At 41.6% G+C, this 57,671-nt stretch carries 45 protein-coding genes (1 of these 45 only partly in view); 13 read left to right on the forward strand and 32 right to left on the reverse strand.

Features of this window, described 5'->3' with window-relative positions; genetic code table 11:
- Positions 1-160 precede the first annotated feature (160 nt).
- Positions 161-460 carry a GIY-YIG nuclease family protein gene (locus GL182_RS01075; RefSeq protein WP_163377720.1) on the reverse strand — a complete coding sequence of 100 codons (300 nt, stop codon included), beginning with the start codon at positions 458-460 and terminating at the stop codon, positions 161-163.
- A gap of 1,091 nt (positions 461-1,551) precedes the next feature.
- Here GL182_RS01075 and GL182_RS01080 point away from each other — a divergent pair.
- The gene (locus GL182_RS01080) at positions 1,552-2,055 is read left to right on the forward strand and encodes a hypothetical protein (protein WP_163377721.1); all 504 of its coding nucleotides are present in this window, start codon (positions 1,552-1,554) and stop codon (positions 2,053-2,055) included.
- 356 nt (positions 2,056-2,411) lie between these two features.
- On the opposite strand, the gene GL182_RS01085 is transcribed toward GL182_RS01080, so the two are convergent.
- Both GL182_RS01085 and GL182_RS01090 read right to left on the reverse strand, forming a co-directional pair.
- On the reverse strand, positions 2,412-2,810 hold the full coding sequence (locus GL182_RS01085) for a response regulator (protein WP_163377722.1): 399 nt from the start codon (positions 2,808-2,810) through the stop codon (positions 2,412-2,414).
- Positions 2,797-4,290, reverse strand: coding sequence for a PAS domain-containing sensor histidine kinase (locus tag GL182_RS01090; protein ID WP_163377723.1), 1,494 nt, complete (start codon positions 4,288-4,290; stop codon positions 2,797-2,799). Before GL182_RS01090 ends, GL182_RS01085 begins: the two co-directional genes overlap by 14 nt.
- A 777-nt stretch (positions 4,291-5,067) precedes the next feature.
- Between GL182_RS01090 and GL182_RS01095 the strand changes: the two genes are divergently transcribed.
- Positions 5,068-6,519: an MBOAT family O-acyltransferase gene (locus GL182_RS01095; RefSeq protein WP_163377724.1), complete on the forward strand. Its 1,452-nt coding sequence runs from the start codon at positions 5,068-5,070 to the stop codon at positions 6,517-6,519.
- Between the two features lie 8 nt (positions 6,520-6,527).
- A complete protein-coding gene (locus tag GL182_RS01100) occupies positions 6,528-7,415 on the forward strand; it encodes a hypothetical protein (protein WP_205603560.1) in 888 nt (295 codons plus the stop codon).
- A 221-nt stretch (positions 7,416-7,636) separates the two neighbouring features.
- Here the strand turns inward: GL182_RS01100 and GL182_RS01105 are convergent, their stop codons facing one another.
- The 17 genes from GL182_RS01105 to GL182_RS01185 form a co-directional block, all read right to left on the reverse strand.
- Entirely contained in the window at positions 7,637-8,824 is a 1,188-nt protein-coding gene (locus tag GL182_RS01105; RefSeq protein WP_163377726.1) for a glycosyltransferase, read from the reverse strand.
- A 177-nt stretch (positions 8,825-9,001) separates the two neighbouring features.
- Positions 9,002-9,799 carry a glycosyltransferase family 2 protein gene (locus GL182_RS01110; RefSeq protein WP_163377727.1) on the reverse strand — a complete coding sequence of 266 codons (798 nt, stop codon included), beginning with the start codon at positions 9,797-9,799 and terminating at the stop codon, positions 9,002-9,004.
- 13 nt (positions 9,800-9,812) lie between these two features.
- Positions 9,813-10,379, reverse strand: coding sequence for a DapH/DapD/GlmU-related protein (locus GL182_RS01115; protein WP_163377728.1), 567 nt, complete (start codon positions 10,377-10,379; stop codon positions 9,813-9,815).
- Between the two features lie 274 nt (positions 10,380-10,653).
- The gene (locus GL182_RS01120) at positions 10,654-11,208 is read right to left on the reverse strand and encodes a putative colanic acid biosynthesis acetyltransferase (protein WP_163377729.1); all 555 of its coding nucleotides are present in this window, start codon (positions 11,206-11,208) and stop codon (positions 10,654-10,656) included.
- Between the two features lie 4 nt (positions 11,209-11,212).
- Positions 11,213-12,175, reverse strand: a complete 963-nt coding sequence (locus GL182_RS01125; RefSeq protein ID WP_163377730.1) for a glycosyltransferase family 2 protein — start codon at positions 12,173-12,175, stop codon at positions 11,213-11,215.
- A 113-nt stretch (positions 12,176-12,288) separates the two neighbouring features.
- Positions 12,289-13,437, reverse strand: a complete 1,149-nt coding sequence (locus GL182_RS01130; RefSeq protein WP_163377731.1) for a glycosyltransferase family 4 protein — start codon at positions 13,435-13,437, stop codon at positions 12,289-12,291.
- Between the two features lie 17 nt (positions 13,438-13,454).
- Positions 13,455-14,819, reverse strand: a complete 1,365-nt coding sequence (locus GL182_RS01135) for a hypothetical protein (RefSeq protein ID WP_240469501.1) — start codon at positions 14,817-14,819, stop codon at positions 13,455-13,457.
- 28 nt (positions 14,820-14,847) lie between these two features.
- Positions 14,848-16,098: a glycosyltransferase family 4 protein gene (locus tag GL182_RS01140; protein WP_163377732.1), complete on the reverse strand. Its 1,251-nt coding sequence runs from the start codon at positions 16,096-16,098 to the stop codon at positions 14,848-14,850.
- Positions 16,099-16,186: 88 nt separating this feature from the next.
- Positions 16,187-17,257, reverse strand: coding sequence for a glycosyltransferase family 4 protein (locus tag GL182_RS01145; RefSeq protein ID WP_163377733.1), 1,071 nt, complete (start codon positions 17,255-17,257; stop codon positions 16,187-16,189).
- 31 nt (positions 17,258-17,288) lie between these two features.
- A complete protein-coding gene (locus GL182_RS01150) occupies positions 17,289-18,404 on the reverse strand; it encodes a glycosyltransferase (protein WP_163377734.1) in 1,116 nt (371 codons plus the stop codon).
- Between the two features lie 336 nt (positions 18,405-18,740).
- Positions 18,741-20,411 (reverse strand): carbamoyltransferase, encoded by a 1,671-nt coding sequence (locus tag GL182_RS01155; protein ID WP_163377735.1) that lies wholly within the window; start codon positions 20,409-20,411, stop codon positions 18,741-18,743.
- Positions 20,412-20,632: 221 nt separating this feature from the next.
- Positions 20,633-21,928, reverse strand: a complete 1,296-nt coding sequence (locus GL182_RS01160) for a lipopolysaccharide biosynthesis protein (protein ID WP_163377736.1) — start codon at positions 21,926-21,928, stop codon at positions 20,633-20,635.
- 107 nt (positions 21,929-22,035) lie between these two features.
- Positions 22,036-24,396, reverse strand: coding sequence for a GumC family protein (locus GL182_RS01165; protein ID WP_163377737.1), 2,361 nt, complete (start codon positions 24,394-24,396; stop codon positions 22,036-22,038).
- Between the two features lie 2 nt (positions 24,397-24,398).
- A complete protein-coding gene (locus GL182_RS01170) occupies positions 24,399-25,187 on the reverse strand; it encodes a polysaccharide biosynthesis/export family protein (RefSeq protein WP_240469503.1) in 789 nt (262 codons plus the stop codon).
- Positions 25,188-26,036: 849 nt separating this feature from the next.
- Positions 26,037-28,280 (reverse strand): catalase/peroxidase HPI, encoded by a 2,244-nt coding sequence (gene katG / locus GL182_RS01175; RefSeq protein WP_163377738.1) that lies wholly within the window; start codon positions 28,278-28,280, stop codon positions 26,037-26,039.
- A gap of 686 nt (positions 28,281-28,966) precedes the next feature.
- Complete coding sequence (locus GL182_RS01180; RefSeq protein ID WP_163377739.1) at positions 28,967-31,360, reverse strand: ribonucleoside-diphosphate reductase subunit alpha; 2,394 nt, start codon at positions 31,358-31,360, stop codon at positions 28,967-28,969.
- A 31-nt stretch (positions 31,361-31,391) separates the two neighbouring features.
- Complete coding sequence (locus GL182_RS01185; RefSeq protein WP_163377740.1) at positions 31,392-32,378, reverse strand: ribonucleotide-diphosphate reductase subunit beta; 987 nt, start codon at positions 32,376-32,378, stop codon at positions 31,392-31,394.
- Positions 32,379-32,955: 577 nt separating this feature from the next.
- Here GL182_RS01185 and rplU point away from each other — a divergent pair.
- The 3 genes from rplU to GL182_RS01200 all read left to right on the forward strand — a co-directional run bounded on the left by rplU (position 32,956) and on the right by GL182_RS01200 (position 34,023).
- Positions 32,956-33,267: a 50S ribosomal protein L21 gene (rplU, locus tag GL182_RS01190; RefSeq protein WP_163377741.1), complete on the forward strand. Its 312-nt coding sequence runs from the start codon at positions 32,956-32,958 to the stop codon at positions 33,265-33,267.
- 35 nt (positions 33,268-33,302) lie between these two features.
- Positions 33,303-33,563, forward strand: coding sequence for a 50S ribosomal protein L27 (gene rpmA, locus GL182_RS01195; protein WP_163377742.1), 261 nt, complete (start codon positions 33,303-33,305; stop codon positions 33,561-33,563).
- Positions 33,564-33,714: 151 nt separating this feature from the next.
- Positions 33,715-34,023 carry an HPF/RaiA family ribosome-associated protein gene (locus GL182_RS01200; protein WP_163377743.1) on the forward strand — a complete coding sequence of 103 codons (309 nt, stop codon included), beginning with the start codon at positions 33,715-33,717 and terminating at the stop codon, positions 34,021-34,023.
- A gap of 23 nt (positions 34,024-34,046) precedes the next feature.
- Here GL182_RS01200 and GL182_RS01205 read toward each other — a convergent pair whose 3' ends face one another.
- The 5 genes from GL182_RS01205 to lipB all read right to left on the reverse strand — a co-directional run bounded on the left by GL182_RS01205 (position 34,047) and on the right by lipB (position 39,506).
- Entirely contained in the window at positions 34,047-34,676 is a 630-nt protein-coding gene (locus GL182_RS01205) for a rhomboid family intramembrane serine protease (RefSeq protein ID WP_163377744.1), read from the reverse strand.
- Positions 34,677-34,684: 8 nt separating this feature from the next.
- Entirely contained in the window at positions 34,685-35,671 is a 987-nt protein-coding gene (locus tag GL182_RS01210; RefSeq protein WP_163377745.1) for a polyprenyl synthetase family protein, read from the reverse strand.
- Positions 35,661-37,838, reverse strand: a complete 2,178-nt coding sequence (rnr, locus tag GL182_RS01215; RefSeq protein ID WP_163377746.1) for a ribonuclease R — start codon at positions 37,836-37,838, stop codon at positions 35,661-35,663. The genes GL182_RS01210 and rnr overlap by 11 nt, the downstream gene beginning before the upstream one ends.
- A 43-nt stretch (positions 37,839-37,881) precedes the next feature.
- Positions 37,882-38,631, reverse strand: a complete 750-nt coding sequence (locus GL182_RS01220) for a 3'-5' exonuclease (RefSeq protein WP_163377747.1) — start codon at positions 38,629-38,631, stop codon at positions 37,882-37,884.
- 128 nt (positions 38,632-38,759) lie between these two features.
- On the reverse strand, positions 38,760-39,506 hold the full coding sequence (gene lipB / locus GL182_RS01225; protein WP_163377748.1) for a lipoyl(octanoyl) transferase LipB: 747 nt from the start codon (positions 39,504-39,506) through the stop codon (positions 38,760-38,762).
- 41 nt (positions 39,507-39,547) lie between these two features.
- Here lipB and GL182_RS01230 point away from each other — a divergent pair, with 41 nt between their 5' ends.
- Entirely contained in the window at positions 39,548-39,904 is a 357-nt protein-coding gene (locus GL182_RS01230; protein ID WP_163377749.1) for a YraN family protein, read from the forward strand.
- Here the strand turns inward: GL182_RS01230 and GL182_RS01235 are convergent, their stop codons facing one another.
- The gene (locus tag GL182_RS01235) at positions 39,905-40,756 is read right to left on the reverse strand and encodes a toxin-antitoxin system YwqK family antitoxin (protein ID WP_163377750.1); all 852 of its coding nucleotides are present in this window, start codon (positions 40,754-40,756) and stop codon (positions 39,905-39,907) included. It abuts the gene before it with no gap.
- A gap of 238 nt (positions 40,757-40,994) precedes the next feature.
- Between GL182_RS01235 and GL182_RS01240 the strand changes: the two genes are divergently transcribed.
- The 6 genes from GL182_RS01240 (at position 40,995) to GL182_RS01265 (ending at position 51,172) form a co-directional block, all read left to right on the forward strand.
- Entirely contained in the window at positions 40,995-42,197 is a 1,203-nt protein-coding gene (locus GL182_RS01240) for a pyridoxal phosphate-dependent aminotransferase (protein WP_163377751.1), read from the forward strand.
- 48 nt (positions 42,198-42,245) lie between these two features.
- On the forward strand, positions 42,246-42,956 hold the full coding sequence (locus GL182_RS01245; RefSeq protein ID WP_163377752.1) for a glycosyltransferase: 711 nt from the start codon (positions 42,246-42,248) through the stop codon (positions 42,954-42,956).
- 661 nt (positions 42,957-43,617) lie between these two features.
- Positions 43,618-44,634, forward strand: coding sequence for a DUF4421 domain-containing protein (locus GL182_RS01250; RefSeq protein ID WP_163377753.1), 1,017 nt, complete (start codon positions 43,618-43,620; stop codon positions 44,632-44,634).
- A gap of 235 nt (positions 44,635-44,869) precedes the next feature.
- Positions 44,870-48,301 carry a SusC/RagA family TonB-linked outer membrane protein gene (locus tag GL182_RS01255; RefSeq protein WP_410492702.1) on the forward strand — a complete coding sequence of 1,144 codons (3,432 nt, stop codon included), beginning with the start codon at positions 44,870-44,872 and terminating at the stop codon, positions 48,299-48,301.
- Positions 48,302-48,332: 31 nt separating this feature from the next.
- Positions 48,333-49,985 (forward strand): SusD/RagB family nutrient-binding outer membrane lipoprotein, encoded by a 1,653-nt coding sequence (locus tag GL182_RS01260; RefSeq protein WP_163377754.1) that lies wholly within the window; start codon positions 48,333-48,335, stop codon positions 49,983-49,985.
- Positions 49,986-50,107: 122 nt separating this feature from the next.
- The gene (locus GL182_RS01265) at positions 50,108-51,172 is read left to right on the forward strand and encodes a DUF6340 family protein (RefSeq protein WP_163377755.1); all 1,065 of its coding nucleotides are present in this window, start codon (positions 50,108-50,110) and stop codon (positions 51,170-51,172) included.
- A 42-nt stretch (positions 51,173-51,214) separates the two neighbouring features.
- Here the strand turns inward: GL182_RS01265 and GL182_RS01270 are convergent, their stop codons facing one another.
- The 6 genes from GL182_RS01270 to GL182_RS01295 all read right to left on the reverse strand — a co-directional run.
- Positions 51,215-51,655, reverse strand: a complete 441-nt coding sequence (locus GL182_RS01270) for a DoxX family protein (RefSeq protein WP_205603561.1) — start codon at positions 51,653-51,655, stop codon at positions 51,215-51,217.
- 12 nt (positions 51,656-51,667) lie between these two features.
- A complete protein-coding gene (locus GL182_RS01275; protein ID WP_163377756.1) occupies positions 51,668-53,710 on the reverse strand; it encodes a copper-translocating P-type ATPase in 2,043 nt (680 codons plus the stop codon).
- A gap of 49 nt (positions 53,711-53,759) precedes the next feature.
- Positions 53,760-55,550 carry an efflux RND transporter periplasmic adaptor subunit gene (locus GL182_RS01280; protein WP_163377757.1) on the reverse strand — a complete coding sequence of 597 codons (1,791 nt, stop codon included), beginning with the start codon at positions 55,548-55,550 and terminating at the stop codon, positions 53,760-53,762.
- Positions 55,547-55,900 carry a four helix bundle protein gene (locus GL182_RS01285; RefSeq protein WP_163377758.1) on the reverse strand — a complete coding sequence of 118 codons (354 nt, stop codon included), beginning with the start codon at positions 55,898-55,900 and terminating at the stop codon, positions 55,547-55,549. The genes GL182_RS01280 and GL182_RS01285 overlap by 4 nt, the downstream gene beginning before the upstream one ends.
- 78 nt (positions 55,901-55,978) lie before the next feature.
- The gene (locus GL182_RS01290; RefSeq protein WP_163377759.1) at positions 55,979-57,397 is read right to left on the reverse strand and encodes a TolC family protein; all 1,419 of its coding nucleotides are present in this window, start codon (positions 57,395-57,397) and stop codon (positions 55,979-55,981) included.
- A gap of 44 nt (positions 57,398-57,441) precedes the next feature.
- On the reverse strand, positions 57,442-57,671 hold the 3' portion of the coding sequence (locus GL182_RS01295; protein WP_163377760.1) for an efflux RND transporter permease subunit. It continues 3,595 nt past the right edge of the window; only the last 230 of its 3,825 coding nucleotides appear in the window; the start codon falls outside the window, past its right edge; the stop codon is at positions 57,442-57,444.

Consider the following 57,671-nt stretch of genomic DNA (forward strand, 5'->3'; position numbering starts at 1 on the left):
GTCGTCATTGCGAGCGCAGCGAAGCAATCTGAACCGGAGCGAGAGCACAAGGAAATCAGAGAAGGACAGTTAGGTACGGCTGATCTGCACGTCTACCTTTGAGAATATTCATTGTGACAATTGAAGACTTGCATTTCTTAAACCTGTCAAAAACTAAAGATCACCAATCTTTTACTTCTTCGTACAAGTCTTTCCAAGATGGATTAAAGGCATTGATTAAGTCATTTTTCTTTTTTCTACTCCCGGATTTAAGTTGCTTCTCTCTGCAAATAGCTTCTTCTATTGAGTGAAATAATTCAAAATATACCAATTTTTTTATTCTATATCGTGAGGTAAAAGAGGAGGGGTTTATTCGGGTTTTGTGCTCTACTATTCTTTTTAAAAGGTTTTCTGTTACACCAACATATAATGTAGTGTTATTTTGGTTGGTCATTATATAGACAGCACCTCCTTTTTTCATTTTTCTTAGATTTGTTGAGAATATTGCGGCAAACTAAAATTACATATTTTTACCCGAATACCGTTAAGTATTCCTATAACATTGGATTGATATAGTTTTTTTAAAAAACTAACAAGATTCTCTTATCGATTACATATCTCAAAAGACTGCCGAAGAAACGTACCAAATGCTCAACAGATTATCTTATCCAAATGAGCCACCTCGCAGTGGCGGGTCGCATTTCCAGTGAGTACATCGCGTCATTGCGAGTGACGGCATCGAGTCGCGGTTACTCCAACGTCGTCATTGCGAGCGCCAGCGAAGCAATCTGAACCGGAGCGTTGACGTAAGGAGTTCGAATTAAGGAGATTAAAAACGCCTGCTGTGTACGTTTTCCTACAGACTGCCGCGGGTGCCGGGTTGTTTTACGATACCATTTAAATTTAGTCAGCACCCTCGCAGTGACGGAATTCATCGTCATTGCGAGTCCGATCGGGCTTCGGCAGGCTCAGCCTGAAAAGGGAGCAATCTGAACCGGAGCGTGCGCATAAGGATTAGGAAAAAGGGTATTAAAATACGCCGGATGTTTACGTCTTCCGACAGACTGCCGCGGGTGCTGGGGCGGTTGATGGAATAGGATTGGAGTCATTTTAGGACCGATGACGTATTTTACCACCCCCCTGTCTCCCCCTCATGAAAACAGGAGGGGGAGACAGGGGGTGGTTTGATGTCAGTCTTTATTTTTTTAACATATTGAAAAATAGACAGTTAAAAGTAAATACCGTCATTCTGATTTCTGCGTTTAAAAAAAGTTAATTCTCGCCGTGACGGGAAGCGTTCAACGGGAAGGAAATACCGTCAATGGCAGGTGAAATTGACATCACTGGCCCCTTCTCTGACTTTATTCGGTAAGAGCAGTAGATGTCTTGCCAGGGGGGTTCCGGGCAGGTTGAAATGAAAAGAAAGCACTTTTGTAGAAAAAAATCTTTCAATAAAACAAAAGAAGCACTAGATTGAGGTATCGGTACCGACCTATTTAACCTGTCGGGTCCAATAGGATCAAATTATCGACGCTGAAAACCCATTATTACAGATACGTCAAATCCATACCTATGTCAAGTATGCATGCAAAAAATATGCTGTTAATCGTTCTCTTGCTATGCTCGATGAACGGATTTTCGCAAAATAGCGATAGATCTGATCGTGATCGAATCGCCCAATTAGATGAGTTCTGGACCGAAGTTTCTCGCACGATTGGAGAAGGCGACTTTGAAGGCTATGCAGGTACCTTTCATGAACAGGCCACATTGGTTTCAGGCGTTAGCGAGGTCGCCTATCCGATTGCCCGAGCACTTGCCGGGTGGAAAAAAGATTTTGATGACACCAAATCCGGAATAAGGAAATCATCGGTAGCATTCCGATTCAACAGGCGGTTAGGGGACCCTACCACCGCCTATGAAAGCGGCATTTTTCACTATTCTTTTAAATTGAATGGAGAAAAGCAGGGCTATTACATCCATTTTGATGGGTTGTTGGTCAATGAGGGTACCTGGAAAATGATGATGGAATACCAAAAAAGTCGGGCATCCAAAGAAGAATGGGATGCGTTGGAATAGGTTCAGAAATAAGGATTAGCACCATTTAAACCAAAAATATGCATTAGTCCATCTATTAGTACCTTAAACAGCTTCAAAATCAGCCGCTACGCTGCTATTTTCGATTTCACCATAGCGGGTTTCCAAACTGCCTGATTTTCTTGCAATTTCAGCCTTCATAAAGAAACCCAATACATAGTTTGGGTTTATAAATATTTTTTGGATTTCAAAATGATACTGTTGAGTTTAATCTGTTCAAAATAGGCTGCGCCGTCAAAACACACCCTTCGCCAAGGAGAAAATTAACCGGCCCAGCTCAGAAATCATAGGCTTTGGAAGCCAGGAGTGGCTTCTTGGCGGGAAGAAATAATCAGGGTCTATAGGCTATCAACGATATCTAACAGTTTCTGAGAGGTGATGGGTTTGAAAATAAAATCAGAAACTTCATTGATAGCTTTGGCTCTGGCCACGTCGTCCGGGGAGATGGAGGAGGAGCAGATGTAAATGGTGATATTTTTTACAGGACCTAATTTTAATTGACGATACTCCTGGAGAAATTGCCAGCCATCCATGATCGGCATGCTCAGGTCCAGAAAAATTACTTCGGGTAATTCTTCCTTCCTGTCAAGGTTTGTTTTGATAAAATTTAATGCGTCGAGGCCATTTTCAAAGACCCTTACCTGCCCTACCAGGTTGGTCTTTTTCAGGGTTTTTCTGGTGAGGTACACAAATACCTCATCATCATCTATCAGGGTTAGGTTTTTAATGCTGTTCATGCTTTTCGTTTTTAATTTTAACAAAAAATGTACTCCCTTTTCCGGGTTGGCTTTTTGCCCAAATGTCTCCCCCCATCGCCTCAATTTGTGTTTTGATCATAAAAAGGCCAAAACCCTTTGCGTCAGGATGCTTATGAAATGTCTTCCGGATTTTAAACAGGTGCTGCTGATGAAGGTTCAGGTCGATTCCCAGGCCATTGTCTGAAAATGAAAGTAGGGTAGCCCCGCTTACCGAACTGGACTCGATGTAGATCTCAGGAGATCTGTCAGGAGACCTGTATTTTAATGCGTTGCCAATAAGGTTAGTAAATATACTTACCAGATATTTTTGAGGAAAAAAAACCACAGGAGCTTCGCTAAAATCTGCTTTAACCTCTGCCTGGAACTCTTTGATCTCAGTTTCAAAACCAACCAATACTTTTTCAAGGCAATTGTCCAGATAAAGTTTTTCTCCTTCTATGGCAGTATCCTGCTTTACCTGTATGGATTCTACCAGTTCATTGAATACCTCCATCAGGTGATTGACAACGGGTTTTATTTTTGCCTGAACCTCATTTTTTTCTTCTTCTGATTCGCTTTCCTCCAGATAATCGATCAGCATGGAAATGTTGATCAACGGTCCCCTCAGGTTATGGGAAACGATATTGCAGAAATCTACCAGTTGCCTGTTTTTGAATTCCAATGCTTTGCCATGTTCAATGGCTTGATGATTGATTTTTTTGATGTGCTCTTCCCCCTTTTTTCTCTCTGTTATGTCAGAACGAATCGCTACATATTGGTAGGGTTTACCGTCTGCTTTCAGAAAAGGAACAATGGTAGTATCCACCCAATAGTAGGTCCCGTCTTTGGCTTTGTTTTTCAGCTCTCCTTTCCAAACCCTGCCATTGGCTATGGTGGTCCACAATTCACCGATATAGGCCTTTGGATGATAACCGGAGTTGATAATGCGGTGGTCCTGTCCGATCAGTTCTTCGGCACTATATTTCGAAATATTACAAAAATTTTCGTTTACATGCCTGATGGTGCCTTTTTGATCGGTGATGGCAACGATTGCAGAGACATCCAGGGCATATTTGTAGTCGGAAATCTCCTTAAGGGACTTATTCAAATCCTCTTCTCCCTTTTTCCGGCCTGTAATATCAAAGCGTATGGCTACATATTGGTAAGGTTTGCCGTCACTGCTAAGAAAGGGTACGATAGTAGTATCCACCCAATAGTAGGTTCCGTCTTTGGCTTTATTTTTTATTTCGCCTTTCCATACCTTTCCGTTAGCTATGGTGGTCCAAAGGTTGCGGATGAAGGATTCGGGATGATAACCGGAGTTGATAATGCGGTGATCCTGACCAATGAGCTCTTTCCGGCTGTATTTGGAGATCTTGCAAAAATTATCATTTACATGTGTAATCAATCCTTTCTGGTCGGTGATGGCAACAATTGCCGACTCATCGAGGGCATACATATAATCTGCTATTTTCTCCATAAATACCTCCCGGAATTTGAATCCGCTTCCTTACATACCAAGTCAGCTACATTGACAAAAAGGCGGTACCACCGGCTTCAGGTTGCCCGGAGCAGTACCAAAATCCCTTACGATCAAGTACCTGGCTGTGACAATGAATAACCATATTACGGGTTCAAATGTAGTTAAAAATGGTATGAAATAAATAAAAATTTATTCTTTTAGGTAGACGGAAGAATCATATTGGACTTTAATCGGAAAATTTCAGGTGGAAGGCTTGCCTGCTGCTGGAGGTTTTGGCCTCCTACCGGGTACTGGATGCGATTTAAGATTTAAAAATTGGCAGCAATCAAAAAAAGAAAATTACCTGGAATAGACACGTTTTTGGAATGGGGAAAAATTTCGGGTTTTGTCTGTATTCTATAAATTAAATGTTCAGCTTATCTGGTAACAAAAAGTTTGTTTTAATTAAAAATCCTACTTACAAACGGAATAGAAATAGTCACAAGAGACTAAAAGTTTTAGAATATTAACCTCTCAATTATATAGGATGTTAGTTGATTGATTTTAGTATTTGTTCGGGATACCATTGCTGTCTTGAAAAAATTATTGAAAAGTGTTATTTTCCTAATCAAAATTCATTATTTTTCTTACAAAATTGGAAGATTTTATATAAGAACATAATAAGTATTCACAAGTTTCGGCTGCTAAATTTGATTGCAGACAGACGGCTTCCCCACTGCTAATAGATATACGAAATGGTAAGATCCAAAATTAACCATAAAGGATAGGACAAAGATGCTCTTCAATTCAATTGACTTTGCTATTTTCTTGCCTATAGTTTTTATACTCTATTGGTTTGTGGCTAATAAAAATTTGAAATTACAAAATTTCTTAATTGTTACTGCAAGTTATCTATTTTACGGTTGGTGGGACTGGAGATTTTTATCATTGATTTTATTCAGTACTTTTGTAGATTTCTCTGTAGGCAGGAAGCTAAAAACTGAGAACAGCCAAAAAAAGAGAAAAATTTTATTATGGATAAGTATTTTAATTAATTTAGGATTTCTTGGCACTTTTAAATACTATAATTTTTTCCGAGAGCAGTTTGAAACTGCTTTTTCTCTTTTTGGTACAGACCTGGAAACCCGTTCACTGAATATCATATTACCAGTTGGAATTAGTTTTTATACCTTCCAAACTTTAAGCTACACCATAGATGTTTACAAGCGAAAACTTGAACCAACGAAAGATTTTGTTGCATTTTCTGCTTTTGTGAGCTTTTTTCCCCAATTGGTTGCAGGTCCAATTGAAAGGGCAACTCATTTGCTACCACAGTTTTATAGGAAACGAATTTTTGAATATTCAAAAGCCGTAGATGGAATGCGGCAAATACTCTGGGGCTTGTTTAAGAAGATTGTAATTGCAGACAATTGTGCAGTTTACGCAAATCTGATCTTCAACAATTCTGATAACTACTCCGGTAGTACATTAGTTCTTGGAGCATTGTTTTTTACTTTTCAAATATATGGGGATTTTTCAGGTTATTCTGATATTGCAATAGGTACTTCCCGTCTTTTCGGATTTGACTTAATGAGAAATTTCAACTTTCCATACTTTTCAAGAGATATAGCAGAATTTTGGAGACGTTGGCATATTTCTCTTTCAACTTGGTTTAGAGATTACCTGTATATACCCTTAGGAGGTAGTCGGGGAGGGACATTAATGAAAGTTAGAAATACATTCCTTATATTTATTGTGAGTGGTTTTTGGCACGGTGCGAATTGGACATTTATAGTTTGGGGAGCCTTAAATGCTGTTTATTTCCTACCCCTTTTATTGACCAACAATAACCGGATCAATTTGGAAACGATCGTAGCCCACGGAAAATTATCCCCAAGTTTAAAAGAACTATCGTTCATGTTATTGACTTTTAGTTTGACAGTTTTTGCCTGGATTTTTTTTAGAGCCAACAATATCGGACACGCAATAAGCTATGTTTCAGAGATCTTATCACTTTCTTTATTCACCGTGCCTAGATTTGAAGGAATGTATAATGCCCTAGTTACAATAATTTTTATTGGAGTTTTTATTTTAATTGAATGGCGAGGTCGTGAAGGGCAGTATGCAATTGCTAACTTGGGACTGAGTTGGAAACCACCGCTAAGATATGTAGTCTATTACTCAATTATATTTGTAATATTTTGGTTTGGGGGGAAAGGGCAAGAGTTCATATATTTTCAATTTTAATGAATGCTATGGAACAGTTTGTAAGGAAAATATTAATTTATATAATAGTTCCCCTACTATTAATGTTGCCAGCTTTATTTGGATTTGATTATTTAGTAAAAAAAAATGCGCCATCCTTTAAAATACCACCTGATATTTCAAAAGTGTTTATAGGGGATTCACATATTCAATGTGCCATTAATGATAGTATTGTACCACATAGTATTAATATTGCTATAAGTGCAGAATCTTTTTATTTTTCTTACTACAAACTGGAGAGGCTATTAGATGTAAACCCTTCAGTAAAACATGTTTATCTGGGTTTCAGTTATCATAGTTTATCCAACTACTATGATGAATTAATAGGTGGTGATTTTTCTTCTGAAATTGCACCTAAATATTTTTCTATTTTACCCCTCGAAGAACAATTTAGAATGCTATATTGGAATAGAAATAGTATTGCTCCTTTTGTTAAGGGAATAATTACCCATGGAATATATCAGATTTGGTTTAAGCAATATTTTCCCTATATCGGAGGCTTCTCTGATTATTTTAAAGACACCAGCGCAGATCAATTGTCCATGGATAAAAGATTAAATTTTCAATTCTATAACGAAGGCAAGGTGAATGATTTTTCTGAATTAAATATTTCTTACTTAAGGCAAATTATTAAACTTTGTACATCGAAAAATGTACATTTGACAGTATTAAAAACACCATTACATAGGTATTATCTTAATAAAATACCTTTAAGTTACAAAAATAAGTTAGGTGAAATTTTGAAATCAGAAAAAATTGATGCTATCGATTTAGAGCATCTTAAGCTTTCCGATGAATGTTTTATTCCAGATGGAGATCATGTATCCTTCTTGGGAGCACGAAAAACTTCTATTCAACTGAAAAAAATAATTCAATAGTACCTGCCACAGTTGGATCAGCGAATAGCTGTTACCTATATTGACCTGCATTTAGTATACTCATGATTTATTGAAGATAAAAGTGTGAATCAGCTAAAAAACCAGGCTGTTATTATGGACAACGGGTTAAAAAAAAGAGCCATTAAAGTAATGGCAACAAAGATAGAGCGAACTTCTCAATAGATAGCACGACTCAGCCAATTCAATGAAACTTTTGCTGTTTATGCTGAAGTCTCATAAAGAGCATGGATTATTTTGTGTGCAGCTTGCTGGATAGAGAAGTAATTTTGAAAGCATTTTTCAGCCTGTTTACCCATTGTTTCTTTTTGATCGGAAGATAGTTGTCCCCACCGTTTCAATTGGTCGGTTACTCCCTTTTGGTTGTCTTTGGCAATCAATCCCCCCTCTGAATCAGAAATTTCTTTCCAGATATTTACCTGATCGGAAATTAATACAGGTTTGCCGCAAGCCAGCGCTTCCACTACCGCAATACCAAAATTTTCCTGGTGGGAGGGTAGTACAAAGGCTTCACAGCCGTAAAATGCAGCCCACTTTAACTCTCCGGTCAACATACCTGGGAAAATGATGGCTTTTTTCAACTTTGGGTTCTCGTCGACCATGTCTTGCAGCTGCCGTCCATAGCCTGTGTCCATTCCCGGACCTGCGATAACCAATAGGGGTAGTTGACCCTGAAAATCTTTGTCGATTAATTGGGAATAAGCCCTGATCAATAAATCAACTCCTTTTTTTTCATGAATTCGACTGAGAAACAAAAGATAGGGTCTATGTTTTATTTCCTGGCATCTTTTATGAAATACGGCTGCCATTTGAGGCGTGTAAGGCGGTGGTTCCGGAATCCCATAACCTACATTCAGCTCTTTTGCCGGTTGATAGGGGGAAAATGTATTCCTGGCCAAAATCAGCTCTTGTTCACAAGTAAATAAAAGTCCTGCAGCTTTATGAATTAATTTTTGCTCAATCAACTTCCAGTAAACCCAATTGCGTATTGCCTTTAGTTTTCTGCCATTGGCCTTTTGGAAATAGGGGTCCAACATGCCGTGGGGCATCACAAACAATGGTGGTTTTTCCCCACGAATTTGGCTCAAGGCTTTCACTACTGCGAAGCCGGGATAGAGCCAGAGTCCGTTTACAATTACAGCATCAAACTTTTTGAGGTTATCCCTTAACCAAGGTAATAGGTTAGAAGAATAGGACCAGGGGGTAGTTGCTGGTCCCAGGCAATGCACCGTGAAGCCTTCCAGATCCAAATTAGCTGTGTTTGGATCATCCATGCAAACTATTTCGTTGTGGACACCTTTTTCCCTTAATGCGGGAACTATATTCCTTATACCCTGACTTACGCCACCAGAGGTTGGATGCATACTTCCTACAACTTGAAGTACTTTCATTTTACTTTTTTCCAGACGTTTTCAAAATGCTGATGGAATGAAATTCTCTAAAAATATTTTGAGTTTTACCTATTCAATACGATCAGTATTAATCAGATTAAAAACTTAAAATGAAATAGGATATTTTTTTAACCGGATAAATTCCTTGCCAATATAGCTTAGCTTTTAAAGTCAAATTTACAGCTCCCTCATTTTAATTTGAATCAAAAACTCGTAATAAGCCATATTGATACAATAGATCAGGCCAGGAACGCCTTCAATGAATCCAAAATTCACCAAGTATGCTTGGAAAAAGCGTAAAAGAGGCCACCCTGGAACTTTGCTCAACCATGATTTTAATGCTGGGTTCCTTAAGCTTTCCTGGGAGGTGAATATGTTCTTAAATGGGGGACAGTGTTTTTTTCTATAAAGGGCTTCTTGACTGGAGTACTTGTTGTGACGCTCAATCCATTGTGCCCAACCCTTTGAAAATCCATAATGCAGGTAAGGTTCTTTGATGTATTCAATCCTTCCATGAACTGTATCTTCTTTTTGCCCATGTCCAAAGTCCGTAAATCTGGCTCTGCCCCTGCAGAGCAATCTAAACTGCCATTTTGGAAAGTTGTCACAGCGTTTTAGCCATTTGCCCTCCAGCATCATTTTGCAGCAGCAGTAGAATCCGGCTACTTGCCGATCTGCAATAGATATAGATTTTTTTATAGCATTTTCAAAAGCTGGAGTGACTTTCTCATCGGAATCAAGGAAAAGAATCCATTCGTATTTCGTTTTGATGTTATCCAGTGCGAAATTCCTTTGTTCTCCGAAGCTGACAAAGGGATTGAAACTAATGGAAGCACCATGATTTTTTGCGATTTCAATTGTATTATCTTCACTTCCGGAATCGAGAATATGTATATCATCTGACCATTTCAATGAATCCAGGCATATCGGAAGATCTTTTTCCTCATTTTTAGTTAGTATGATAACAGAAATCATTTAGTGAATTGACTCAATAGGTATTTGAAAATTTACTTTTTTCCAGAACTCTTTTTTTTATGGGTTTACATGGGAATCCAGAACACACCATCCAAGGGGGCATGTCCTTATTCACTACCGATCTCGCTCCAATGACACATCCTTCACCAATGTTAATTCCCGGATGAATAAAGGAATCGGCCGCAATCCAACAGTAATTACCAATACTAATAGGTTTTGTAATGAGAGGGAATCCGGGTAAGGTATAATCATGTGTTCCGGTACATACGTGAACACCCGGGGAAACAGTAGTTCTTTTACCAATGAAAATTCTACCTTGAGAGTATAGGTTAGAACCGGGTCCTACTGTACACTGGTCTGATAATTCCAGGTTCCATGGAGCCCATATTTTTACTTTAGGATAAACCCGAACTTGCTTTCCCACCTTTGCTCCAAAAATTCTTAGGAGTAAGGAACGCCACGGATGAAAGGGGATGGGAGAATAAGCAAAAAATATTACATAAATGATTCCCCAGCTAAACCTTGCCAAGCGATTACTTAAAGGAAAAGAGGCACCTGTTATTGTATCTTGATTGACCATATTTAAAATCCAAAAACTACTCTCATGAACTTAATTTAATACTATATTTAGCAAGAAAACCATCCTCTTTGGGAATATTTTTAAGAAAAATCTGGTTGATTTCTTAGCTGATATAGAAATATAGGAACGGAATAATTGAAGTTATTTAACCATATTGTATTTTATACATTGAAGAAGTTGGATTTTTTCAAACAAATAATCATTCGTCAATAATAAAAATTCAGTGACAAAGAAGTAAAGCGAATAAAACCCCTTTAATCAGAATGTATGATGATTAAAAAGTACCTCTATTTTTAATTATTTTAGCTGGATTTCCTCCAACCACCGTCCATGGTGCGACATCTTTAAATACCGCTGACCTGGCTCCTACCACAGCCCCTTCACCAATATTTACAGTCGGTCCAATAAACGCATCTGCTGCTACCCACACTTTATTGCCAATAGTAATATATTGACAAATTAAAGGAAAATCAGGTAAGGTGTAATCGTGGGAAGAGGCACAGAGGTATGTTTTTTGGGAAATTACGGTATGATCTCCAATTTTGATTTTCCCCTGATTATAGCAATCCACTTTCGGTCCAATACTAGAAAAGCTACCTACTTCTAAATTCCAAGGGGCCCAGATTCTGACACTTGCCTGAATGCTGGTGTTATGGCCAATTTTTGCCCCAAATGATTTTAATATAAATGATCTCCAGCCCTTGAAGGTTTCTAAATTAAAGGGTCTAAAGAGAAGAAAATAACAAAATGACCATATTACTCTACCAATTTTATTCCTTAAACTAAAACTAAAATTATAATTTGATAAATCAAAACCTCTGTTCTCCATGGTCTTAGAAAATTAAATGATTTATCTTTTTCATTGACTTGGTAACTATTCTCCCCAAATCATAGTGAAAATTATAAGCCTTCATTTCCAAATTGTGATAGAAAGCAAGGTTTTCTTTTACAAAGGGGGTATAGTTTTTGCGGTAGAAATTCTCTCGAAAATCTTTGTCTTTGGCCAGTATGCCTCCTAAACGGGCATATACAATAAAGTTTCGACAATTAAATAATTTTAGCTCTTCTTTTAGTTCCGAGAGATATTTTGATTTACGCAACATTTTTTCAGTCACCAAATTAAATTTGTAAATGTTTTCTATAAAAATGGGATCTGTTGATGAATTGGCACTTGTATTATGTAAAACATAGTTATATATAGGGCTAGGTTCTAAACTTATCTTTATGTTATGATTAATAAACACATGTAAATTGAATAATACGTCTTCCTGCAGTAATTTTGTAAACCTATAATTTAGGTTTAACAGTAATTCTTTCTTATAAAGTTTCCCCCAGATATATCCTTTTATATCATTTTTAAGTAAACTTTTTAATAGCTCTACGTTGTTTTGTTTTAAAGGTAATCTGTTTGTTATAATTTTCCTTTTACCATTTAATAATTGATAATTATTCCCAATAACCAAATCGGCGTTTTCCTTCTTCATTCTAGAGACTAATAATTCAATGGCGTTTGGCTCGAGGAAATCATCCGCATCGGTATGGAAGATTAAACTACCAGTTGACTTTTTTACTCCCTCATTTCTAGCTAAATAGGTGCCTTCGTTTTTCTTGTCTATTACCAACAAACGTTTATCTTTTTCGCTATACCTATTTAATATACCTAAAGTCCCATCAGTACTTCCGTCATTCACTGCAATTATTTCTAGGATGGAATAGCTTTGGTTTAAAATACTATCCAGGCACTTTTTGATCCATTTTTCAGCATTATAAGCTGGAATAATTATTGAAACTTTCATTGCCTTAAACAATCAATTCTTTGGAAACTATTTTTATTAAAAGTTTATTATTTATTGTTTTTGTCTAATAAATTATATCGTGTTGCATCAAATGCTACACTGAGGAGTCAACTTTATTTAGTTAAACCAAAAAGTGATAAGTACTTTTGTGTCATTTTTTTATTGCTAAATCTTTTTATATTCATCATACCTTTCTTACACATTTCCAATTTTAGATTTTGCTTTTGTAGCATCCTAAAAGCATTTGCAAAATCTTTAGGGTGGCTAGGGTCTGCATGAAGGGCAGATCCCTCACTTATCTCTGGCATTGGCTGGATGCTGCTGGCAATTACCGGGGCTCCGCAAGCCTGTGCTTCAATAAGTGGCCAACCAAATCCTTCTGAAAAAGAGGGGAAAATAAAGGCTTCACAAAGGCTGTATAGTGCCCTCAATGTCATATGGTCGGGGTTTGAGACAATTACCAGTCGATCCATTAAGCCTAAAGAAACAGCATATTCCAATAGGTCACTGTCTGGGGCCTCTCCTGCGAAACATATTTGCCCATTCCATTCAGTTCCCAGTTCGTTCGCAACATCCAAAATCAATTTCCTGTTCTTTCTACGATGGTTTGAACCGACATGGAGCATATATAAGTAGGGGGTAGCGATTCCTAAATTTTGAATGAGCGGAAAAGCCTGCTTTACAGTCATTGGTTTAAAATCTCCATTAAACGCATTATGGATTACCTGGTAATGCTTATTACCCTTATTTAGATCCGTGTTTTTTTGTAGATCGATTAGCTGATTTAATGTAAACCGGGAAACTGCAGCCAGTTTTCTGACCTGCACCAGGTGGCTCAGAATCCATTTTTGATATAGTTTACCTGTTGGAGTTGCCGTACAGTAGGCATCCGCATGGCCCATAGATCCGCGTATGGCCAATACATCATGGCAGGTTATGGATGTTTTTTCCATTGGTAAAAACCGGAGATATGGAGCATTGGAATGATCGCAGATGTGAAAAAGAGCTTCCTCATTTCGGATTTTTTTGAGGAGCAGACGGCTTATCAATACAAGTTGAAATATAAACCATTTGTCTAAATACCCAATCCATTTTCCTATTCCGGATTGAGTTGATTGAAATATGGAACCAAAAATAACAGTCGGTTTCCATATGGTTGTTGGATATCCTTCTTTCACAAATCCGGATTGTAACATCAAAGCAAAACGTTGCATGCTCTCTTGCTTATCCGGCGGATAATTTCCAATTAATATTATTTCCATAATCAAAATCTGATGAATCAGATATTTTCACCAGAAGGAGGTTCATTGAAGGCCGCAATTATTAACCCCCCTATAATGGTACTGAAGCCTAAAGCAGTAGGTTGTGCCCATTGGCTTTGTAAAATAGTGAGTAAACCAAAGCTCAGCAGGAACCAGGGTAAAAAATCTCCCTGTACTACATTTTTGAATGAAGCAAATGTAAGTTTAACGACAATTCCAATCCGAATCAGAATTACCCCTAACCCTAAAAATAGCCCCATTTCTCCAATTAGTCTTCCCCACTCATTTTCAGCTACAAGGAAGTTGCGGCTCCCTGTCAATAACACACTTCCAGCATTGGTCCCCATACCAAGTCCGAAGCCCCAAAAAGGTACTTCGTTAAAATTTATTATAGAACCGATAAGTCCACCCAAAAACCGGCCGATGAGCGTACCTTCCAATCCGCCTTCTACCTGACTTGCATTTTCAAATCTTGTAGAAAATGCATCAATAGCAGTAGAAAGATAATCTGTATTTAATAGTAATAAGCCTGCGACTGATGTGACTCCGATTACTGCAATTAAAACGAAAGAGAAATACCTTGGATTTCTAAAAACAGCAACAAATACAAAAAGGGTACTGACCAAAACTTGAAATAATAGAGAACGGCTAATAGAAAACGGTATGGCAATCAATAAACCAATAGATGCCAGAATTAATGCGATTTTACTGATTTTTTCACTGTTAAACCAAAAATAAAAAATGAAAGTTGTTACAAAGCTAAAAAAAAGCGTGTTCCCATTGGTAAACGAAAATGTTCCCGGAGGACGAAAAAAGCCCAAGGCGCCATCAAACCCTGCTCCTTCTAAATCTCCACCCACACCCCTGTTCAAAAATGCCGATTGGGGACTGTAAAATTGGAGACCTATAAGAATTACCATAGGAATAGCCAGGTAAACGGTAGCTCTTCCCATTTTCAAAACATCATCACGGTCAAAAAATTTCCCGATTAAAAACATCAAAGGAAAATGTATTAACATGATTCTTGCTCCAAAAAGTGTCACAAATAAATTACCATGCCCGAAAAAAATTGCCGTGTAAATACTTAAAACGCCAATAAGTAACATGGCTGACAAATAGCCATTAGAGGGAAATAAATTTTTTTTCCATGTCAAATAAAGTAAGAAAATGGCTATAGGATCCCTTACTACCAGTAAGGGTGTTGCCAATCCAGGGAAAGCCCATTTTCGCAATGCTCCTTCAAATATTATTAATAAAAAGTATAACCAAATGCATTTTTTTATTAATAGGGTAGCATCATAACCAATACTTTGACTATATATATTTTTGGAAACCATAGCTTCCGGCTTTTGTAAAGCCATAGGGGAGTTATCTCTTTTCAACAATATACTAAATTTCAAAAATTCTATTTTATTCAGTTTTCCTTTTCAATCCGTTCACAATAGTGGATCCATAATTTGCCCAGGTGTATTTCGCCACATGGTTCTGTGCCATTAAGCCCATTTCTGGAATATTTTCCCTATGATCTCTAAACCACAAGAGTTTTTCAGCGATTTTTTCTGGTGAGCGAATAGGAACCAAAAAGCCTGTTTTTCCTTCTATTATCAAATCCGATCCGCCTGTATTGGGAGTTATAATCAAAGGCAATCCCTGGCTCATTGCCTCTTGCATGACCAATGCCCTTCCCTCTACGATAGAGGGGAGGCAAAAAATATCGCAGGACCTCATAAGCTTCAATACCTGCTCATGCGGTCTTCCTGGTTCGTAAATAAACTGGGCGAATCTTTTTTTATAGAAATCCATTGGTGCGAGCAAAGCACCCATGACCACCAACTCTATATCAGAACCTTTAATCAAACGCATGGCTTCGAATAAATCTGCCAAGCCTTTTCTTTGCCCCATAGAGCCAGCGAAAAGAACCCTTAGCGGTCGTTTCTTTATTGTAGCTGATTTTTTGTTATTTCCATTAAAGCATGTTTCCGGCGATCCAAATGGTACCATTAATAGTTGTTTATTTGATGCCCAATCAGGTATAGTGTCCATTACGAATTGTCCTGGACAAACTATGGTATCTGCCAATTCCATCTCCTTCGTTTTTCTTGCTAGTTTCCTGTCAGAATCGTTGATCCCACCCCCGAGAGTGACTGCCCAATCAGGGTGTCGGCTGACTTCTTCATTCATTAGTGCCTGACCTGTTTCCCAGTAAGCTATTGGAAGATCGTAAATACACCTTACCCCTATTTTTTTTGCTTGTATAAAGGTTTCGAGTGCACCATCCTCATAAGCGTATACAGCATCTATCTGTTTTTTTTTATATAAACGCAGAAGGTCACGGGCACTTTTTCTATCAAAATCCTGGTAAACAGCATCAATAGAAGCGATTCCTTTTTCGTGTGCGGTAAAATTGTTTACCCCGATTTTAATGGAGGCTAACCTGATTATTTCCAGTAAGGGACGTGTCAAAACGTTATCCTTACCAACTGGAAAAGCTCTCCTGAGCAATTCCTCTTTTACCGGCAGGGGTAATAATTTGAGCCAATGAGCATTTGGATTTACCGATATCGTTGTTCCAAATCCTGCTAGTAGTCCCTCATTTTCTAGCGCGTTAAGTATAGCAATGACAAATTGGTTGCCAGTCGGATGAAGTAGTAAACATTTCATAGAAACGTTTTAAGGATAGATTTGATAATTTAAAAATGCTTATGATATGGAATGTTGCGTTTATACCATGATGCTTAAAAAAACCGTCTTAGGGAATCAAATAAGGGTTTTTCAAGTGCGTTGTTTTTTTCCCCTCATGAGCTTTCCTGATTATTTTTAAATAGGATTTGGCAACTTTTTCAGGTTGATGCTTCAACAAATGGGCACGGGCATTTATTTGCAACTGCTTCTCTGCATTTGATCCGAGCTGCAAGGATCTGATGCATGCCGTTAAGGACTTCACATTACCACTTTCAAAAACCAAACCTGCATTTCCAACCGCTTCCGGCAAACCACCTTTATCCGAAACTATGGGAATACAACCACATGCCATTCCCTCCAGAACCACATTCCCAAAGGCTTCTTCACAGGTGGAAGGTACCAATATTATCCGATGTAGGTTTAGACAATTTGCCAATTCTTTTCCCTGCAAATTTCCTGTAAAGGTGACCCTCTCCGAAACTTCCAACATCTCCGTTAGCTTTTCCAATGGTCCCCTTTCGGGGCCATCTCCAATAATGGTCAGTCGACAGGAATGAAATGATTGACTTGATTCGTCTGAAATCAGCGATGCCAACGCTGCTATGGCTAAATTTGCTCCCTTATCCGGGACCAACCTTCCCAAAAATACCAGGTCAATGGATCTGATTAGGCCCGGTAGAATTTTGAAATTTTCTTTCCTGTAAGGATTACCTATTACTTTTGCCCTGGGCCAGTTTTTTTCCCTTAGTGCTTCGCTTACCGCAATCACATCTTCTGCACGGTTTAGCCAATTGAATTTCAATCTATCCTGCCATCCAATTTGACCACTATCCCTTGAGATCCTTGTATTGAGGGCTACTACTAGCGGTCGCCAGATAAACAGGTTAACCCAGGCCAGCCGGAGGCAGGGATTGTTTTCAAAAACGATATCGGCCCAGTGGTGTGCTCTATATAAGTCAATCAAAGTAGGGTTTCTGACAATGTCAAATGGAAATGCTTTTTCTCCATTTTTTTTAGTCCAGGTAACCAGTCGCACACTACAACCCAAACGTGTAAACTCATTGGCCAATACCTCTGAATTGCTTTCGATACCACCTATGTCAGGGTAGAATTTATGAGAAAGAATTAAAACTTTCATTTTTTACTTAAAAGAGAGACTGAAAAACATGTCACTGAGGTGATTTAAAAACTTCCAAAAGATGTTGGGCGGTATGCCTGGGATCATATTTTGATGAAAAGTCAGGTTTCTGGTCGATAAATTGCTGTAAATCCAGACCTTCATCCCAAACCGTCACCTCCTTAAATTCAGGAAGATGGGTTGTGGATTTAACTGATGATAGTACAATTACTGGCAGCCCATTATACAATATCGAAGCAATGCTACCACTTTTTTGAACCAGTTCTACGGGGTAATTAGATAAACCTAGGTCTGCGTTGTATATGATGTCTGCGGCCTCCTGGGCAGTCAAAAAGCCCAAGGAAAAAGTGGGATGGGGTAATTGATTGATCCAGTTTAATGTTTTTGGATGCTGATTGGCTCCAATGTGAATAATCTCCAATTGCTTATTTAACTCGTTTTCAAGAACATTGCTAAGCGTTTTGATTTTTTCCGCAAAATTTTCGACCTCATGGAGGTGACCAAAAAACACAGCAATGAACTTTTCATTTCTATCTGAAATATGTGGTAATACGCTTTTTCTTCCTTTAGGTAGGTTACTGAAAATAGGTAAAATATCAGCCCTGAATCCCAACTTTTTCAGCATGGTGTGATACTTTAAAGTACTGGTATGAATCAATGGGCTATTAACTTGGTTCAATAGCTTTTTAATGATTTGTTTTTGAATTTGGCTTAACAGCCAATCCTTTAAGGATTCACCGATGGACTCAGTAATCCAAAGCTCATGGAACATAAAATGCCATTTTGCCTGGAAACCGGTAATCTCTGACATCCAACGAGGCAAAAAGTAAGGAATCCCTTTATTGTGGAACGAAAAAGAGACATACTGGAAACTGATTATTTCCGGGGAAAACCGGGAAATGATTTCTTCGGTTTTAGCCTTGCGTTTTCCCCAGCTATCTTTAGCAGAAAGGCGATGGGTTAAAACCGAATGAGAACCTTCCTGCTGCATGTCGTTTATTCTGGATGCGGCCAAGATTTTTTCATTGATGGCTATTATAGCTACTTGCTGTCCTAAAAGTTGACATTCGATTGCCAGTCTTCTGGTATAATCGCCTACACCATCTCTGCCAGGTTCCAGAGAGCCGCAAAGAAAAAGTATTTTCATTTACTCAAATACATTTCTTTAATCCTTTTGGTGAGAAGACTACCTGACTATTTGATGAGGTAACGAGGTTTTTTGACTCCAGCAGTTCATTAGAGATAATCCCACCACCTATCCAAAGGAATTTTTCAGAAGTGATAGGCGCTGGCAAAGGTTTCTTTATTTTAATAATTTAACTCGGGTTGATTCCATTGTCATGATCAAAAAACCCGGTTTCTAAAGCGAGGAAGGTGTTTCTTTTTGACATTGAATAGATATTTGGTCTGAAATTTTGCCTGGTTAAACAGGGAAGAGGTACTGGCCCGCCTCCTCCAATTTTCCAACTAACTAAAAGTCATTTTAGTTAAATGTTTTATATACTTTGAAGTTTCCCAAATACAATAGATCTAACCCTGAAGTGAAAAATGTTTTTATCGCATCAGAGGGATGACTTACATTGGGCTCTCCTTTTAGGTTAAATGACGTGTTCACTACGACGGGAACACCGGTTAACTGATAGAATTCATTAATTAAGTTCCAGTACCGGGGGTTCAAGCTCTTGTGTACGGTTTGTGGTCTCAGCGTTTTGTCCACATGTACTACTGCGGGAATTTTACTTTCGTAGGCCTCTGTGGCTGAATCTGTAAGGATCATGTAAGGGGAATACTCAATGTTTGCCAATACTTCACTTGCTTTCTCAGCTAAAATTGATGGTGCAAATGGTCGCCAACCTTCTCGGTATTTTACGATTTCATTTACCCGATCACGCATTTTTTCATCTCTTGGATCTGATAAAATGGAGCGGTTTCCCAATGCCCTTGGACCAAACTCATCTCTACCCTGAAACCAGCCCAAAATCTTTCCATTGGCTAATTCCTGTGCTGCATCTTTTTCAACATCAGGTAACTTCTCAAACTTTAATTTGTACTTTTCAAGAATAGATGCTATTTCGCTATCTGAATAGGAGTTTCCCAGATACGGATCAAAAGTCATTGTTTGAATACTTTTGTTTTGATAAAAAGGATAGAGAGCTGCGCCTAAAGCTGTTCCATCATCAGTGGCAGCTGGCTGTATGAAAAATTCTTCCAAGGCAAGTTCTCGTTGCACAAAACCATTAGCCTTGCAATTTAATCCAACGCCTCCTGCCAGTCCAACTGCCTTTAAATTATAAAGATCCGTATAATACCTCATTAGTTCCAGTATAGCCATCTCATAATAATGTTGGGCAGAGAATGCTAAATTTTTAACTTCTTCGTCATTGATAGAGTCTATATCGGACTTTCTTTTTTGCAAGGTCCTGCCATTCAATTCAATTTGATCTGCATTTAGTAGTTTTCGGTGATTGACCTGGTGAAAACCGTTCTCCACTTTCAAATAATCATCTAAGTCATAAATTTCCTTTCCATAGGGAGCAAGGCCCATGACCTTCCATTCATCTGCATATTTTCTGAATCCACAAAGGGAGGTCATTTCCGCGTAATATACTCCAAGCGAATTCGGAAAATTTATTCTTTTTATTTCCTCAAGAGATTGATCTTTTTTCAAATATACAGTAGTCGATTCTTTGATACCTCTACCATCTACTACAAAAATTAAGGCATTTTCCGATTTCAAGTAAGGCATTACACTCAAGGCATGGGCTAGGTGGTGATCAATATGCGTGGTCTTTTTTGGAAATAACTGATGTTCCTCCATTATATTTTTCACACTACGGATGGTAGAGCTTCGGTAATAATTAAAGAATTGTAACGGGAAGCTCTCCTTCAAATCTCTCTTGAAATTTAACTTGATGTTTTCCAGAAAATGTTCTTTTAACTTTGGCCAACCAAAAACCAAATCATCTACTTCTTCTATATTGATATTTGCATGATTCAGGCAGGCCTGGATAGCCAGGATGGGAAAGTTTGAATCCTGCTTATTACGGGAAAGCCTTTCTTCCGCAATGGCGTAAACTATCTTTCCATCAACTGCCAATGCAGCGGAGGAGTCATGTCCTGGACCTCCCAAATAATTGATTCCTAAAGTTATCATATAGTGAAAATTGATAGATTAATCCTTTAATTTTAGTAGCGATACACCGAAGGGTGCCCAAATGGGTTTAAGGGAAAACATGCAGAATTCCCTATTTTCCGAAAGGTGAGTACCATGTCTATGAAAAACAATAGATAAACAAAGCAACCTATTCGTATTCAATATGTAGTATATTAGTTTAGAATACTATGGTACCAAAATTTAAATATATTACAGTGGTTTTAATTTACTTCAGCATACTTTAGGCCATGTCTGGAGTTAAATAGATGTAGTAATAAATTCGAAAATGAAGATAATAATGACAAATATAATACTCCCATTAATTCACTAATGTTAAATACCAATACTCCAAATATTAAAGTAATTACATCAATGGGTATTTCATAGGTTGGGGTGTATTTAATCCAACCTTTAGTTAAATTTAAATCATATACTGTTCCTAGTAATAAATTTAGAGAGCCTATTAGGAATACTAAAAATAGTTCATAAGATAGATGCTCATATTTTGGCCCTAAAATCCATAATATTTGATTGGGAAATAAATAAACCGTAATTAGCATGGCTGCTGAAGTTAAAAATATAATAGCTATAGCATTTCTAAATAGAACCTTTAACTCTTCCTGGTTTTGGCACCTTCCAAATGCTGGAGAATAAATATTGTCAACCAGTGACTTTCCCATCATAAAGATTAACGTAAATCGGGTTAATGCTCCTATATCAGCAATTGAATCTGTTGTACCGAAAACGCCAATTAAAAAAATTGAGATTTGACCTTTAAAAGTATAGAATGCCGAATTGTGCCAATTTAATTTTATGTATTTAATTAAAGTTTCTTTATAATTTTTACTAATTACAGGGTTTAAAAATCGTAAATTTTTACTTTGTTTTTGAATATAAATATATGAAATCCAAGTACTAAATATTGTTATTAGTAAAATAATACTTATGGTAATTTCGTCCTTCAATATAATAAAAAAAAATGCTAATATTATAAACCTTGGAATATGGCCGATCACCTCAGTTACTTGAACAACCTTTATTTTTTTTTGAAATAAGAGAGCATTTCTTAAAAAAGAGGTTTTAACATCTGGAATCACTATTAATAATACACAAGCCAGAAACCAAATAATACTTTGAAATTCAATTTCTTGTTCTAATAGAATAAATGTAGCATACCCTCCTACTAAAAGGAAAGCAATTGCTATTATATAATTACTGATGGAATCTGCTGTCTTTATTAGACTAGACAATTTTTTATCATTGTCCCAAATTTCTCCTCCTATTTTCTTAAACCCTATAAAGGTACTTGAGTTTGAAAGTGGAATTAACATTCCCTGTATTGTAATTAAAATTGTATATAATGCATAGTCATTTTTCGATAAAATACGGATTAATATAAATCCAATTACTAATCCCATTACTCGTATAAGTAATTGAGATCCTATAACCTGGCTTATTGAAATTAATAATGATTTGTTTTTAATAAATTTGTCAGCCTGCTGAACGATCGTTTTCACCAAGTAAATTTTTATATTTTGTAATAGATTTAAAAATTGTTTTCTAAATAAATATCTAATAAAATAATTTTTAGTAAAATAATATTGTCATACAATAGTTATGTCTATTATACTTTTTTTTCCTTTTTATGAATTTGTTTAATTTGCCTTCCATTCTTTTTATTATTGCCATAACCATAGCCATAGCCATAAACTGATCCCGTTTTTTTGCTAGCATTGTTTAAAACAATCATTGGCTGTTTTAATTTTTTATTTTGATAAATATCTTCTATAATTCCTAGTTGAGATTTGTACGTATATCCGTAGCGAACGATATATATGTTTGAATCTATGAAAGGAGCAAGGCCATATGTGTCTGCAACCTGACCGATTGGGGGTGAATCGATAATGACATAATCAAATGCTGATCTTAATTCCTGAATCAGGTTTTCTATCTTAGAACTCATCATCATTTCGCCTGGGTTTGGGGGGATTTTACCCGCGCCTATTAAATACATTCCTGGTACTTTTTGTACCGGTACCAATAATTCTCTGGGACTTAAAGAGGATACAATGTAATCTGTTACTCCCGATGAAGAATCGATATTCATGTATTCCAGTAATTTTGCTTTTCTGAGATCAAAATCTACAATGACGATCCGTTTCCCGGATATGGCCATTGTTGCTCCCAGATTGATGCTGAAAAATGTTTTCCCTTCCCCGCTTCTGGCCGAAGTTACTAATATTACCTTGTTTTCTTTTCCCAAATTTGCAAAATGAATGTTGGCTCGGATCAACCTGAAGGTTTCAGCAATAACTGATTGTACACCCTCCATTACCTGTAGGTTTGTTTTTTCGGTACTGTGGTAAATTTCACCCAAAATGGGAGCGTTTGTAAGGCTTTCTACATCTTTGCGCTCTTTCACCTTATCATTTAGTAGGTCCTTAACATATATAAATCCTATTGGAATTAAGAACCCTAAACTTATCGCAGCCAGGTAGAGAGTATACTTACTGATGTTTACCGGTACATCTCCAGCCAAGGGTTCATCAATGATTCTTGAGTTGGGTTGGGTTGATGCCAGCGCTAATCCCGCTTCTTCTCTGCTTTGCAGTAAAAATAAGTATATGGCTTGCTTGATACTTTGCTGGCGATTTATTTCTAATAATTCGCGCTCTATGGAAGGTACACTTCGAACCCTTGATTGAAATTGCCTGCTGCTGGATCGCAGGTTATTCAAAGTTATTTGCATATTATTTTTAATGGTTCGGAGGTTCTCCTGAATATTTTCCCTTAAGTTTCCCAGCTGTTCATCGAGGTTTAGTATCAAAGAACTTCCAGGCTGTATGGTTCGAAGCATGCGTTGCTTTTCCAGTAAAAGCTCATTGAATTTAGCAAGGAGTCCATTCAGAGTGGGCTCAGGAATATTTAACGTGCTGGGAATAAGCCTTAATTCATCCTGGTTGACGTAATCTTCGAGTGAATGAATGATGTCCATTTGTATTTCAAGTTTTTCTAATTCTTTGTTGTACTGGCTGGCAGATTGTACATAAAGCTCTGCATTGGCGCTTACATCCGTGAGTTCATTCTCTCTTTTATAGGTTTCTACATTTTTTTCTACCTCTGAAAGTTCTGTGGATAAAAATTGAATGCGTTCGTCCAGAAAATCTATTGTGCTGAGTTGTACCTGGTTTTTATCCTCAATGGCTTCTTTTTGGTAAACTTCCACTAGTTTCTTTAATATTAATACGCCCTTTTTTGGAACGGCATCGGTGAATTCGAGGTGCAATACATTGGCATCCTTGCTGACTAATTCTACCTCCATCATCTGGCTGTAAGTTTTTGCGAGGTTTTTTATATCATGGAAATAGACAATAATAGGTCTATCTATTTCGGATTCGGAGGAACCAATCACGGTAAATGTGCCGTAAGGTCGGTTGATTTCCTGTCCGAATTTGTAATTGGTTGTTTGAGGATTTCTCAGGCTATCAAATTCAGTCAAATCAAAGCTATTATTTCCTTTACCAGTTAATTTGATGTTCTTCCCGTAGGCAGAAGGTTCCAGTTTATTGATTAAAAGTGAAATGGGAAGATCTCCCTGGAAAACTTCTAAATTATTGATCCTTCCTTCTATATAATAACTCGTATTCATACCCAACTCATCAAATACCCTTTCCATCAGAGACCTGGACCGTAGTACGATCATTTCACTGCCGATAGACTTATTTATCCCAAAACCTCCCATACCACCAGAAAAGTCCTCTCCCATTAGAGACCCCGGCGTGTTGAGGTCCTTAATCAATAAGGTAGTGTTGATGGCGTATTGAGGTATGAGGTTGTAACGGATGTGTAAAAATGTTCCTGCCAGGGTAAGCAAAGAACAGATAGCAAACCAGTACCAATACCTCATGTATTTGCCGATCAAATCCCGTATATTTAATTCCTGAGAAGGATTCCTAAACAAGCCGTTATTTGTTAATTGTTTCATTTTTATCGGTTAAGTAGGCCCAGATTCCAGGCAATGAAAGTAAGTGTATTGATTAAAGTCAGGATAAAGGTGGCATTGATCCGGCTGGTATTGGTTTGTAGAGCCCTTGCTTTATCCGGTTCGACATATAGGATGTCATTTTGCTGCAGGTAGAAGTAGGGAGAGTCAAGGATGGCTTTGTCGTTTAAATTGAGCCTTGCTGTTATTCTTTCATCTCCCACTTCCCGCATCAACAGTATATTTTCCCGCTTACCAAAGGGAGTCATATCACCTGCCAGTCCTATGGCTTCAATAACATTGATTTTTTCGGAGGGAACAGAAATGGTACTTGGATTATTTACTTCTCCGACCACTGTTATTCTGAAATTTATGATCTTGATATTTACTATGGGGTTCCGAGCTTCAGTTTCCAAAAGCTTTACCATTTTGTCAGTAGCTTCTTCCAGGGTCAATCCTGCCAACTTTATTTTTCCGATAATAGGAAAGCTTATTTCCCCATTGTTATCTACCCGATAGCCTTCATTGAGTTGACTGGTAACGTTGGCTTGCCCTGCCGTGCTACCTATATTGGCCAATACCCCACTGTTAAATAGTAAATTGGATTCGGGATTTAAAGTGCTTACCGTAATACTCAACAGATCTATTGGTTGAATCCTGGGTTCTGCTGAATTCCGGATTTTTTCAATATTTACATCTTCCTGATGGAGATCACTCATGTAAATCAGGTTCCTGGTAGAGCATGCTCCCAGGAAAATCAATGCCATTAGTCCGGTGAGAAATAAAGGTTTCATTTGTTAAATTTTGATTTTGCAATAAGTGCACATTTAAAAACGGATACCCAAGGATAAGCGCAGCTTCGCCCGGTCAGTCACAAAAACTTTGGATATTAAGGTGTAGGAAGTCTAAAATATCTACTCTGGCTGAATTGAATCCATTTGCATTGGTGGTATTTTCACCCGGCTGCTTTCGTGGATTCATTGTGTACTTGGTAGTCGCTTACTAATATATTTGTGCCCTCAGCAAAAATTTTAATGGTTTAAAATAATTCTCCGATATAATTACCTAATCTCCTAAAATAATACCTGTAGGAAAACCACAAACTGTTCTGTCTGTCCAAATATTCAATGTTACCTGCTAAATATACAAATGATTTTTAAAATCAGTAATAAAAAGCCTAAAAAAATGTATTTTAAATATTTAAATATGCTGTTTAGATGATTTAAAGTAGGCGTAAACATTTAACCCGGATGATGTATTAGGTTTCGTTATGACGGCTGAAATTGCAAGAAAATCAGGCAGTTTGGAAACGGAGGCATAGCACCGCTATGGTGAAGTTGAAAACCGAAACTAAGTGACTGATTATGAAGTAATTTCAGTCTGCAATAGAATTCCTAATGCGTATTTCGAATTTAAAGTATAGAATGTTTAGTAGACCTATAGCTCATGGAAGTACTAAATGGATAAGGTCTTTTTAATTGATTTTTTTTAATATTTTTGAAAAAATCATTCCTTTAAAAAAGAAAAACGAAACGGGCCTGGGAGGTTGGAAATCTGGTAAATAGAATGAAAAAGTAGTGAATAAAAAAGGTGATCCGTTTCCAGATCACCCTTAATCATTCAATTAATTTAAAGCTACATTATCATTTAGACAGATCGAATCGGTCCAAATTCATGACTTTATCCCATGCGGCTACGAAGTCTTTTACAAATTTTTCCTTGCCGTCACTGCAACCATAGACTTCTGCAATGGCCCTTAATTCTGAATTGGAACCAAAGATCAGGTCTACCCGGGTACCGGTCCATTTTACGGTACCTGTTTTGCGGTCCCTGCCTTCAAACAGCTTGTCAGAATCGTCAGCAGCCTTCCAGCTGGTTCCCATGTCCAGCAAGTTCACAAAGAAATCATTGGTAAGTACACCGGGTCTTTGGGTGAAAATCCCGTGTTTGGACCCGTCAAAGTTGGTATTCAATACCCGCATGCCACCGACCAAAGCGGTCATTTCAGGTGCGGTAAGGCTCATCAATTGAGATCGGTCTACCAACATCTCCTCGGCAGCAACTTTATGCTGCTCCTGTTGGTAATTCCGGAAGCCGTCTGCGGCAGGTTCCAGAATGGCAAATGATTCCACATCGGTCTGCTCTTCGGTAGCATCTGTCCTACCGGGAGTAAAAGGAACTTCTATTTCATGACCTGCTTCCTTGGCAGCCTGCTCTATTCCTGTGCAGCCGCCCAAAACAATCAGGTCGGCAAGTGATACTTTCTTGTTGCCGGATTGGGATCCATTGAAGGTTTCCTGAATCCCTTCCAGCTTATCCAACACCTTGCTCAACTGACTTGGGTTGTTTACTTCCCAGTCTTTCTGGGGAGCAAGCCGGATTCTGGCCCCATTAGCGCCTCCTCTTTTGTCAGATCCACGGAATGTAGAGGCAGAAGCCCAGGCAGTACCGACCAGTTCTGAAATAGAAAGACCGGTATCCAGGATTCTTTTTTTGAGGTCGGCAATATCCTTGCCGTCTATCAATTCGTGGTCCACTGCAGGTACAGGGTCTTGCCAGATCAGGTCTTCCTGAGGTACTTCTGGTCCCAGGTAACGGGCGCGTGGTCCCATGTCCCGGTGGGTCAGTTTAAACCAGGCTTTGGCAAAAGCATCGGCAAACTCATCGGGATTCTCCAGGAAGTGTCGGGATATTTTTTCGTATTCGGGATCCATGCGCAAGGCCAGATCTGTTGTTAACATAAACGGCGCATGGCTCTTGGAAGGATCGTGGGGATCGGGCACGGTTCCGGCTCCAGCGCCATCTTTTGGCCGCCACTGATTGGCTCCGGCAGGGCTTTTGAATAGTTCCCATTCGAATCCAAACAGATTTTCAAAGAAATTGTTGCTCCATTTGGTAGGGGTAGTGGTCCAGGCACCCTCGAGTCCACTGGTAATGGTATTGTTTCCGTTTCCTGACCCCAGGGTGGTTTTCCAGCCCAGTCCCATTTCCTCAATGCCAGCTGCTGCTGGCTCTGGCCCAACGTATTTGGTAGGATCTCCTGCACCGTGTGTTTTGCCAAAGGTGTGACCACCGGCAATCAGGGCGACAGTTTCGTAATCGTTCATGGCCATTCTGCCGAAGGTTTCTCGGATGTCGCGTGCAGCTGCCACCGGGTCAGGTTTTCCGTTTGGTCCTTCAGGATTTACATAGATAAGACCCATTTGTACGGCTCCCAGGGGATTTTCCAATTCCCGGTCTCCGGAATACCTTTTGTCTCCCAGCCATTCTGCTTCTGAGCCCCAATATACGTCTTCTTCGGGCTCCCATACGTCTTCTCTTCCTCCGGCATAACCATAGGTTTCAAGTCCCATAGATTCCAGGGCCACATTACCCGCCAGAATCATCAAATCTGCCCAGGAAAGGTTTTTGCCATATTTTTGTTTGACAGGCCAGAGCAACAAACGGGCCTTGTCAAGGTTAGCATTGTCTGGCCAGCTGTTCAGTGGAGCAAATCGTTGGCTCCCTGTGCCACCGCCTCCGCGGCCATCAGAAATCCGGTAAGTACCTGCGCTGTGCCAGGCCATCCTGATGATAAAGGGCCCATAATGGCCGTAATCCGCCGGCCACCAGTCCTGGGAAGTAGTCAGCACTTCTTCCAGTTCCTTTTTTACCTCAGCCAGATCCAAAGAATTAAAAGCTGCAGCATAATCAAAGTCTTCGCCCATAGGATTGGACAAGGAAGAGTGTTGTCTGAGTATATTTAACTTCAGCTGATTGGGCCACCAATCGCGGTTCCTTGTTCCTCCACCGGCACTTTGTTTCAATGCACCTCCGTGAAAAGGGCATTTCGCCAGACTATCATTGAAGTCTGATAGCTTTGCATTTGGGTTTGTGTTGTTTTCCATAACTAAGAATCGATTTATTTTTGAGCTTTATGTTCTACAAGGTACCAATTTTTTTATGTATGTAAATTTTTTTTCGATAGAAAAAATCTATGGGTCTTATCTGTTCTCTATGGCTTTAAAATCGGGGCCAGGCAGGGGCGGATTTGAACAGATTTATACCTTGTCCGGATTTGCGGGAAGCGCCATGACGGTCAGGGTCGTCACTGCGAGGGTGCAGACCTGGATTCGGTCGAATAGAACAAAACGCCCCGGCACCCGCGGCAGTCTAAACGAGGACGTATGCACCATTCCGATCTTCCCGTCCTTTCTTCGATATCCTTATGTTCGTACTTCGGGCCAGATTGCTTCGCTGGCGCTACCGATGACGTGTTTTTACCACCCCCTGTCTCCCCCTCCTGAAAACAGGAGGGGGCTGGGGGGAGGTGATTTGATGTCACTCTTTATTTTTTTTTAACATATTGATTTTTAAATAGTTATAAACAAATACCGTCATCCTGATTTCTGCGTTTAAAAAAAGTTAATTCTCGCAATGACGGCAGATTTTTTGGCTGAGCTTGTCGAAGCCCGACTCGGCTCAGTAACCATCGCAATGACGGTAGTTACCCGAAATTCCGGTTTCAAGCCAAAAAAAAGCGGCTGTCCGTCGTGAACAGCCGCTTTAGGCTTTTACTCTGAATGAACAAGGATCAGCTTCCGCACATTTCGCAGTCATCCGGGTTATCCAGCGAACAGGCGATGGCATCCTGATGCTGCTTTTTGTGTTCAGGATCCTCCACCTCAGTGGTTTTACCGGAAAGCTGGGATTTGTCTACGGTAAACTGTATGGCACTGCTGGCGGCTTTGGATCTCAGGTAATAGATGCCTGTTTTTAATCCTTTTTTCCAGGCATAAAAATGCATGGACGTCAATTTGCCAAAATTGGGTTCTTGCAAGAACAGGTTCATGCTTTGGGATTGACAAATATAGGCCCCCCGGTCAGCAGCCATATCTATGATCACCTTTTGAGAAATTTCCCAGACCGTTTTGTAGAGGTCCTTCAGGTGTTGGGGGATTTCCGGGATATCCTGAACCGAGCCATTGGCCGCGATCAACCTGTTCTTCATGTTGTCGTTCCACAAGCCCAGGCGGATCAAATCTCTCATGAGGTGCTTGTTGACCACCACAAATTCCCCGGATAGTGTCCTTCTGGTATAAATGTTTGAAGTGTAAGGTTCAAAGCATTCATTGTTGCCCAATATCTGGGAGGTAGAGGCAGTAGGCATGGGTGCCAGCAACAGGGAGTTGCGGATACCATATTTGTCTACTTTTTGTTTCAACTCCTGCCAGTTCCACCGTCCTGATTTTGGTTTCACTCCCCAAAGGTCAAATTGAAAAAGCCCCTGAGAAACCGGAGAACCCTCATAGGTTTCGTAGGTTCCGTTGAGTTTGGCCAATTCCATGGAAGTTTCCATGGCCGCAAAATACATGGTTTCGAAAATGTCTTCATTGAGGCCCTTGGCTTCATCCGAATCAAAAGGCATGCGCAGCAGGATAAACGCATCTGCTAATCCTTGTATGCCCAAACCTACCGGTCTGTGCCTGAAGTTGGATTTTCTGGCTTCCGGCACCGGGTAATAGTTGACATCTATTACCTTATTGAGGTTTCGGGTCACCACCTTGGTGATTTCATAGAGCTTCTGGTGATCAAAGTATTTTTTACCATCCTTTGCTGTCAATACAAATTTGGGCAAGGCTATAGATGCCAGGTTACACACCGCTACCTCATCGGGAGAGGTATATTCCATGATCTCCGTACAGAGGTTGGAAGACTTGATGGTGCCCAGGTTTTTCTGGTTGGATTTGCCATTGGCTGCATCCTTATACAGAATATAGGGAGTGCCAGTTTCTATCTGGGATTCCAGGATTTCAAACCAGAGTTCCTGGGCTTTAATGACTTCTCTTGCACGGCCCTCTTTCTCGTATTTCTCATAAAGCCTTTCAAATTCTTCTCCATGGCAATCCGCCAGGCCGGGAGCTTCATGGGGGCAAAACAGGGACCAGTTTTCATTGGCCTCCACCCTTTTCATAAAGAGGTCTGACACCCACACGGCATAAAACAAGTCTCTGGCGCGCAATTCATCCTTGCCATGGTTTTTCTTCAGATCCAGAAAGTCCTTGATATCGGCATGCCAGGGTTCCAGGTATATGGCAAAACTGCCTTTTCGCTTTCCACCACCCTGGTCCACATACCGGGCAGTCATGTCAAAATTTCTCAACATGGGCACGATTCCATTGGAAACCCCATTGGTACCTCGAATATAGGAACCTTTGGCCCTTACATTATGGATAGAAAGACCGATTCCACCAGCTGATTGGGATATTTTGGCACATTGCTTCAAGGTGTCATAGATCCCATCTATGCTGTCGTCCTTCATGGTCAGCAGGAAGCAGGAGGAGAGTTGGGGTTTTGGCGTACCGGCATTAAATAGGGTAGGTGTGGCGTGGGTAAACCATTTTTGGGAAAGCAGGTGATAGGTCTCTATGGCTGCATCCAAATCCTCCTTGTGTATGCCGATGGCTACCCGCATCAGCATGTGCTGTGGCCGCTCCACCACCTTGCCATCCAGTTTGATCAGGTAACTTCTCTCCAGGGTTTTGAAACCAAAAAAATCGTAGTCAAAATCCCTGCTGTAGTCGATTACTTCGTCCAGCCTGGCGGCATGTTTTTTGACGATACCATATACATCCGGTGCAATCAGGGCGGCATTTTCATCCGTTTTTGGATTGATGTAGGTATACAGCCTTTTCATGGTATTGGAAAAGGACTGGCTGGTGGTTTTGTGCAGGTTTGAAATAGCTATCCTGGCGGCCAAAATGGCATATTCAGGATGCTTTACGGTTAGGGACGCACAGACCTCCGCTGCCAGGTTATCCAGTTCAGTAGTGGTCACCCCATCGTACAAGCCATCAATTACTTTTTTGGCCACTTCTATGGGCTGGATGTAGCGGGCATCCAATCCATAACAAAGGTTTTCGATTCGGGTCGTAATTTTGTCAAATCGGACAGATTCTCGCCTGCCATCTCTTTTGATTACTAACATGCTTTAATTAATTAAGGTGTTTAAAAAATGCTTAAAAGTCTTCTTCTACGGAAAATTTCCCTGAACTGGAGTTGCTGTCTTTGTTTTTCATCACTCCTGCTTTTTGATAATCCCCCACTCTTTTCTCGAAGAAATTGGTTTTTCCCTGAAGGGATATCATGTCCATGAAATCAAATGGATTGGTACTGTTCCAAACTTTGGAACACCCCAATTCCTGTAGCAGCCTGTCTGCCACAAACTCTATATATTGACACATTAAGGTGGCATTCATCCCGATAAGCCTTACCGGCAAGGCATCCGTGACAAATTCTTTTTCTATTTCTACCGCATCTTTGATGATACTGGTGACAGTTTCTTTAGGCAACTTATTGACCACATGATCGGTATACAGATGGCAGGCAAAATCACAATGCAGACCTTCATCCCGTGAAATCAATTCATTGGAGAAAGTCAATCCCGGCATCAGTCCCCTTTTCTTCAACCAGAAAATAGAGCAGAAGGAGCCTGAAAAGAAAATTCCTTCTACTGCCGCAAAAGCAATAAGTCTTTCTTGAAAATCCCCATTGTCAATCCATCTCAATGCCCATTCTGCTTTTTTCTTGACACAGTCCAGGTGCTCAATGGCATTGAGCAAACGCTCCCGTTCAGCAGCATTTTTAATATAGGTATCTATGAGCAGACTATAGGTCTCGCTATGGATGTTTTCCATGGCAATTTGGAAGCCATAGAAAAATTTCGCTTCTGTGTACTGAACTTCTGACACAAAATGCTCAGCCAGGTTTTCGTTAACGATGCCATCACTGGCAGCAAAGAAAGCCAGTACATGAGAAATAAAATGCCTTTCTCCATCACTTAGATTTTTCCAGTCATTCAGGTCTTGACCCAGATCAATTTCTTCTGCTGTCCAAAAACTCGCTTCTGCCTTTTTGTAATACTCCCAAATGTCATCGTGTTGGATAGGAAATAAAACAAATCGGCTATTGTCTCCCTGCTCTAAAATAGGTTCTGGCTTCATCATTCCAATTGGTTTAATTTTTTTATTTTAATGTATTTCTTGTGGAAGGCTTTTAAGCCTTCATAGGTCCGCTAAGCGTACTTGCCTGGTTTTGGTAACAAAACCTTAACAAATATGGCTAAGAAAATTGTAAATGTAAAGCGAAAAATACTGCCATAAGCCAAATAGTTGACCAATGGTCAATAGGGTATAAAAGATTGAATAATAGCAGTTTAATCTTACCTAATAACAACAATACTTTAACCATTATTGGCTGTATATGGGGATAGAACTTTTTTCAAATAATTTCAAAATATCGAAAACCGGATCAATCAGCCCCATTTTTTGACTTATGGTCAAAAAATAGGATACCCTGGTAGTTTTAAAAATTTGCTTATCAGGAGGTTATATTAATTCCATCCATTTTATAGAATGGAAATTGAATATGGCTGCCTGAAAGATGCATTTGGTGGTCTATCCAGGTGGTTAAGTCATTCGAAGCCGGCTAAAGGTCAATTAATAATTCACTTTTCTTTTAAGTATCTCTGTATTTTTCTTATATTTGCACCTCATTTTGATAATTGTAATATATCAAACCATTATGTACGCAATAGTTAACATTTCCGGTAAGCAGTTTAAAGTAACAAAAGATCAGCACATCTTTGCACCAAAAATGCAAGGTGAAGTTGACGCTTCCGTAGAATTCGATCAGGTGCTGTTGGCAGATGACAACGGTACAGTATCGGTAGGCGCTCCCTTACTGGACGGGGCAAAGGTATCAGGAAAAATTCTTGATCATGTGAAAGGTGACAAGGTAATTGTTTTCAAGAAAAAGAGAAGAAAGGGTTACAAAAAGAAGAATGGTCACAGACAGCAGTTCACGAAAGTATTGATTGAAGATATTGTATTGTAAGCTTCCGAAAGGAAACACTAAAAATAAATGAAATTATGGCACATAAGAAAGGTGTAGGTAGTTCCAGAAACGGTAGAGAGTCTGAAAGTAAAAGACTTGGTGTAAAAAAATTCGGCGGTGAATCAGTTATTGCCGGAAACATTATAGTAAGGCAAAGAGGGACAAAACATCATCCCGGAGAAAATGTAGGTCTGGGAAAAGACCATACCATTTTTGCTTTGGCTCCTGGAAAAGTAGCCTTCAGGAAAAAACATGACGGCAGATCTTATGTAAGTGTTCTGCCAATTGACGCATAATTCCATTCCGTATGGAGAAATGAAAAGGCCTTTAGTAGATAGAGGCCTTTTTGTGTTACCCATAAAGAAGGATTTTAAATTAATTTAATACTTATTCTAATTGTCCTTTTTTGGATATCTCCCTGAGCATCAGGGAAAATTTGTTTGATTTATGAACTACACGGAAAATTACAAAGGGATTAAGGTAGATGTACAGTCTGTACACCTTGATCTCAATGAAGGCATTCAGGGAGAAATCAGGTCTTCAATAGATAAACTATCAAAATTCACCCACAACATCAATGCTGTTGATGTTTACTTCAAAAATGAAGGATCAGGCGGTACCGCAGTCAGCGTGGTAGGCATGCGTGTGGGTATTCCGGGGCCGGATGTATTTGCGGAGGAAAAGGGAGAGCATTGGGTTCCTTTATTAAAAGATGTCGTAGACAAACTGGTCAGGCAACTTAAAAAAGCAAAATAGACAGTTTTATAGGGCTTCAGTTTTCAAAAAAGACTGAAGCTTTTTATTTCCTCCCAAAAATAGACCGCATTTTGAGGAGAAATAAGCAGTATAATGGCAATGCCAAACACCGCCCCAAAGAAGTGGGCATCGTGATTGATGTTGTCATCCGCAATTTTTCCTTTATAATAGGCATATCCCAAAAATAATATTCCCAGAATAAAGCCGGGAAGACAAAAGATGCCGAAAATACAAATATCCGAAAGGGGCATTAAAACAATGCTGGCAAAAACGGTGGCTGAAGTCCCCCCGGAAGCACCCAGGGCGTGGTAGGAGGGATTGTCCTTTTCCTTAAAATAGGTGGGTAGGTCTGCAATGACTATGGCCAGCAGATAAAAGGCAATAAAGCCAAGGGTTCCCATGCTTTGTCCAAACTTATACATCAGGTATTGCTCCACCACATTTCCGAAGAAATAAAAGGTAAACATATTGAATAGCAGGTGGGTCCCATCTTTATGAATGAATCCGGAAAGCAAAAACCTCCCATATTCTCCATTTCTGCTGATGACATAAGGAGTAAACAGGCTGCGTTCCATTAAACCCGGATTTTTCCAGGCATAGTAGGATACCAGAGAGGTTAGGATAATGATGATGAGAGTCAGGCTTATTTCCATAGTATTTTTTAATTCTCCCGCGTAGCCAGCTTGCGGGTAAGGCTCCATAGGATTTGCAAAGCCTCTGGTTTTTGAACCTTTATGTTCGCCAGTTGGTTAAATCCCTTTTCAAAAAAATCAGCCATAAGATTCATGGTTTTTTCCCTGATTTCCAGTTGCTCGTAAATGGCTGTTACCGCCTTTACTTTTTCTGCCGGATCAAATTCTTTCGCAGCAAGCCATTGTTCGAGTGCGGCTTTCTCCTTTCCTGCTGCCAGTTCCTTTGCCTTGATTAATAAGTAGGTTTTTTTATTGGCCAGGATATCACCTCCCACCTGTTTGCCAAACTTTTCTTTATCTGCAAAGACGTCCAGGAGGTCGTCTTTCAATTGGAACCCAATGCCTATGTTGACACCAAAGTCATACAGGTGAAGGGCGTCTGACTCGCTTGCACCGGCCAGAACGGCCCCTAGCTGGAGGGAGAATCCCAGCAATACAGCCGTTTTTAACCGGATCATGTTGAGGTATTCCTCTTCAGAAACCTGATCCAGGCTCTCAAAATTCATATCCAGCTGCTGTCCTTCACATACTTCTGCAGCTGTTTTACTGAACAATTTCAGGGCGGGGTGGAGTTTGTCAGTTTCCACTTCGAGCAGCATTTCATAAGCCTTGACCAACATCACATCTCCGGATAGAATGGCCGTATTGTCATCCCATTTTTCATGCACTGTCTGTCGGCCCCTTCGGATGGGGGCATTGTCCATGATGTCATCATGCATGAGGGTGAAGTTATGAAAAACCTCAATGGCTGCAGCGGGAGTAAGGATTTTTTGGTATCCGTCCTTAAACAAGCCGTAGGAGAGGAGGGCTAAAAGGGGTCTGATCCTTTTGCCACCAAGCTGCATCAGGTAGCTGATGGGCTCATATAGTTCCTTTGGCTCACCCTCAAAATTGAGTTGGAGGATATGTTTTTCCAGCGTATCCCTGATTTCCTCCAGTGCTTTTTCATTTATCATCGTTTGCAAATTCCAAATCTATGGTCCTTCTGTCAATATCGGTTCGGGTAACCCTGACCCTTACCTTGTCCCCAAGGGTGATCATTTTTTTGTTTTTTGACCCAACCAATCGCATGTTTTTTTCATCAAAATCATAGTAATCGTCTGTCATGTCCTGCAGCCTTACCATTCCTTCACATTTGGTTTCTGTAATTTCTACATAAACTCCCCATTCGGTGACTCCGGTGACAATCCCTTCATAGTCCTTTACTTCTGCCAGCTTCATGTATTCTACCTGCTTGTATTTGATGCTGGCTCTTTCTGCATCTGCAGCTCTTTTTTCCCTTTCGGAAGAATGCAGACATTTTTCTTCCCAGGCCTGATTTTCAGGTGGTTTACCTCCATCCAGGTAGTGCTGCAATAAGCGGTGCACCATCAGGTCGGGGTACCTCCTGATAGGAGAAGTAAAATGGGTGTAGTGCTGGAAGGCCAATCCAAAATGCAATTTGGGTTCGGTGGTGTATTTGGCTTTGGCCATGCTCCTGATGGCCAGCTGTTCCAATACGTTCTGCTCAGGCCTGCCGGCAATCTCATCCATCAGTTTGTTCAGGCTGTTGGAAACCTTCTTTTCATCACTGATCTGTACGTCATGCCCAAATTTTCTGGCAAAATTGGCAAAAGTGTTGAGCTTTTCCAGGTCCGGATAATCATGGATCCGGTAAACAAAGGTGCTCTTGCCTTTGTTTTTGTCGTAGATAAACTGAGCCACTGTCTTGTTGGCCAAAAGCATGAATTCTTCTATCAGCTTGTGCACATCCTTGCGTTCCTTGATGATCAGGCCCACAGGTGTGCCTTTTTCGTCCAGCCGGAACTTTACTTCAACCGTCTCAAAATTAATAGCTCCTTTCTTAAATCTTTCTTTCCGGAGCTTTTGGGCCAGGGTATTGATTTTTATCAGATCGGTGGCAAACTCTCCTTTGCCCTGGTCCATGTTTTCCTGGGCTTCTTCATAGCTGAACCTGCGGTCGGAGTGGATAACGGTCCTGCCTATCCAGAAATTTTTTACCTGCGCCTGCTCATCCATTTCAAAGACACAGGAAAAAGTAAGTTTATCCTCATTTGGCCTCAGTGAGCACAATCCATTGCTCAGCCTTTCAGGAAGCATAGGAATGGTCCGATCTACCAGATAAACAGAAGTGGCCCTGTCATAAGCTTCTTTTTCCATGAGGGTTTTGGGTTTTACATAGTGGCTGACATCCGCTATGTGTACGCCGATTTCCATATTCCCATTGTCCAGGTAACGGAAGGAGATGGCATCATCAAAATCCTTGGCATCTGCAGGATCTATGGTAAAAGTACTGATACCTCTGAAATCTTTCCTTTTTTTCAATTCTGCGGAAGGAATATTTTCCGATATGCCATCTGCTTCAGCTATGGCATCTTCGGGATATTCAAAGGGCAGACCAAATTCGGCCATAATGGAGTGTATTTCCACTTCATGGTCTCCTGCTTCCCCAAGTACCCGAATGATGGTGCCAATAGGGCTTTTGTCCCCTTCTTTCCAGCCGCTGAGCTTGACCACCACCTTTTGGTTGTGTTGGGCTCCGGCCAGGTCTGATTTCTTCACGAAAATATCGTGGTGCATTTTTTTAAAATCAGGTACCACAAAGGCAAATCTGGGGGAGATTTCCACGCGGCCTACAAATTCATCCCTGCTGCGTTCGATGATCTCCAGTACTTTGCCTTCTCTTTTTCCGCCCCTGCCCTTCTGGGGCAATACCATTACCCGAACCTTGTCTCCATCCAGGGCCGTTTTCAGATGAGCCTCTTTCACCATGATATCATCTTCCTTCTTCTCTTTGTCTTCGGGGACGATAAAAGCGAAACGGGCATTGACATAATCCACTTCTCCTACGATAAAATCGGGGTCTGCAGCTGAAGCATACAAATTTCGCGGGTTTTTGGAAATGTTTCCTTCCGCCAAGAGCTCCTGAAGGGCATCAGACAATAAGCTTTTTGTGGCAGCATCCCTGAGTGAAAGCTTTTTGATAAGTTGTTTTTCAGCAAATTCTTCTCCGAAATTGCTATCAAAAAATTGAGTCAACTGGTGTTTTAACCGTGACAAATCTGAGGTTTTTTCCCCCTTTTTTTTGAATCCTGATTTTTTTCTTCCTGAATTTCTTCCCATAAAAATTTATTAATATAATAAAGGTAATCATATTTATTTGAAATCAATCCTGAGGGTCGTTGGCAGCATGCTCATCCAGGTTGATGATTTCAAATTCCAAATCTCCCGGAAGCCCCTGATAGGCAAGGTAGATCCTGGCAGTTACTTCTACATCCCGCAGACAATATTTTCGGATATTGTCCAGGTCATTTTCCTTGTAATATACGGTATTCACCATGCTGCCATCAATGCCTTCCTTGGAGCTGGGGATATCAAATATGGCTGCCAGCAAATCCAACCTTGTATAGTGCTTGTAATCTCCGAATTTCCAGAGTTCAAGGGTGTCCAGGTGACGGATTTCCCAGGGACGTTTGCCTGCCAATTGCAAGACATCGGGTAGGGGTATCCTGTTGATCAACATCCTCCGGCAGAGGTAAGGGATGTCAAATTCCTTGCCATTGTGTGCGCAAATCATCCATTCTTTTTTGCAAAGTAATTCCCGGAATTCCCATAGTGTATGGTGTTCCGTTTCTCCATAAAATGACTTGGTCCGGTATTGGAGCAGGTCATCTTCTTTGCGATAGGTGAAATACCCTACTCCAATGCAAATAATTTTGCCAAATTCAGCATAAATTCCTGCTTTTTCAAAATACAAGTCTTCGGGGCTACTCTCCTCCTGTGGCTGTATGTGCTGGGATTTTTTATGCCATTCCTCTTGCATCCTGGGGGATAGGGCATCCAGATTTTCCGCTCCGGAGATGGTTTCCAGATCCAAAAAAAGAATGTCATTCAGTTTTTCAAAAAAGTTGGCCATAGGCATTTGTGCTTTGTTGGGCTATTCTGGGCTGTTGTGGCATATGAGTATGGATGCTGCAACCAAGCGTTACAAAGATAAACTTTTTATCAAAAAATTAATTCATAAAGCCTTGAAAGGCATTGATTTCATTGACTTTTTTCAGGTGACCAGGGCTGATCTACGAAATCCATGCTAAAAAGCCGTGCCAGGTGCCCCTTGACCTTAAGCTTTACCTCGGCTTCATCTACCGGTTTACCCACTTCCAGGTGTAGGGAGGTGACGGCTTTATCAGAGATTCCGCAGGGCACAATATGCTTGAAATAACTTATATCTGTATTCAGGTTAAAGGCAAAGCCATGCATGGTTACCCAGCGGCTGGACTTAACCCCAAGGGCACATATTTTTCTGGGATGACGCTGATGGATATGGTCTATCCAAACTCCGGTAAGCCCCTCAATTCTTCCAGCCTCTACACCGTAGTCTTCCAGCGTAGCAATGACCGCTTCTTCCAAAAATCTCAGGTATTGGTGTATATCTGTAAAGAAATTGTCCAGATCCAAAACAGGGTAGCCTACCAACTGCCCGGGACCGTGGTAGGTAATGTCTCCTCCCCGGTTAATGGGATAATAGCTCGCTCCGAATTTTTCCAAACCTGCCGCATCCAACAGGAGGTTTTCAGGTTTCCCACTCTTACCCAGGGTATATACATGGGGATGCTCTACAAAAAGCAGGTAGTTCGGCGTGATTTGCTGAGAAGAAGCTTCCAGGTTGCGGTTGTTGATCTTTATGGCGATGGTATCGGCAAAAAGCTTTTCCTGGATGTCCCAGGTTTCCCTGTAATCTTTCTTTCCCAGGTCTTTATAATATACTTTTTTATTGATAAATTGATTCACCTTTTCAATTTTGTTTTTCCAAATATAGGGATTATAAAAGAATGGCTGAGCACAATGACCTGGGAAGAGAGGCGGAACAACTTGCCAAAAGTTGGCTTGAAACCAAGGGGTATGCTTTTGTAGAAGCGAATTACAGGTACAAGCACGCCGAAATAGACCTGATCATGACCCATAAAGGGATCATGGTTTTTGTAGAGGTCAAATTTCGAAGTGGAACGGGGTACGGGTATGCGGAAGAATTTGTAGATTACAGAAAAAGGCAACTGATCATAAGGGCCGCAGACAACTATATTTTTGCCAAGGATTGGCACCATGATATCCGCTTTGACATTGTGGGAGTTTACCGGGACAGGCATGGTCACATAGCCTTCAGACACTTTGAAGATGCCTTTTACTGATCAATTGTTGCGGTAAATCAAATTCCCTTCCTTATCCCACTCTGCCCGGATATAAGGTTTGTATCCATTGGTGAAAGCTTCTGATTGGTATTGAATTTCCCGCTTTTTTACTGTTTGATCATTTTCGGTAGACCAATACTCTGTCCACAATCCTACTTTTTCACCATAGCTGTATTCACCGGTTACAGCGACCTGACCATCAGGATAGAAATGGTAGAAGTTTCCTTCTTCTAAATCATATTCTATTGGCGTGAGCTTTTCAATTTTTCTTTCCCCCCTGTTGTAATAGGTAATTCTGGAATCCTTGGGCCATCCTTCCTCATAATGGCGCTTGTCCTGCAGGATATTTTTGCCATCGAATGTCATCCAGCGGCCATGTTTGGTGCCATAAAAATACATGCCCTTTTCTACAACCTGATCGCCAACCCGCCTTTCATAAGGGCCATGCAGCAGGTATCCTTTGGAAGGGCTGAAACCAGAGTTTTTGATGGCTTTGTTTCTGGAGTCATACCAATATATATCCCTGATGTAGGGGTCAGGATCCCTTTTGGTTAAGGTAAAGTGAAATACCTGGTAGGTAACCTGATCCCTGAAGCTACTTTTAATCAGGGTTTTTTTAGTTTTTTCCCCGAAGTAAACGTTTTTTTTCCGTTTTTTCTTTTTGGATTTTTTATCCTCCTTTAAGTCGTCCTCTGCATCAGAGAACAGCAAAACAGGTGTTGAAGAAGGCAAAAGCCGGTTGCTGACAACCCCTGAGGAGTCAGGATCGCTGGTATTTGCCTCTTCCTGACCATAACCCTGCATGTAGATCATCCACACCAGTCCGGGAAGGAAGTAAATAAACTTTTTCATGACATGCTAAAAACGTTTTTCTTCTGATTTTATTTTGAATGATTCCTGCCCAATACAGGCGGTCATTTACCGAATTCAATTAAAGCCGCTTTCAAAACTGTCCAAAGATTTAGGAAAGATTGGCATTATGCTTAATTTTGCAAACTAAAAAAAAGCAAGGGGAAGTCCTCAGCCTTTTTTCAAATTTTGGAATAAATAAATTTATAAATTTCTGATTGTCAAATAAAAAAGACCATACATGAATTCCATCCTATCTGATCGCATCAACAACATGGAAGAGTCAGCCACGCTGGCCATGGCAAAAACTGCCAGAGAATTAAAAAACCAGGGAATTGACATCATTGGCCTGAGTCTGGGGGAACCGGATTTCAAAACACCCAAACACATTCAGGAGGCGGCCAAGGCAGCCATAGATGAAGGAAAATATTTTTCTTATCCTCCGGTGGCTGGATATCAGGACCTGAGGGAAGCGATTGCCAAAAAACTAAGGGACCAAAATAACATTGTACAGGCCAAAGCTGAGAATATAGTCGTTTCAACCGGCGCCAAGCATTCGATAGCCAATGTATTCATGTGCCTGATCAATGAAGGAGATGAAGTGGTGATTTTTTCACCTTATTGGGTGTCTTATTCTGAGATTATTAAATTGGCGGGTGGGGTACCTGTGTTGATAAAAGGCAATCTTGAAAATAATTTCAAAGCTACTGCAGATCAGTTAAAGGAGGCCATTACAGATAAAACCAAGGCGGTTATATATTCTTCTCCCTGTAACCCTTCGGGTTCGGTTTTCAGCAAGGAGGAACTGGAGGCGATTGCAGAGGTGATAAAATCTAAAGAAGACCTGGTTGTTATTGCGGATGAAATTTATGAGTTGATCAACTTTACCGGACAGCACGCTAGCATAGCCGCTTTTCCGGGAATGTTTGAGCGCACCATAACGGTCAATGGATTTTCTAAAGGTTATGCCATGACAGGCTGGAGGGTAGGTTATATCTGTGCCCCACTTCCCATAGCGAAAGCATGTGAGAAAATTCAGGGGCAGTTTACTTCAGGTGGTACGGGCATAGCGCAAAGGGCAGCTTTGGCCGGGCTTACCGGAGATCAAAAACCATCTGAGGAAATGGCAGCTGCCTATCTGAGAAGAAGAGACCTGGTTTTGCAATTGCTTAAGGATATTCCAGGTATCAAGACCCATGTTCCTGAAGGTGCTTTTTATTTCTTTCCCGATGTCTCCGGCTTTTTTGGAAAAACTGCAGGAGATTTTAAAATTGAAACAGCCGATGACTTTTGCCTGTACCTGTTGAATGAAGCCCATGTTTCTTTGGTGACCGGAGCGGCCTTCGGAGCCCCTGAATCTGTAAGGCTATCTTATGCGGCCTCTGAGGACGAACTGAAAGAGGCATTGAAAAGAATGAAAACGGCATTGGAAAAAGTCAAATAAAATACACACCAAGCCCTGGAACATTCCAGGGCTTTTTTTAGGAAAAGCATGCAGGCAATTGTAGTCACACCCGTTAAGGATGCGCTGGGCCCTACTTTGGAAACCATTAAGGCAGTAAAAAATGCGAGAGGCAATTTTTATTATTGGGTTTTTAATGATTACTCTACCGATCAAACCAAAATAGCACTGGAGTCGGCGCAAAGAGAATTGGGTTTTCAACTGGTGCACCTGGAAGAGCTGACCCAAAATCCCTCTCCCAATTACAAGACAGTACTGCAATTATCCCAAAAAAACGCACTTGAAGCAGGTTTGCCTTTGATCATTGTGGAATCTGATGTAAAGGTGCAGCAGGACACCCTGACTGCCCTGGTCTCATTTGCTCAGTCCAACCCTCGGACGGGGCTAGTTGGGGCCATCACCCATGATGAGGAAGGGAAAGTTAATTTTCCTTACCTGAAATTTAAAAAATATAAAAACAAAGGTTCGGTGAAGACCGATCGGAGCTTGAGTTTTTGCTGTACCCTGATCAGCAAGCCTTTTTTAGAAAAATACGATTTCAGTAACCTGGATAAGAGCAAAGATTGGTATGACACCCATATCAGTTATAAATCGCTTGAACTGGGGTTTGAAAACCATGTGCTCATGGACCTGCCGGTATGGCACAGGCCCCATGGTAGCAGACCCTGGAAGCAGTTGAAATACAAGAATCCTGTTTTGTATTATTTTAAAAAATGGTTTTCAGGGAAAGATAAAATCTGATTGCTATCCTTGTTATTGCTATTTTAGAATATAAACAGATCAGGCTGGAATGGCATGAATTTTTCCCTTTTAGCAATTAAAAAGGTAATTTTTTACTTAACTCCTTACTGAATAGCAAATATTTTGATATGATTATTTTTATAAAAAATTATTTTAAACTTGATTTTGGTTGATAGGTCAATCTGGCCCTGGATTATGGAAAACTGCCAGTTCTTTATTTCAGAGAGATAAATATATTTACAAATACGGCACTTAAAAATAAAAATTATTTAAATAAATAGACAAAAAATTTAATTTAATTGTGTTTTTTCAATTTGATTTCCTGAATCTCCAGGCTGGCCTTTCGGAAAAAGCAGGTAGTTTTTCTTTTTCTGTCCAGGATGAATGACTTTCTGCCAGAGGCCTGGAAATGAAGTCCATTGTAATTATTTCTTTATATTATCGAAAAATACAAAGAATTAATTTTTGTTTTATTGTCACAAAAATGTTTACCTTTGTATCGGGTGATTAAGCAACTTTTTGTACTTATCTTTTTCTTATATTTAAAAAGGAGGTTATTTCGAAATGATTTTTACTAACCTCCCTTTTCCTTTGGAACCTCTCCTGACTTTTTACCCCTTACATGAATGCTCGCCGATGGATACTACCTAAACCTACATGCATGAAATTTCTTCTGTTCCTAATTTCTTCAGCTGTCTTTTTCACGGTAAATGTTTCTGCCCAGTCCACTACTGACAGCACTGCCTACTATATTTCCTACCCCGAAAAACTAACTGGCAGGTTTTATTTTTCAAGAAAATACACCGGAATGGGACTGAAGAAGGAGGAAAGGGATTATTGGTACATGCCCAATTCCACCCTCAATATGGGGGCTGGTCTGACTTACCAAAACCTGACTTTAAATCTGGCTACCGGGTTTGGTTTTTTAAATCCGGAAAGGGGAAGGGGAGATTCAAAATACCTGGATTTGCAGGCCCATGCTTATCCTAAGAACTTAGTGATTGATCTTTTCGGGCAGTTTTATAATGGTTATTATTTAAGTCGTCCAGAGAATTACCTGAATACATCGGAGTACAATGTTTTTCCCGATATGAAAATGAGGAAAGTGGGTGCCTCTGTACAATATCTGTTTAATGGCGACAAATTCTCTTACCGGGCGGCCTTCCTTCAAAATGAATGGCAGCAAAAATCTGCCGGCTCTTTCCTGGCGGGCTTCGAAATATATGGCGGGCAGGTCCGTAACCAAAATGGCATCTTGCCTCTGGCCGAACAAGGAGAGCTTTTCGGTCAAATCAAATTTATTGAGTTTGGACCCAATTTGGGCTATGCCTATTCCCTGATCATAAAAAAGCATTTTTTCATTACCCTGTCTGCTGCTTCCAGCTTGTCATTGGGGCGCACGGCCATGCAATTTGAAGCTGAAGGGCAGAGAAGTAACTGGGGCATCCGGCCCAATTATTTTTTAAGAGGATTTACGGGATACAACTCCGAAAAGTGGTCTGTTAATGTCAACTATGTTTACAACCAGGTCAACCTTTCCCCGGTAGCAGGGTATAAGGTGAATGCGGGTACCGGAAACTACCGGTTAAACCTTATTTACCGATTCAGTCCCGGTCCCAGGCTTTCCCGCAAACTGGAATGGATAGACAGCCTTAAGGCCCGTGTGCTTGGAAGGTGATTTTTGGAAGATCTTTTTTCTACCTAAACCTGGGTATCCTTTTCGGATGACAATATCCAAAGAAGCTGTTTGTTATTTTTATTTAACAAAATAGACATGCATTCTTAATCTGTTAAAGTATTATATCTTTTTGTATTTTGTTCAATTTGCAATAAAATATCAGGTTTAGAGTGGTATGTTTTTGATACTTACAGTATTATAGGAAATTTAGGTTTAAAACTATAAAGGTAAATTTATGGTGCAGGATTTTACTACAATTGGATTTGGAAAGGTGCTTATGCTGGTCATGTTCCTGCTTATTTCAGGGAGTATGGAGGCCCTGGCACAAAGCAAACAGGTAAGCGGGAAAGTCAGCTCCTCTGAAGATGGGCTGGGGATTCCCGGTGTAAATGTTTTGATTCAGGGAAGCCAGACAGGTACGGCTACCGATGTCAATGGAGATTATTCCATTCAGGTTTCAGGTGATAATCCGGTATTGGTGTTTTCCTATATTGGCTTCCAGACCGTGCTGGAAGAGGTGGGAACCCGGTCGGTAATTGACCTGGAAATGAATCCCGACGCATCTGACTTAGGGGAAGTGGTAGTCACTGCTTTAGGAATCAGGAGAGAGGAAATCTCTTTGGGGTATTCAATTGAAAGGGTTGGTGGGGAAGAAATGACCCGGGTAGCCCAGGAAAGTTTCCTCAATGCCATGTCAGGAAAGGTGGCAGGCGCCACGATCAGTACCACCGGTGGCACCGGGTCCTCTGTAAGTATGGTGATCAGGGGAGCTACCTCCTTAAGTTCTGATAACCAGCCGTTATTTGTGGTGGACGGTGTGCCCATCGCCAATACCCTCAACAACGTTTCCTCCGTAGGTGCTGAAAACAGGGTAGATTATGGCAATGCCATTTCCGGATTGAACCCTGATGACATCGCCAACGTCACCATTCTTAAAGGCCCCAGTGCAGCGGCCCTTTACGGCTCAAGGGCAGGAAATGGGGTAGTTTTGATCACCACCAAGACAGGTCAGGTAGATAGGCTTACAGTAAACCTTACCTCGAATACCGTTTTTGATGTACCTTTCAAATACCTGAAATGGCACAGCAAATTTGGTTCAGGTCAATTTTCAGCCATTCCGCCCGATATCAGTGGCACTCCGCTGTCCAATCCTTTCGGAACACTGGTACAGGAAAATGTAAATGCAGCATTTGGACCTGAATTGGATCAGGGGTATGAAGCGATACAGTGGAACAGCCCGGTAGATGAAGATGGCAATAGGATCCCTACCGAGCTGGTTTCTTATCCCAATAATGTCCGCCATTTTATGCAAACCGGTATCACCACATCCAATGGTTTTTCTGTATCCAACAGTACCAGCTCCATGAATTACAGGGTTTCCTATTCCAATATGCGAAATAGGGGTATCATTCCCAATTCGGATCTTTTCAGAAATACCCTCAATATCAACTCGACCATGAAAGTCAGTGATAAATTTTCGCTGAGTACAAATATAGATGTGAGTAGGAACAATTCGGACAACAGGCCGGCTGGAGAGAGGGGGACAAACCCGCTTCAATGGGCCTATGAAACCTCTCCTCATGTAAATATCCTTGAACTGAAAGACTATTGGCTTCCCGGACAGGAGGGCTTGGAGCAAAAGACAGTGGATGCTGATCAGCCTACCCGAGTCACTAACAATCCCTATTTTCTGGCTAATGAAGTGAATAATAGCTTTACCAGGGACCGGGTTTTTGGTAATATCAAAGCAGACTGGCAAATCTCACCTGCTGTAAGTTTCTTTGCCCGATATGCCCTGGACCTGTATAATGAGACCAGAGAGAGTAAAATCGGCCGCAGCTACAGTCAGGAACCAGAAGGTGCCTATGGGATCACCGAATTGCATGGGATGGAAACCAATGCTGATTTTTTATTGACCTATAACAAAGACATCAATGATTTTGGATTAACACTTTCGGGAGGGGGAAACATGAGGTATCAAAATGGAAGTAGCCTGTTTGCCGGTACCACACCGGGTGGTGGCTTGATCACACCGGGCGTCTATACCATCCAAAACATCTCTCCAGATAACATTCAATATAACAATTCCCGGTTTGAGAGAGGTATCAATAGCCTCTACAGCCTGGTTAATCTGGCTTATGACGACATGGTTTACCTGGACCTGACGGGTAGGGCTGATTGGTCAAGTACCCTTCCGGATGCCGAACCTTATTTTTACCCTTCAGCTTCCCTGAGTCTGTTGATCAACAATATGATAGAGATGCCCCGGCAATTCAGCATGCTGAAACTGCGAGGGGGATATGCTTCTGTGGGAAATGATGCCAATCCTTATCAGCTGATAGCGGCCCTTTCCAATGCCGGTAATTGGGGAAACCTGCCCCGCCTTTCTCTGCCAGGTACTTTGTTGAATCCATCCCTAAAGCCTGAAATTGCGACCTCCTATGAGGCCGGTCTGGACTTGAATCTGTTTGAAAACCGGGTTCGGTTTAGTGGAACGTATTATATGGTAGAGAACAGGAACCAGATTTTCAGTACAGGTCTTCCTCCTTCCACCGGCTACACTTCCAAAAACATCAATGCAGGGCTCTTGCAAAGCAAGGGGATCGAACTTACCCTGGGAGCTGACCTGGTAAAGAATCAGAACTGGAACCTGACCACCAGCTTTAACCTGACCAGAAACAGAACCAGGATCCTGGAGTTGGCCGATGACCTGCCCTACTATACCCTGTGGACAGATGCCAGGGGCGGTGCCTGGACCTATGTGGGAGAAGAAATAGGGGATATTTATGACGCGCAGGTGGTCACCGTGGAAGATCCCGAGTCTCCCTATTTCGGATTCCCTATTTTGGATCAAACCGGGAAGTGGCAGGATGTGGATGCCGTTAACAGCAGAAACAAGATCGGTAATTTCAACCCGAAATTTATTATGGGAATGCAAACTTCCCTTTCCTACAGGAATTTTCACCTGAACCTGACCTTCGACTGGAGGAATGGGGGCGATTTTGTTTCCCAGACTTACCGATTCGGAGAGGAACATGGAAGATCCCAGATTTTTCTGGACAAGTTGATCAATCCCGGAGAAATGCAGGGGCAGGAATTGAGGGATTTTCTGCTGGCCAATAAGGAGTCCATGATCCTGATCAACGGCAATAATTTCCCATTGGTAGGTGGACCCACTCCTGAATATAACAGCTACCCTTTTACCTTTGGTCCCTTTACCCTTCCTTATGGGGGAGTTTTCATCCCAGGGGTTTATGCCACCGCCTTTGATGCGGATGGCAATCCTACGGAATTTGCCGAAAACCTGGGAGAAAATATTGGGCAGCCCGGTGGAACCCTTACCCTGCCGTATGCGGGCAGTACAGCCTGGAGCTTTGCGCGGGCCTTCCTCTATGATGCTTCCTTTGTAAAGCTTCGCGAGGTGTCTTTTGGCTATGATGTGCCCATCAGGTGGGCCAATAGGCTCAAAATGCAAAACCTAAACTTCTCTGTTTATAGCCGAAATATCATTTTGTGGACGGCAGCCAAGATCAATGTGGATCCTGAAATGGCTTTTCAACCACAGGGAGGAGTTCAGGCAGGGAGCCAGTTTAAACAGGGAATAGAAAGGTGGAATGTGATGCCCTGGGTGATGCCTATTGGTTTTAAGGTGAACGCCACTTTTTAAGGTCTCTTGTGGAACTAAAAACTGAACTGAAATGAAAAGAAAAATAAATATCATCGCATTGATCATGGCCCTATGCACTTTTTCCTGCCAGGAAGACCTGATGGAAATGAATATCAACCCCAATGGTGCCAACCCGGAAACAGCTAATCCCAACCTGGTGCTCTCCACGGTGCTGACAGAGGCAGGAAAAACCGTTGTCAACCTGGGTTATGGAGATATTGCCGGGGTCATGCAGCATACCCAGAAAGATGGTTGGGCTGGTGGACACAACCTCTATGAATGGAACCGAAATAACAGTTGGGCCGGGTATTATGGCATCCTCAGAAACAATCAGTTTGTGTATGAGAGAGCTGTTGAATTGGATCAGGAATTGCAGCAGGGAGTCACATTGGTCATGAAGTCCATGATGTTTGGCCTGATCACTGACCTATGGGGAGACGCCCCCTATTCCCAGTCCCTGAGAGGTGCAGCAGGTACTCCTGAAGCCACTTTTCCTGCCTTTGATACCCAGGAAAACATATACCGGGGGCTCATTCAGGATTTGGAAACTGCCAATCAATTGCTCTCCAAACCACTGGCGGACTACAACAGCACCATTGAAGGAGCCGATGTGTACTTCAATGGTGATCCATCCAAATGGAGAAAAATGGCCAATTCCCTGAAGTTGAGGTATTACCTGCGGGTTTCGGAAAAGCTTCCTGATTTTGCCAGAGAAGGAATAGAAACCATCGCAGGTAATCCGGAACAATACCCCATTATCACTGATCCGGGAGATGATGCTACCATGCCTTTTGCCGATAACTCAAGCAGTACCAGCTGGCCGGACAACACCAGGTTTGATGCCAATGAAAGCAATTACCGCAGAATAAAGATGTGTCAAACCCTGGTGGAAGCCATGCGATCAAAGAGCGACCCCAGGTTAGGGGTATGGGCCAATAGGGTGCAAATCCCGCTGGTAGTGGATGAAAACCTGCCTCCCGGTACCGACAGGATTGAAAACAACCAAAGATTGCTTTCTCCGGATGTTTTGGAGGAGAGGAATGTGGCACTGGAAGATATCAATCAAAACCCCGATTATGTGGGTATTCCTCCGGGTATACCCGGGCCACAGGTTTATAACCTGAGCCCTGATGCCAACCAAGCGGCCTTCAACCCTCACGTTTCCTGGCTGAATGATATTTACCGTGAACCCAACGGTCCTTTGTTAAGGGCTAGGTTGATATCCGCATCGGAAGTAAACTTTATACTGGCGGAAGCGGCCTTGAAAGGCTGGTCCGTAGGCAATACTGCTGAAAATTACTATCAGGCCGCGATAATGGCTTCTTTTTCCACCTGGGGCCTTGCGGATCAGGCAGCGGTATATTTGCAAGAGGAAGAGGTACAATTTGACGGATCACTGGAACAACTGATCGAACAAAAATGGATCGCCTCCTGGACTGCAGCGGCCGAATCCTGGTTTGATTATAGGAGGACAGGATACCCACAACTCCAGGCCGGCCCATTTGCCATTCGCTCAGTTCTTCCGGTTCGCTTTTACTATATGATTGATGAAAGAAACCTGAACCCCGGGCAAACGGAAGGCGCCATGTCCAGGTTAGAGTCAACCATTTTTTCAGAGGTGGATGGGGAAAACAGTGCCTGGTCCAGACCCTGGTTGATTCAGGGGACCGGCAAGCCCTGGTAACAGAAGCTATATTTGGAATTCCAGGTGCCCAATCAGGCACCTGGAATTTTTTGTTTTAGGAGGCATTGATTTTGAATTAAAAACAATTTGCTAAATTGTAGCGGTTTTTATTTCGTCTGTATATGTATTTACGTAAGTCATTGATTATTATAATCGCAGGATTTTTCAGTATGCTTTTTTCCTGTACTAAAAATGTATCACTCACCCGATTGGTGCCTGCAGAGATCAGTGTGCCCAATCATGTGCAACGGCTCCTTATTGTGGACAGAACACAACCGGAAAGCCAGGGAGTAGCCATTATCGAGGGGATTTTGACTGGAGAAGCTCCCTTTGAAGTAAAGAATGCCATTGATGCTACCTTGGCCACCATACAGCAGGAGCTCAATACTTCCCCCCGGTATGAGGTGATCCGGGCAAGGGAGCGTTTCAAGGGCGGCCTTTTTGCACAGACCTTCCCGCAGCCACTGAGTTGGGGACAAATTGAATCACTTTGCCAGGCCTATGATGCTGATGGGGTATTGACTTTGGAAAAATTCAGTTCTGATTTTGTGGTCACCGATAAAAAGGTGACTATCAAAAAGCAGGTTGGAACCGGCGATGAAAGTAAAACGATAGAGGTTCCGGGCATACAGGCTGAGGGAGTAGCTTCTGTGCAGGTTGGGTTCAGGCTGTATGACCCCCAGACCAGAAATATCGTGGATCAGGGAGACTTTGGAAAGACCAACCTCTGGTCGGCCGAGGCAGAAACCAAAACCCAGGCCCTGGCCATGTTGATCGATAAAGTACAGGCTACCCGTTATGTGGGGCAAATGGCAGGAGCGGCCTATGCCAGAAGAGTGGCCCCGGTGTATTTGAACATCAACCGTTCCTTTTATGCCAAATCCAAGAAGAACCCAGCACTGGGCGTAGGCGCAAGATATGCTGAAGTCAATGAATGGGAAAATGCCATCCAAGCCTGGGAAGAAGGATTGTCCCTGCCATCCGATGCCAAAACTTCCGGGAAGCTGTGTTACAATCTGGCTTTAGGTCATGAGGTTTTGGGAGACCTGCTCAACGCCAAAGATTGGGCAGGAAAAGCCTATACCCTTTATGGATTTAAGGGAGGCAGAACCTACGCCAGGGAACTGGACCAAAGGATGCTGGAAGAGGAGATGGTCAGGGAGCAACTTGCCCCTGCCCAGTATTGATTCCTTAATCATATGCACCAGGCAGGACCTGATTTTATCCTTTCAATATTGTTTTTGGGGAAATATCAGTTGGTCTATGGCCCACTGCCCACTTCCCTTGATGATCAGAAAAATGGAGCCTAGCATCATGGCCCAGTCCGTGCGGCTGGCATGCATCATGGACCAAAATCCCTCATTGGATAAAATCTGAGTCTTGGTGGAGGCCAGGGCCACGATCATGATGATCAGTGTGGGAATGGCTGCCAGTCGGGTCAGCAAGCCCAGTAGAATCAAAAGCCCGCAAAAAACTTCAAACCCGCCCACAAAATAACCCAGAAATTCCGGTTCGGGTAGGCCGATCTTTTCAAACCTCCCCGCCCCCCGAAGTGAAGGGAAAAGGAATTTTTGGATGCCTTCGGAAAGAAAGACTACTCCTAACATCAATCGGATAAGAAAAGTAGATTTTTCATGTCCGGGAGTCAATAATTTTTGTTTCCAATTCATTATAAAGGGTTTCTATGTCATGCTTCTTTTTAGAAGTTGCGCATTGGCAGCTACGATGATGGTGCTGAAACTCATAAAAACAGCTCCTATGGCAGGGCTGATGACCAATCCTGGAATAAAACCGGTGGCTAATGGAAGGGCGACGGCGTTGTAACCGGTCGCCCAAATCAGGTTTTGGATCATTTTTTGGTAGGTGGCCCTGCCAAACAGGATGAGTTTGGCGATGTCTTTCGGGCTGCTATTGACAAGGATGATGTCTGCCGTTTCTGCAGCCACATCTGTTCCTGATCCTACGGCTATTCCCACATCTGCCTGTGCCAGGGCCGGAGCATCATTGACTCCATCGCCGGTCATGGCCACAAAGTAGCCTTCTTTTTGTAATTTTTTTACAATATCCACTTTCTCATCCGGGAGCACCCCGCTGTAGTATCCATCCAGTTTCAACTCATCGCTTACAGCTTTGGCAGTCTTTTCATTGTCCCCGGTAGCCATAAACATTTTCATTCCCTTTTCCCTCAGCAAATTGATCGCAGGAAGGCTATCCTCTCTGATTTTGTCAGACAAGGCAACAAAACCAACCAGGTCCTTGTCCCTAATGACAAATACGATCGTTTCGGCTTCATTACCCTGACTCTTTTCCGGTATAGAGATGTTGTTTTCCTCCAGGTAGCCCGGGCTCACCACTTTCCATTTTTTCCCATCCATTTCCCCCTGTATGCCTTTTCCGGTAAGGGCTTCAAACTTTTTCACCGGCTGGAATTCAAGTTCCTTTTCTTTGGCTTTTTTCACAATACCCATAGCTATGGGGTGTTCAGATTCCTGTTCCAGAGATGCGGTATGTGCGAGAAGCTGGTCTTCGGTCAAATCATCGGTTAGACTTTCAAAACGGGAGACCCCAAAATTACCTTCTGTCAAAGTACCGGTTTTATCAAACACCAATGCAGTGATTTTCCTGGAGTTTTCAAAAGCTGTCCTGTTTCGAATCAGTAATCCTTTTCCTGCGGAGACAGAGGTAGAAATGGCCACTACCAAAGGAATGGCCAGCCCCAGAGCATGGGGACAGGAAATGACCATTACCGTTACCATGCGCTCCAGGGCAAAGTCCCAGGGTTTGCCTAAACTGATCCATACCAATAAGGTAAGGGTTCCGGCACCCAAGGCGATAAAGGTCAGCCACCGGGCTGCCAAATTGGCCAGATTTTGCGTTTTGGATTTTGCTTTCTGGGCCTCTTCCACCAGGCCTATCACCTTGTTAAGGTAGCTTTCTTCACCGGTTTTTTCCACCTTCACTTTGAGGGAATGGTTGCCATTTACTGCTCCACCAATGACCTCGTCTCCTTTACTTTTGCTGACAGGCTTGCTCTCTCCGGAGATCATGCTTTCATCCAGGTGACTTTCTCCTTCCACAATGGTACCATCCGCCGGAATTTTTTCACTGGCTTTTACCAGTATAAGATCCCCTTTTTTTAGATCTGAGACTTTAACTTCCTTTATTTGCTCTCCATCCAGCAGGTGGGCTTCGGCTGGCATCATTTTTACCAGGAGTTCCAGCGAGCGGGAAGCACCCATGACCGATTTCATTTCAATCCAATGCCCCAGTAACATGACCAGGATCAGGGTGGCCAGCTCCCAGAAAAAGTCCATGCCTTCCAGACCAAAGACCACGGCAGAACTGTAGGCATACGCTACGGTAATGGCCACGGCAATCAGGGTCATCATTCCCGGATTTCTATCTTTGATTTCTTCTGCCAGACCTTTGAGAAAAGGCCATCCCCCATAAAAAAACAGGAGGGTAGAGAGCCCGAATAAAATGTATTTGTCTCCCTGAAAGGCCAGTTCAAAACCAAACCATTGCTGGATCATTTCAGATAGGGCAAGGATAGGCACCGTCAGGACCAGCGAGACCCAGAAACGTTTTTTAAAATCCCGGATCATCATCGCATGGTGATCATGGTGGGAATGCTTGTCATGATCCGAACCATGATGCTCATGATGGGAATGTTTATCATCACCGGCTTCATCGTGATGATGCGGTTGTTTTTTGTCTGCTTTCATGATTTTTCAGGTTTTTTTGCTGGTTATTACTTGACTGTTGACAGGGTTTTTAGTGATTATGGCCAGCCATATCCTTTGATCCGGAAGGGCTGTTTGCTTTCATTACCTGCGCTCCTTTTCTATAGGTTTCCCTTACTTCGCCGCAGCGGAGCATGCTTTCTCCAAAATAAGGGTTGAATATTTCCTCCTTTTCACTCAACCAATAAGCCCCTTCATCGCCAAAAGCCATGGGGCAATATTGCCGGTAGACGGTGTCTTTTTCCAATCCGAAAGATTCGGTAACTTCCAGTATGCTTTCAGAAAGCGACATGAATTGCCGGCGAACAGCTTGAAGGCTTTCTGCTTCCTGAATGCCCTGAAGGGCTTTTGCCGATTCATCTTTCAATGCCATCCAATGGTCGTGTGCGTCTCCTTCTACCAGCGACATGTCTACCTTATCCAGTGCCGCCCGTACCTGCTTTCCGGCATCCCTGGCCCCCTGAGCATCGTCATCTACCAAGGCATTTTTTAGTTCAAAATAGGCCTCAGCCACAATGGTCAATTGCTCACGGAAGGATTGGGATACCTCCAGGGTTTTGGGTTCAGGACGTGCCATCATGCTGTAATTGCCGGCGAGTTGCGCAGCTGCATCTATGGAAAAAACGCCGTTGGTTACGATTTCTTCGCCTGCCTCCAAACCTTCGATTACCGGGTATTCTTCCCCTATCCGGGAGCCAACAGTTATTTCACGCATCTCATAGGCAGGGTATTCGGCACCTGCAACTTTCACGTAAACTACCGACCGCTTACCCGACCAGAGCAATGCGGTTCGGGGAATACTGACGCTGGCCTGGTTTTCCTGCCCACTGGCTGCAATTTTTGCATTGACAAACATTTCAGGCTTGAGCAGCGCCTTTGGATTGCTGGCAACTGCACGGACTTTTATAGTCCTTGTATCCGGATCCAGGACAGGATCAATATAAGCTATACTGGCCTCAAATACCTGGCCGGGAATTCCTGCGGCAGTGAATGACAGGGCATCCCCTTCGCGAATAGCGGATAAATCCGATTCATAAGCATCCAGCATGATCCAGACCCGGCCGAGGTCTACAATTTCAAATAAAACCGATCCGGTAGCTATATAATCTCCTTCAGCCACCTTCCTCTGGGTCACGATACCGGATTGTTGGGCCAGTACATCAAAATGCTCCACTAATTCTTCCTGGTTTTCTATGTTCCTTATCTGATCAGCTGTTAATTTCCACAAGCGCAATTTTTCTTTGGCGGCGGCATATATTTCCGGAAAATCAGCTTTACTTTCAGCAGCTTCCCTCAATTCTTTCTGTGCATTTACCAGTTCAGGAGAGTAAATGGTGGCCAGTTTTTCTCCCTTTTGGATCGCCTGTCCGGTAAAATTGATGAATAACTTTTCTATCCTTCCGGGATATTTGGCAGTGATAGAGGAAATGTTTCTTTCATCTGGCTTTACCTTACCACTAAGAAGCAGTTCTCCTTTGGATAATGATTCTTTTACCCTGGAAGTGGCGATATTCGCCATGGCCACAGCACTATTGCTCATTTCGAAAACCATTGGGTCATCGGATGAGCTGGCGGATTTGGATGCTGCAGGGATCAGGTCCATGCCACAAATGGGACATTGCCCCGGCTCGGATTGCCTTACCTGGGGATGCATGGAACAAGTCCATGTTTCGCTATGCTGATGGTCTGATGATTCGGTGCTTTGATTATCTGATGATCCAATGGTCTCATGGTTTGATGGTTTGATGATCCAACCTAAGAATGCACCGATTAGTAAAGTACCTATCAGAATTGACAAATTTGACCGATTGATCCCATTCATGATTTCAGGTTTTTAATGGTAGAAGAAATAATCTTTGAAAGAATTTTTTTAAGAAATAGTATTTCTGGTAAAAGTGATTCAGGGTCTGGATAACTTTTACTTCTCAGACATAACAACAACCAATATTCAATCTCATCTGCCTCCTTCATGGCTATGATGCATTTAGCGGCAAAATCTTTGCGACTGTGTGCATTTTGTGCTTCCCTGATGTTGGAACCTATGGAAGTACTGCTTTTTAATAATTGCCGGGCAATTACATACTTTCTTTTTTCTTCAAGAATCTCTTTATACTCTATGATTTTCAATGCAAAATCAAAACTTAGTTCTAAAATTTCATTTCTTTTTTCCATAACTATTTTATCTTATTAATTGATAAATCATTCAATTATCATATAATCTTATCATTGCACCATTAAATCATCAGACCATCAAATTCCTGCCAGGTTTTCGAGTTGGGCCAGGCTGTTGTGCTTGTCCACAATCGCCATGATGCGCTTTAGCTGATAGTCCAGCAACTGCTGCTGCACCTGCAACAGGTCTTCAAAAGCTTTCCCATCATTGGCGTAGGCCGTCATGAGCAGGTCCAGGGTTTGTTCTGCCAGGTCGGTTTGTTTTTGATAGAGGTTTACCCTACGATCCGCATCATCCCAATCCCTTAGGGCATTGCGCCACTGGGTGGAGAGTTGGTTGATCGTATTTTCTTTTTTCTTTAGGCTGGCTTCCTGATTCAGTTCAGCTGCTTTTTCCATGGACTTGAACTTTTTTCTGTATATGGGAAGCGTGATTTTAAGCATGGGCATGACCATGTTGTTGCCGCCCATGTTCATGCCGTTTTCCGTTCTCGGGCTAAAAGCCATGTAGTTGACACCTGCGCCCATCATAGGCCTTCCCTCCAGTTTTGCCATTGTTTTTTGTGAGGCATAGGCAGCACTTTCAGCATCCAGCATTTTCAATCGAGGGTTGTACCCCTTGATGCTGTCCAGCAATTCCAGGCGGCCCCGGTTTAAGGGTTCATTTGCTAACATATCAGGCAGTTCCAGGCCTTCTTCCGGATCCCTGTTCAAAAGCTCGTTAAACTCAGCCACCAATGCCTGTCGTGTATCGCTCAATAGGGAGATGGCATTTTCCAATTCGTTCCGCTCCATTCTGATCCTTAATACATCTCCCATGGAAGTGGAACTGGATGGCATGGGAGTGGCTGAATTCATGGCTTTATCGGTAGGGGAGTTTGATCCGCCTGGCCCACTGCTACTGCTTTGGTACCTGACCAGTGCCAGCCTTTCGTATTTTTCCAGGATGCTGAGGTGAGCTTTGGTGATCTTTATTTCTTCATTTAACCGGGAGAGTTGGTGCCAGGCTTCTTTTACCTGATACAGCAGCTCATTTTTCACCATTCTGAAAGCTTCATACCTGGCCTGTGCCATTTTACTGGCTTCATCCTTCCGGATGCCGAGGCTGCCAAACCAGGGAAACATTTGCATCAGCTGAAGGTCCGCATGCTGGTTGCCCATCAACCGTTCCATGGGCCGGATGAATAAACCAATGCTCAACTCCGGCTCAGGTAAGGTACCTGCCTGAGGGACTTTTTCCAGGGCAGCCAGGTATTCATGAAAGTAGGCCTGAACTTCCGGGTTGTTTTCGGCTGCAGTCAGGAGATGGTCCTCCAGTGTCTGGGCCTGGAGCCTGCAGGTTAGAGATTGGAAGGTGGACAAGAAGATCAGGATGGACACCCACCTATGGGCTGGAAGGTCAAAAACGAGATTCCACCAGGCTACAACTTTCAGTCTGCATCGGATCCCCTGCCGGCTCCAACTTCCAACCTCCAAATCATTTAGTTTCTTAATCATATCTTTAAGCTTTAATTTTTCATTCCTTCCATTCTATGATCCAATCAAGCATCTTTATATACCTCAGTATCGAGTTTCACCTTATTCTCCGCCCTCCAGCTGTACATTACCGGTACCAGGAAAAGGGTTACCAATGCGATGACCATTCCTCCAAAAGCCGGAATGGCCATGGGGATCATGATGTCCGACCCTCTTCCAGATGAAGTAAGGATCGGTAAAAGGGCCAGTATGGTGGTGGAGGTGGTCATCAGACAAGGTAAGATTCGTTTTTGCC

The sequence above is a fragment of the Cyclobacterium sp. SYSU L10401 genome (genome assembly GCF_010993705.1).
In the GTDB taxonomy this organism is placed as follows: domain Bacteria; phylum Bacteroidota; class Bacteroidia; order Cytophagales; family Cyclobacteriaceae; genus Cyclobacterium.

What these genes read in the sequence shown, in the direction of transcription:
- GL182_RS01075 (WP_163377720.1), bottom strand. Translation starts at nt 460, where the DNA reads ATGAAAAAAGGAGGTGCTGTCTATATAATGACCAACCAAAATAACACT.
- GL182_RS01080 (WP_163377721.1), top strand. Translation starts at nt 1,552, where the DNA reads ATGTCAAGTATGCATGCAAAAAATATGCTGTTAATCGTTCTCTTGCTA.
- GL182_RS01085 (WP_163377722.1), bottom strand. Translation starts at nt 2,810, where the DNA reads ATGAACAGCATTAAAAACCTAACCCTGATAGATGATGATGAGGTATTT.
- GL182_RS01090 (WP_163377723.1), bottom strand. Translation starts at nt 4,290, where the DNA reads ATGGAGAAAATAGCAGATTATATGTATGCCCTCGATGAGTCGGCAATT.
- GL182_RS01095 (WP_163377724.1), top strand. Translation starts at nt 5,068, where the DNA reads ATGCTCTTCAATTCAATTGACTTTGCTATTTTCTTGCCTATAGTTTTT.
- GL182_RS01100 (WP_205603560.1), top strand. Translation starts at nt 6,528, where the DNA reads ATGGAACAGTTTGTAAGGAAAATATTAATTTATATAATAGTTCCCCTA.
- GL182_RS01105 (WP_163377726.1), bottom strand. Translation starts at nt 8,824, where the DNA reads ATGAAAGTACTTCAAGTTGTAGGAAGTATGCATCCAACCTCTGGTGGC.
- GL182_RS01110 (WP_163377727.1), bottom strand. Translation starts at nt 9,799, where the DNA reads ATGATTTCTGTTATCATACTAACTAAAAATGAGGAAAAAGATCTTCCG.
- GL182_RS01115 (WP_163377728.1), bottom strand. Translation starts at nt 10,379, where the DNA reads ATGGTCAATCAAGATACAATAACAGGTGCCTCTTTTCCTTTAAGTAAT.
- GL182_RS01120 (WP_163377729.1), bottom strand. Translation starts at nt 11,208, where the DNA reads ATGGAGAACAGAGGTTTTGATTTATCAAATTATAATTTTAGTTTTAGT.
- GL182_RS01125 (WP_163377730.1), bottom strand. Translation starts at nt 12,175, where the DNA reads ATGAAAGTTTCAATAATTATTCCAGCTTATAATGCTGAAAAATGGATC.
- GL182_RS01130 (WP_163377731.1), bottom strand. Translation starts at nt 13,437, where the DNA reads ATGGAAATAATATTAATTGGAAATTATCCGCCGGATAAGCAAGAGAGC.
- GL182_RS01140 (WP_163377732.1), bottom strand. Translation starts at nt 16,098, where the DNA reads ATGAAATGTTTACTACTTCATCCGACTGGCAACCAATTTGTCATTGCT.
- GL182_RS01145 (WP_163377733.1), bottom strand. Translation starts at nt 17,257, where the DNA reads ATGAAAGTTTTAATTCTTTCTCATAAATTCTACCCTGACATAGGTGGT.
- GL182_RS01150 (WP_163377734.1), bottom strand. Translation starts at nt 18,404, where the DNA reads ATGAAAATACTTTTTCTTTGCGGCTCTCTGGAACCTGGCAGAGATGGT.
- GL182_RS01155 (WP_163377735.1), bottom strand. Translation starts at nt 20,411, where the DNA reads ATGATAACTTTAGGAATCAATTATTTGGGAGGTCCAGGACATGACTCC.
- GL182_RS01165 (WP_163377737.1), bottom strand. Translation starts at nt 24,396, where the DNA reads ATGAAACAATTAACAAATAACGGCTTGTTTAGGAATCCTTCTCAGGAA.
- GL182_RS01170 (WP_240469503.1), bottom strand. Translation starts at nt 25,187, where the DNA reads ATGAAACCTTTATTTCTCACCGGACTAATGGCATTGATTTTCCTGGGA.
- katG (WP_163377738.1), bottom strand. Translation starts at nt 28,280, where the DNA reads ATGGAAAACAACACAAACCCAAATGCAAAGCTATCAGACTTCAATGAT.
- GL182_RS01180 (WP_163377739.1), bottom strand. Translation starts at nt 31,360, where the DNA reads ATGTTAGTAATCAAAAGAGATGGCAGGCGAGAATCTGTCCGATTTGAC.
- GL182_RS01185 (WP_163377740.1), bottom strand. Translation starts at nt 32,378, where the DNA reads ATGATGAAGCCAGAACCTATTTTAGAGCAGGGAGACAATAGCCGATTT.
- rplU (WP_163377741.1), top strand. Translation starts at nt 32,956, where the DNA reads ATGTACGCAATAGTTAACATTTCCGGTAAGCAGTTTAAAGTAACAAAA.
- rpmA (WP_163377742.1), top strand. Translation starts at nt 33,303, where the DNA reads ATGGCACATAAGAAAGGTGTAGGTAGTTCCAGAAACGGTAGAGAGTCT.
- GL182_RS01200 (WP_163377743.1), top strand. Translation starts at nt 33,715, where the DNA reads ATGAACTACACGGAAAATTACAAAGGGATTAAGGTAGATGTACAGTCT.
- GL182_RS01205 (WP_163377744.1), bottom strand. Translation starts at nt 34,676, where the DNA reads ATGGAAATAAGCCTGACTCTCATCATCATTATCCTAACCTCTCTGGTA.
- GL182_RS01210 (WP_163377745.1), bottom strand. Translation starts at nt 35,671, where the DNA reads ATGATAAATGAAAAAGCACTGGAGGAAATCAGGGATACGCTGGAAAAA.
- rnr (WP_163377746.1), bottom strand. Translation starts at nt 37,838, where the DNA reads ATGGGAAGAAATTCAGGAAGAAAAAAATCAGGATTCAAAAAAAAGGGG.
- GL182_RS01220 (WP_163377747.1), bottom strand. Translation starts at nt 38,631, where the DNA reads ATGGCCAACTTTTTTGAAAAACTGAATGACATTCTTTTTTTGGATCTG.
- GL182_RS01230 (WP_163377749.1), top strand. Translation starts at nt 39,548, where the DNA reads ATGGCTGAGCACAATGACCTGGGAAGAGAGGCGGAACAACTTGCCAAA.
- GL182_RS01235 (WP_163377750.1), bottom strand. Translation starts at nt 40,756, where the DNA reads ATGAAAAAGTTTATTTACTTCCTTCCCGGACTGGTGTGGATGATCTAC.
- GL182_RS01240 (WP_163377751.1), top strand. Translation starts at nt 40,995, where the DNA reads ATGAATTCCATCCTATCTGATCGCATCAACAACATGGAAGAGTCAGCC.
- GL182_RS01245 (WP_163377752.1), top strand. Translation starts at nt 42,246, where the DNA reads ATGCAGGCAATTGTAGTCACACCCGTTAAGGATGCGCTGGGCCCTACT.
- GL182_RS01250 (WP_163377753.1), top strand. Translation starts at nt 43,618, where the DNA reads ATGAAATTTCTTCTGTTCCTAATTTCTTCAGCTGTCTTTTTCACGGTA.
- GL182_RS01255 (WP_410492702.1), top strand. Translation starts at nt 44,870, where the DNA reads ATGGTGCAGGATTTTACTACAATTGGATTTGGAAAGGTGCTTATGCTG.
- GL182_RS01260 (WP_163377754.1), top strand. Translation starts at nt 48,333, where the DNA reads ATGAAAAGAAAAATAAATATCATCGCATTGATCATGGCCCTATGCACT.
- GL182_RS01265 (WP_163377755.1), top strand. Translation starts at nt 50,108, where the DNA reads ATGTATTTACGTAAGTCATTGATTATTATAATCGCAGGATTTTTCAGT.
- GL182_RS01270 (WP_205603561.1), bottom strand. Translation starts at nt 51,655, where the DNA reads ATGAATTGGAAACAAAAATTATTGACTCCCGGACATGAAAAATCTACT.
- GL182_RS01275 (WP_163377756.1), bottom strand. Translation starts at nt 53,710, where the DNA reads ATGAAAGCAGACAAAAAACAACCGCATCATCACGATGAAGCCGGTGAT.
- GL182_RS01280 (WP_163377757.1), bottom strand. Translation starts at nt 55,550, where the DNA reads ATGAATGGGATCAATCGGTCAAATTTGTCAATTCTGATAGGTACTTTA.
- GL182_RS01285 (WP_163377758.1), bottom strand. Translation starts at nt 55,900, where the DNA reads ATGGAAAAAAGAAATGAAATTTTAGAACTAAGTTTTGATTTTGCATTG.
- GL182_RS01290 (WP_163377759.1), bottom strand. Translation starts at nt 57,397, where the DNA reads ATGATTAAGAAACTAAATGATTTGGAGGTTGGAAGTTGGAGCCGGCAG.